Genomic DNA, 57,671 nt, shown 5'->3' with positions numbered 1-57,671 from the left:
CCACCTGGCCAGGCTCAATACCATTCGTGAAATCAATGAAGAATTCGGAATGAACCTTGCTGTTTTACAGGATTTGCAGGGTCCAAAAATCCGTATTGGTCTTGTAGCTGAAAAAGATGGCGTACTGATCGAAGCTGGAAACAAGCTAATTCTTTCGAATACAGAAGTTTTAGGTACTGCTGAAAAAGTGAGCACACCTTACGACGGAATGTATAACGACGTTAAAATCGGCGACCGTATTTTGATGGATGATGGAAAACTTGAAGTGCTGGTAACAGGAATTGAGGGAAGCGATGTTGTAACTCAGGTTGTTTACGGCGGATTGCTGAAATCTAAAAAAGGTGTAAACCTTCCGAACACGCGCGTTTCAATGCCTTCAGTAACTTCGAAAGATTACGAAGATCTTGATTTCGGACTGGAACATGATGTGGAATGGGTTGCACTTTCGTTTGTACGTACTGCTTCTGAGATCATCAAAGTAAAAGAATATATTGCCAACAAAGGTAAATTTGCGCGTTTGATCGCTAAAATTGAAAAACCTGAGGCAGTAGCAAATATTGACGAAATCATCGAAGCTGCGGATGCCATCATGGTTGCGCGTGGAGATTTGGGTGTTGAATTACCAGCGGAAGAAGTTCCGATGATCCAGAAAATGATCGTTGATAAATGTAACAAGGCCGGAAAACCGGTTATTGTTGCTACGCAAATGCTGGAAAGCATGATCGAAAGCCCTCGTGGAACACGTGCAGAGATCAGTGACGTTGCCAACTCGGTATTGGATGGTGCAGATGCGGTTATGCTTAGTGCAGAAACAGCTTCGGGAAAATATCCGTTGCTTGCTGTTGAAACAATGAGCCGTACGATCGAGAAAGTTGAAGAAAATTCAAATGCTGTTTATTTCAAACATCACGCATTTGTAAATGAAAAACCAAGCGCTAACAAACTGAATGACAACGTAGTAATGAGCGCGTGTCGTTTGGCACGTGACACTAATGCAGCTGCGATCATCGGTGTTACACGTTCAGGATATACTTCATTCCGTCTTTCACATCACCGCCCAAAAGCGAGCTTGTTGATATTCACTTCTGATAAAGTTCTGATGAACACACTGGCGCTATATTGGGGAACAAAAGTATATTTCTACGATAAAGATCAGGATGTATCAACGGATGATTTGATCGAAGACATCAAACTTTTCCTTATCGAAAAAGGTGAATTGAAAAAAGGAGATGTATTCATTAATACGCTGAGTATGCCGGTTTCCAAATCACGTAAAACCAACGCTGTTAAATTGAGCGTGGTGGAATAAGCAAAAAGTTGACATTTACAGAGAGCAGCGGAATTCAATTCCGCTGCTTTTTTAGTTTAAAACATAGTCGTAATTCGCTTATAACTAGGCATTTCAAGGTTTTGTTAAAGTATATTTTTATATTTGAGTATAGCAAATCAAAAGACTATGATCGCTTCAACTAGACCGGGTCAGGTTTTGACAGAATACTTTGACACCAATATACCCAGCGTTTTGATCCATGAAATAATTGACGGTAAACCTTTGTACAGAAAAGGTTACCGTGAGGTTTTGGCCAAAACGAAAAATGTTGAAGACATTATGGGTTCGAGTTCATTACAGTTTTTTATTATTGAATACCTTTTACGAATTCTTTTCAAAACGGTAGATTCCAGCCTATACATAATAGCCACAAATGAAGCTGGTCTTCACCTAGACAGAAGAAATAATCTGTCCGGAGATATTGCCATTTTCGATAGAGATGTCTTAACGATTAATAAGATCAATAAATATTATTCCAATGTTCCTCCAAAGATTTCTATTGAAATTGATCTTGACATTGAGTTGGAAGAATTTACGGAAACGGGTTACATTACCATAAAAACAAAAAAACTTTTAGAATTCGGCGCAGAGAAAGTAATCTGGTTTTTGACAGAATCGAAAAAAGTAATGGTTGCAACCACTACTGGCGAATGGCAGACATTTGACTGGAATATCGATGTTGAAATTCTTGACGGGATTGTTTGTAATGTGGGTGAATATCTAACGAATGAAGGCTCTGAGTTTGCATAAAAAACAAGAATTATGATCGCTTCAACCAGACCGGGTCAGGTTTTGACAGAAAACTTTGACACCAATATACCCAGCGTTTTGATCCACGAAATAATTGACGGTAAACCTTTGTACAGAAAAGGTTACCTCGAAGTTTTGGCCAAAACGAAAAATGTTGAAGACATTATGGGTTCGAGTTCATTACAGGCTTTTTTGATCACTTATCTAACAATCTGGATAGGGAAGCAAATTGACGACCGCAAGTATACTATTCTAACAAATGAAGCGGGTTTACATATTGACAATAAAAACAATCTTTCTGGCGATCTGATGATTTTCGACAACCAGATCCTGGGAATTCAAAAAATCAATAAAAAATACGCTGATGTGCCTCCAAAAATCTCGATTGAGGTCGATATTGATATAACGCTCGAAGGCGAACTATCTGAAAAAGCCTATATTTTCATAAAAACAAAAAAACTTTTAGAATTCGGCGCGGAGAAAGTAATCTGGTTTTTGACAGAATCGAAAAAAGTAGTGGTTGCAACCACTGATGCTGAATGGCAAACTTATCACTGGAACGGCGATGTTGAAATTTTGGATGGTATCACTTGTAATGTGGGTGCTTATCTAAGAGAAAAAGGTTCTGAATTTGCCTAAAAAAGTATTTCGAAAACCCATTAACGGCATGTACCTATCTCTGCCGTTTTATTTTTTTAACAATAACTAATAAAATAGTTGTAAAACTATTTTATTAGTATTACCTTTGAACATCATTATTTAAACTCCTATAAATACAACTTTTGTAGTAACATGGAAATTCGAACATTAACACGGGCTGAGGAGGAAATTATGCGAATTCTCTGGCAATTAAAAAAAGCATTTGTAAAAGATATTTTGGCCGAAATGCCTGAGCCAAAGCCTGCCTATAACACCGTATCGACGATCATCAGAATTCTCGAAAAGAAAGAGGTAGTGGGTTATACTGCCTATGGAAAAACGCATGAATATTATCCACTCATCACAGAAGAGGAATACAAGCGTTACGAAATGAAACAGTTGATGACAAATTATTTCGATAACTCACTTCCAAATCTTGTTTCGTTTTTTGTAAAAGATAACGATTTAAAGACCAAAGATCTGGATGAAATAATGAAGCTGATCAACGATCATAAAAACGAATAACCACTTCTTTTAGCCATGAAAATTCTTATAAAATAACGAAAGCCCTCCTGTATTTTTTGCTTGATGAATGTAAATGATGATAAATAGTAAAACACTGAAAATGAATTAACAAGCAAAATACAACCTAACCTTCAAACATCCGTTAGCCATGGAACTCCTGATTTACATCGGAAAAGTCAGTCTCTACTGGACGCTTTTCTATATTTGTTACTGGTTATTTCTTCGTCAGCATACTTTTTTTAAGTGGAGCCGGTACTATCTTCTCGGTTCACTAATTACCTCGCTTTTACTACCCTTCTTAATTTACCCTGATGCAGCTCCGAAGATTTCCGAGCTTTACGAAGTAACCGCAGCGCCATTCACGATAGCAGCAAATCAGGAAGTAACACCTGATCGGTTCAACTGGAAGAATATTCTCGTTATTATTTACCTGGCGGGGGCTTCTTTTATGATTTTTAAACTATATCAGAATATTCGTCAGCTTTCTGGTTTTCTGAAACAAGGAGAAAAAGTTGAACTGGAAGACTGCATCGTAATATTAATTAATTCTGACAAGGTCGGCTCATTTTCCTTTCTCAAGTGGATTGTTGTAAACCGAAATGATTATGAAAATCATTTTGACGCTATTCTCCGTCACGAAATGGTGCATATGAAACAACGCCACAGCCTGGATATTCTACTTGTCGAATGCATGAAGATAATTTTTTGGTTCAATCCGATATTGATCATCTATAAAAATTCTTTACAGGAAATACATGAATTTTTAGCTGATGCTGAGGCACCTAACCGGGAAAGTTATGCAACATTTTTGGTATCGTATGCTCTGAATGCTCCTATTGCAACGCTCACCAATCATTTTTTTAAACCATCTCAAATTAAAACCCGAATTCAAATGATCTATAAAAATCGCACTTCGAAATGGATGCTTGGCTCCTATGTATTCGCATTCGCCACCATCGGTATGGTTGCACTATTTGTAGCTGGTTGTGAGCAAAAAGAAAATAATGAGCTTTCTGAGACGATGGAAAAACTGACCGAACGTAAAAAGCCTGTCAATCTGGAAGGAAAGAAAATCTACACCGTAGTGGAGCAGCAGCCGATGTTTCCGGGTGGTGTGGAAGAGATGTATAAATTTCTGGGACGAAATATAAGATATCCGAAAGCAGCTGTCGATGCAGGTGTCACTGGACGCGTTTTCCTTTCCTTTGTTGTAACAGAAACAGGTGAAATAGGCGATATTCAGGTACTAAAAGGACTTGGGTTTGGTTGCGATGAGGAAGCAGTCAGAGCACTTTCCTTATTTCCTACATGGGAGCCAGCGAAGCAAGATGGCGTACCAGTGAATGTGCGATATAACTTGCCGATAAATTTTCAAATGGAAGAGTCAGAATCGAAAGAAAACAAACGAACCTCTCTGATCGACAAGCAGTTTGACAATAAAGACGGCTCTAAAACAACGCTGACCAAATCTGGAAGTGTAGTTCAGGAACCCGCAAAAAACAGTACCGAAAAAGTACGTATCACGGAAGCTAAAGTTGTTTACATCGTTGATGGCAAAATCGAAAAAGATCCTGATATTTTAAAGAAAATTGATCCAGCGAAGATCGAGTCGGTAAATATTTTAAAAGATCAGAAGGCGTTGGATGCTTATGGCGAAGATGGCCGTCATGGGGTAATTTCTATTATCACTAAAAAGATGTAGGAAAATGGAAACGCTGATTTATCTGGGAAAAGTGAATGTTTACTGGATCTTGTTTTATGCCTGTTATTGGTTCCTGTTCCGTAAAAATACTTTTTTTGTCTGGAACCGATGCTACCTTATCGGCAGCTTGCTCGTATCCTTTGTATTACCGTTTATTCATTTCCCTGATAACGCACGTGTAATGCCAACCGCGGTTTATGCAGTGGCAGCCATTCCAGTCTACCTATCAACACAAGAAACTGAGAAGTTTGCACTGCACTGGTCACAGTTTGTCTGGGCAATTCAGATCGTCGGAGCTTCTCTGATGTTTATTAAGTTGCTCGAAAGTTTTCGAGATTTGTTCCGGCTTATCCGGGAGGGCGAATCAATTCCAATGGAAGAACATACTTTGGTTTTATTGCCGCATAATGAAATCGGTTCATTTTCTTTTTTTAAATGGTTGGTCATAAATCACGAAGATTATGATAAACATTTCGATCCGATTCTCAGGCATGAATCTGTGCATATTCGGCAAATGCACACGCTGGACGTTCTTTTCATAGAGCTTTTGAAAGTTGCATTCTGGTTTAATCCTGTATTATGGTTTTACAAAAGGTCCTTGCAGGAAGTCCATGAATTTCTGGCTGACGAAGAGGCGCCTAACCGGGATCATTATGCCAATTTCCTAATATCCTATGCACTTTCAGCCCCGATTGTTTCACTCACAAACCACTTTTTCAACGCCTCCATGCTTAAAAGCCGGATTGTAATGATTTATAAAAACCGCAACTCACAATGGGCGTTAGGAAAATATTTCCTGATTTTTCCATTGATCGGCTTAGTAATTACACTAACTGCTGCAAGGGAAAGACTGCTTACTGCCGTAGAACGGAAAAATTTCAGCGGAATTTCTGTTAAAAATATAACAGTTGAAGGCACTGTAAAGGACGAAAGCGGAAAGGCAATTAAGTCTGCGAACGTTGTAGTTAATGGAGGATCAAAAGGGGTGTTTACAGATCTGGATGGCAGGTTTACACTTGAAGATGTTTCCGTTGGAAGTACACTTGTGGTTTCACATATTAATTATGAATCCTTTTCATTCGAAGTAAATGGCAGCGACGCTTTGAACGAAATTATTTTGCGGAAAACGGATAATGTACTTCCGGAAGTTGCAGTCAAATCAGAAAACATAGGTGGTCAAACCAGACCGTCATCAGAATCGGATCAGACTGCAAAGTTTACTGTTGTTGAACAGCAGCCTCGATTTCCCGGAGGTATGGATGCGCTAAGCCAATACTTATCCTCCACGATTGTATATCCTACCGAAGCCGCCAAAGGCAGAATCGAAGGAAAAGTTCTCGTTTCTTTCACTGTAAATGAAAATGGAGAAGTACGCGATCCAAGAATTTTAAAAGGAATCGGAGCAGGGCTGGACGAAGAAGCCGTGAGAGTTGTATCAAAAATGCCGCGCTGGGAACCGGGTATTCAAGGTGGAGAAACTGTGTCTGTTCAATATAACCTGCCTGTTAATTTTCAACTGGCAGATAAAAAACCGGCTAAATTTTACAATTATTCGAGCCCGTCAGATCAGCAGCAAACACGAGAATTTACAGGGAAAAGTGTGGGCACTCTTAACAAAAGTGAAACCAAATCCGGCGGCAGTCAGGCAATTAATTTCAGTGCAAAAAGTATGGACGCAGCCTACCAAGGCTCCAACAACACATCCGAATCCGGTGTTGGCCAATACAATGGCGGGATTCCATCACCAGGACTTAAAATTACACTTGATAAGAATCGTCCTCTTGATCCAACAAAAAAGCCTCTTTACGTACTTGACGGAAAAGTAATCGACCTTGAAGAATATAACAAGACAATGAATCCTGATAAGATAGAATCAATAAATGTATTGAAAGGCTCGTCGGCGACTTCAATTTATGGCTCAAAAGCTGAAAATGGGGTTATTATTATCAAGTCAAAGAAAAATTAACAGTTATGGAAACGCTACTTTATCTGGGGAAAGTAAATACTTGCTGGATCTTGTTTTATGCTTGTTACTGGCTGTTATTTCGTAAAAATACTTTCTTTCACTGGAATCGCGCGTATCTTGTTCTAACGCTACTTTCATCATTCTTTTTACCACTTATTCAATTTCCAGAAGCCGAAGAGTCGGTTCCGGTTGCTGTTTTAAACTCTGTTAATGTAGTAACCAATTTTTCGGGCATCATATTAAAACCACAGGCTACCCAGCCAACATTTGACTGGATGACCTTTGTATGGATCATTCCGGCACTAGGTTCTGCATTTATGCTGAACCGATTGGGGAAAAGTTTTCGGGATTTATTCAGAATTATAAACCAGGGGGAACCGATATTTCTTGAAGATCACATCTTGATATTATCGCCTTCACAAAATATAGGTTCCTTCTCATTTTTTAAGTATTTGGTCATCAATAAATTCGATTATGAAAATCACCCGGATGAAGTGATCAGACATGAGCTGGTTCACATCAGACAATGGCATTCGCTTGATATACTGCTCATTGAACTATTAAAAATTGTCTTTTGGTTCAACCCGGTATTATGGTTTTATAAAAATGCTTTACAGGAAATTCATGAATTCCTGGCGGACGAAGAGGCACCTAACCGCGATCAATATGCCAGATTTCTGGTTTCTTACTCCTTGTCAGTTCCGGTTGCTTGCCTGACCAACCACTTTTTCAATTCTTCTATTCTTAAATCCCGAATCAAGATGATCTATAAAAATCGTAATTCACGGTGGTTATTGGGCAAATATTTGATGGCCGTTCCGGTATTGCTTCTGGCGGTCAGCCTTACCGCGGCCCGACAAGAAGTTTTCCAGGAAATTAAGCAAAAAATGGATTCTACTTCGCCAAGCTTCATCAATACGAAAATAATTACAGATTCTATTTTCACGGCCAGAAGAATTAAACCTGAAAAGAATGAAGCAACTGTTACCATAGAAGGTGACGTGATCCGCAAATCCGGCGCAGGTATTGCTGGTGCCAATATCATCATTCAGGAATCTAAACTTTCAACTACGACAGACCCACTCGGCCATTTCAAACTTTCAGAAATTCCTGTGGGAAGTGTTATGACCGTCAGGTATGTAGGCTACACTGCGCAATCATTTGTGGTTAAAAAATCGGAAAGCAATTATGTCGTTACGCTGGAAAAAGGAATAAATGAGCTGAGCGGGCCAACTTTTATTGGCCGTCAAAATCTTGAAAAACTTAATGAACAAGAAAATAAACGAAGGGAAACTTCAAAAGCACTTGCCTCAATTACAGAACGTCAGCCGGAATTTCCAGGCGGACATGAAGCAATGTTGACCTATATTCAAAATAATATCAGGTATCCCGAGGAAGCGATGGGCATAAGTGTCGATGGCGTTGCTTTGGTATCATTCGTCGTGAACAGGTACGGAGAAATTCGCCAGCCAAAATTGGTCAAAGAAATTGGTTACGGAATTGATGAAGAAGCCATTCGAGTGGTATTAAATATGCCAAAATGGGAACCGGCGCGGCAAAATGGAAAACCGGTGTCGATGGAATACACTTTATCGATTCACTTTAAACTTGAAAAAGAAGATAAAAAGGAAACACGGCAAGGCTTTATGAACTATAATAAATCCGATATTGAAAAAAATAGTCAGTTGGATAAAAAATTAGCTTTGGCTGGTATGCGGGATGTCAGTAAATTCTTTTCTAACAAAACTGACTTCGCAGAAAACGATAAACCCAAACTTCAAACACCTGATTCTAACCTTGGAAAATACCGTTATTCGTTAAGTAAAAAACAAACAAAACTTTATCATTTTGTTGAGGAAAAGTAGATCATAATAATCTGATGAAAAGTTGAACTTCCGTGCTCTGAGAAAAATTTCTCAGAGCATTTTTATTTACTTTCTGCTCAAATTCTTTTCATTTCAATATTTTTGTCGGCATTCTTAAACTGATTACTATGTCACTCCTTCAAGCCGCAATAATAGGCGGCGGCCATATTGCAGATCAAAATCATATTCCGGCTTTAAAAAAATTAGCAGATCAGGTTCAGATAATAGCTGTTTGTGGGCGGGATATTAATAAATCACAGGCATTGGCTGAAAAACATGACATACCACAGGCTTTTGACAATACGGAAGAGTTATATAAAAACGGTGATCTGGATCTGATCATTAATTGCACACCGAATAATCTGCATTATGAATACACCGTTCAGGCACTAAAAAACGGTTGTCACGTATTTTGTGAAAAACCGCCAGCAATGACAGCTGCGGAAGCGAGGGAAATGGCTGACCTGGCAAAAGAAAAGGGGAAAATTTTAGCATATAATTTTCAGCGCCGGCAGACTTCCGAATATTCACTTTTGAAAAAATATTTTGAGCAAGGACAACTTGGTGAGGTTTATCATATAAAAGCCAATTATCTGCGCAGACGCGGAATTCCGGGCTGGGGTAATTTCACGAATAAAACCATTCAAGGCGGCGGCGCGCTGATTGATCTTGGCGTTCATATCCTGGACCTGGCGCTCGGCTTGATGGATTATGAAAAACCGGAAAAGATTGTTGCTAATATCCACGATTTTATCGGCAGAACGGGAGGTAGAGGCCTAAAAGGACAATGGAATCCCGAGAAATTTGACGTGGAAGATGCTTGTTTTGCATACCTGACTTTTTCCGGCAACAAAAGCATTTCGCTTTCCTGTTCTTTTGCCTTGAATCAAAAAGAGGAAGAAATTATAAATCTGGAAGTTTTTGGGAGCAAAGCTGGTATTACGTTAGAGCCGTTTTCCATCCATACAGAAGTTGCGGGCGAACTTGCCGATATTAGCTTTCCGCATCTGGAAGAGGCGGATACACAACTTAAAAATACAGAAGCTTTCATCAATGCTGTTTTTGGAAAAGAAAGCAATATAGCAACGGCGGAAGAAGGGGCAATCTTACAGGAGATTATTGAAAATATTTACCTGAGCGCAAAGCGATGACATTTTGTTATGTGACAAAAAAGGAAAGCACTGACATCAACTGGATATCAGTGCTTTCCTTTTTTTATAATATGCGATTATTTGGCAGTCGCCATAACCATTTTTATATCTTGTTTTGCTCCAAGTTCTAGCACATCCACAAGATCCTGAACAGCCAGATTTTTATCGACACGAAGTACGATCGTCCGGTCTTCAACACCTGTAAAAAGCTCCTGGAGTTTCATCTCCAGCTGCTCAAATGCATAGGGTTCTTTATCAATATAGTAAACCTTTTTGTCATCAATCGACAATGTGATTTGCTTTTTGTACATCTGCTGGGTTGCTGACGCTTTCGGCAGCATCAGTTTAATCACGTTCGGATTTGACATCGTGGAGATAATCAAAAAGAACAGCAGAAGAAAAAACATAATATCGTTGAGCGAGCTCGTAAAAACCTCTGGGGCAAACCGACTCTTTCGGCGTATTTTCATATACTAATTTTCAATGAGTGAGTGATAGACCGGGTCGCTGGAGCGATGAGTGTACGCTTCCGCAGATCATCCATTTAAGTATCTTATTTAGACGAAACCGGCTTTTGCAATACATCCAGAAAATCTGAAGCTGCCATCTGAAGTCTCAAAGCGAAACGGTCAATTTTCATATTCAGGATGTGATAACCTGCGTAAGCGATCAAACCGATGATCAGACCTGAACCTGATGTGATCATTTTTTCGTACATCCCACCAGCAATGGTACTGATATTGAAATCATTTGACATCGAGATATCGTAGAAAATTTTAATAATACCCGAAATTGTACCCACGAAACCAAGCATAGGCGCGATACCGGCGATTACCCCAAGGTATGGCAAATTTCCCTCCATACGCTGAATTTCGATCTGACTTGCATTTTCAATGCTCGTCTCAATATCTTTAATTGGGTAACCAATACGGCCGATCGCGCGCTCAAATATACGGCCGGCTGCATTTTGCTGGTTGCGGCACAGCGACTCAGCAGACTTTAAATTTCCTTGTTGAATAAAATCTTTTACGTTACCCACAAACTGGCTTTCGATTTTTCCGTTTGATCCAATACCCAGCCAACGTTCGATAATGATAAATAACGTTGCTATAAACAATATCCCAAGCGGGAACATTACCCAGCCTCCTTTTGCAAGAAGGTCAATAACAGAGAGCCCTTGAGCAGCGGCGGGTGCGGCCAAAGTAGAGTCAACAAGTGCTTGTAGAAGCATCATATTAATGGTAAAAAGTGAATGTTTAAGCTTTTGTAACTGAGGTCAGGCCGGTAAAAAACAACCTTGACAATAAACGGAGCAATTTGCACCTTATTGTTTAAAGGGCAAAGATAGAAAAATTACTCTATGGGAATAGCCATCCTTCTTTTTACATTACCGCTATCTTTAAATAAATCGATTAATTGCATATTCGCCGGGGTAGATTTGGTAGCAACCATTCAGCCAGTTTGTATAAATTTTCCGGATAATTAAATTATTCGGCAATTAACATTCTAGGGAAAACGCCTTTGGTAAGATAGCTAAACCACAAAAATATAGGCTTAAACGTTCAGAAAACCAGGAATTATGTAAAAACGAGCACAACCATCTCGCATTTATTTTTGTCCTTTGATATGAAACATTTCCTAACTCAACAATGAAAAAACTTTTACCCCTCCTATTTATCATTTTGGTGTTGTACGGATGCACAGATTGCGGTCCTCAGCAAGAATTATCCGTAAGAATTAGGTTCGATAGAACCAAAGACTCTCTTTATCTAAATCAGATCCAAGCCATAGGCGCGCTGGATCAAAAAGTGTTTAAAGAGCAAACTGAATACTTTAATAAGTATCAGGAATTTTCATTCACCGGACTACCCATTTCTTTGCTTGCCGATAGCACGACTTATGTATTTAACTTCAATAACAGAACCGACACGCTGACCCTTTTCTACCAGCGGGATTTTTATTACAAAGAAAATTGTGGGTTTGTTGTGGACACAAAACGACCGGCAAAGTTGCAGGAGACCATATCTACTTTCAGCCAAGTTCGTGCAGAATATGAGTCTTACATTATGGAAGAAGTTACTTTAAAAGGCGGGATTGGCGGACAAGGAATTAGCTTGAACATAACTTTATGAAGACGCTCTTCTCCTCGCTCATACTTAGTCTTTTCTGGATTAACGCAAATGCTCAGAAAATTTATTCTACCCCGTTTTATGTCGGTCTTGATGTTTTGAAAGGGCTACCATCATATGTCTTTCCTGAGAAATATTTTATCAGGAAAACGGCTATTATCGAGCCATACATTCGGTTCAATAGACAAAAGCCACGAAGAAGTATACTTTTCAGCGCCGGTTTTGCCAATGGCAGCTCCAAAGTTGATACTTCTCTGCAAATCCGTTCTCATCAATTTCAGGGAGTTTATTTTAAAATGGCTTTCGAGGCAACCAACCAGCGGATACCGCTTAGTGTTGGTGTTGGCCCCATGCTCTCTATCGCGGGTTTCAAGGGAAAGTATCAATTTAAAGGTCCAACCTTTGGAGACTACACCAACAATTTCCATATAAAAGAAATTATGGCTTTTGGGGCGGAAGGATATCTGGCTTATGATCTGTCACTTAACAAAAAATTATCACTTCGCTTTCTGATTAGAAATACGCTTGCTATTCGGTCCGGAGACACTTTTTATCCTGATTTTTTTCCGGGCATAGGTTATACCAAGGATATGCCAAAATACATGGTTTCCGGCGGGTTTTCAACTCAGCTATATTTCAGATGTAAATAAAAAATGCCTGCCCAGAATGATTCAGTTAGTAAATTGAACCGCATGCTAAGATAAATTCTGAGCGCGAGAGTGACTTTTTGATAGTGTATTTGTCTAAAAATCAAAACAACAAATCATTATACACTCTCTTTCCTCAAAATTATGAATTACGACCTAATCAAGGCGCAGATTATCGCTACTGCATCAGAGTATGGCGGCAAAATTTTACTCGCAATCCTTGTCCTAATTATCGGAAGAATTGTGATCGGAAAAATCACTTCGATGGTAAGTACTCTGATGGACAAAAGGCATGTGGACCGGGATGTTCAGCCATTTCTGAATTCACTGATCAGTGTGATGCTGAATGTAATGCTGCTTCTTAGTATTGCAGGAATTTTAGGAATCCAGACTACGTCCTTCGTTGCAGTGCTTGGTGCGGCCAGTTTGGCTGTTGGATTTGCGTTGCAGGGTAGCCTTGCCAACTTTGCGGGCGGAGTTTTAATCCTGATTTTTAAACCATACCGGGTAGGCGACCTTATCAGTGCACAAGGTTTTACAGGCGTTGTGGAAGCGATTCAAATTTTCAATACCATTTTAGTTACCGTCGATAATAAAACAATCATTCTTCCAAACGGAGCTTTATCTACTGCGCCGATTACCAATATTTCAGGTAAAGGAAAAATACGTGTTGATATGGTTTTTGCAGCGGGCAGCCAAAACGGTGTTGATGCGATCAGATCTTCAATCAGAAAAGTTACAAACGCTTGCCCAACTGCTCTGAAAGACGTTGAACATGATATTTTAGTTACAAAACTGACTGAAAATGCAATTTTCTTCGATGTACGCGTCTGGACTTTGAGTGAAAATTATTGGGACACTTATTATTATGTAAACGAAGGAATTAGCAAACAATATGCAGTGGACGGCATTGGCGCGCCAAAACCAGCCGAGTTAAGTGTTGCACTAAAACAATAATATTTCAACAAACACTTCATAAAAATCGAATAAAAATAAGGAGTATAGGGAGCAACTTTCCTGTACTCCTCTTTTTATTTATACCTTTGTGAATTATTTCAATTCAAGTTCCGATCTCATCCATACCAATTTATGTTTGAAAACTTACAGGATAAGCTAAACAATGCCTTTCGTACTTTAAAAGGGAAGGATCGCATTTCCGATATAAACGTTGCCGCTACTACAAAAGAAGTTCGCAAAGCGTTGGTCGATGCCGACGTAAACTTTAAGATTGCAAAAGATATTACAGACCGGATCCGCGAAAAAGCGCTGGACCGTAAAATATTAATATCCGTAGAACCGGGCCAGATGTTCGTCAAAATTGTTCAGGAAGAATTGACTGAACTTATGGGCGGGCAAGCGGAAGGAATTAACATCAAGGGAGATCCTGCTGTTATTTTGATTGCTGGTCTGCAAGGTTCCGGTAAAACTACTTTTTCCGGAAAACTATCTGCATTACTGAAAAAACAAGGAAGACAAGTGCTTCTGGTAGCTTGTGACGTGTATCGTCCTGCTGCGATTGATCAGTTGAAAGTGTTGGGAGAGCAGGTTGGTGTTGAAGTTTATTCGGAGCCGGATAATAAAAGTGCGGTTCAAATCGCTACTAATGCCGTTGCACATGCACGGAAAATTGGCAAGAAAATTGTCATAGTTGATACCGCCGGTCGTTTGGCTGTGGATGAGGTGATGATGCAGGAGGTTGAGGATATCAAATCTGCCGTAAAACCTTCTGAAATTCTTTTCGTTGTGGATTCCATGACGGGTCAGGATGCTGTAAATACTGCAAAAACTTTCAACGAACGCCTGAATTTTGATGGAGTTGTATTGACCAAATTAGATGGTGATGCACGTGGTGGAGCTGCACTTTCGATTCGTCAGATTGTTGACAAGCCAATCAAATACATCAGTACAGGTGAAAAAATGGAAGCCCTTGATTCCTTTTATCCTGATCGTATGGCGAGCCGGATCTTGGGTATGGGTGACGTTATTTCTTTGGTTGAACGCGCGCAGCAGGCATTTGATGAAGATGAAGCGAAACGCATCAACGCAAAAATGCGTCAAAATAAATTCGATTTTGACGACTTTCTGGGTCAGCTTCAGCAGATCAAGAAAATGGGTAATGTAAAAGATCTCATCGGTATGATTCCTGGTATGGGAACGGCCATGAAAGATGTCAACATTGACAATGAATCGTTCAAACCGATCGAAGCCATCATTCAGTCAATGACGAAAAAAGAGCGCGAAAATCCGGATATGATTGATGGAAGCCGCAAAAAACGTATTGCAGCAGGAAGCGGAACTTCAATTTTGCAGGTCAATAACCTCCTGAAACAATTCGATGAAATGCGTAAAATGATGAAGAAAATGAATACAATGCAGGCAGCTGGAAAAATGAGTAAAGCACTTCGCCGCTAATTTTCCTGAAACCTGAGTGCAGTATACTTTTCAACATTAACTTATACATGAAACGATTTTTAATACTGCTCGTATTTCTTGTGATCTGCGGCCGTGAAGGATTAAAGGCGCAAGGATCGGTTGGTTATTATCCTTGGAGTAATCTTTTGAGCATAAGCACAAATCCAAGAAAAATATTCTGGATCGACGGGCGATTTCAAACAAACTCACTTTTCAGCAGCTTGAGCGTTGACGTACTTCCGATGATTAATCTAAAAAGGGGAGAGATCACGCAATGGTATGTTGGCGGCGGCGTCCGCTTAAATCCATTGTATCGCATTGCAGATTCAAAAGCAGACCTTGTGACTGTCGACGGTTATTCTTTAAATGTTGGAGTCAGGATCAAACCTTTACCCCAAAACCGAAATATTCAGCTTGCGCTTGAATTAAATCCATACGTTAAAGATAAGTTTGACAGCGGTGTTTTGAAAAGTCATTTTGGTGTGATTTACGTTTTTACAAGAAAGAAAAAGAATACTGAGGATGTAGCTCAATAACGACATATAAAGCAAAAGCCGGAACGGACTGATCCATTCCGGCTTTTGCTTTATATTCAATTGCAAATTAATTACCTCCCCTGCCCGCTTTGTATGAGTCATATTCGGCAAGTAATTTGGCAACATCATCCGCGGCGTCAAATTCAAGATTTTCTTCTTTTATTACATAATTCATCTTATTTTTTTCATCCGAAAGCACTTTCAAAAAACTGCTTCTGTCTTTCAGCTGAATCGGAGACAATTTGTTTCCTTTCAGAATAAATAATGATTCATCAGCTTTACCACTTCCTGATTTTTTATAATGTTTTAAAAGCTTGGTATTTCCATCGTACAGCACCTCATAAAAACTCTGGTCGGTTAAACCAGAGACTGCCGGAAAACCTCGTTTGAAGGTGTATAATGCGGTGCCGGTTGGAATGTTGAATTCGGTAATCTCTGGTCCGAGTACAAAAGCACTTGAATCGTTTTTATAAATAATCTCGTCTTTTACCAAATCGTAGTTTAAAAGAACTCCATCATATGGCTTTCCTGCCTTATCTCTAACCAAACCACGATACCATTCTTTGGTCAGATAGGGCGAGTTCGAACTTGTGTCCACGGATATTTTTAAAGGAGTGCCTGTTAGGCCCGTTGAGTCCTGAGCTGCTGCATTGATCCCAAAAAGTAAAGATGCGATAAACAGAAGCTTGTGAAAATTTCTCATGATGTGATTTAGTTTATAAAGTAATTTTTGGTTTAATCCTTTTGATGTTATAGATTCCCTACCATCTTTGTGTACTTTTGCCAAAAAAATTGTACCTGCGCTTTTGAACCTAAACGAACAACTCATCCATATACGCCAAAGCTTGGGAGGAATTGCTCCTGAGATTTTTCTGGCCGTGTTTTTTTGTTTTTTTCTATTTTCAGAATTGATTTTATTTAAACAATTCGAAAAGAAGAAAGCGTCATTCTGGCTTCAAAACCTTGCTTTGGCAGGCAGTTTGGTCGGGCTGGTAATGGTGTTAGGTCAGTGGAATGAAAAAGCAGCGTTTAGGTTTTATCCTTTATTATTTCTTGATCATCAGGCTGTCTTTTTTAAACTTTTGGTGATCTCAGCCTGGATTTTTACTCTGATCCACGTCAGAGTTTTAAAATACGATTTTCCTCCTGAATTTAATGCAATACTTATCGCGACGGTAGCAGGTCTGAATCTACTGACCATGTCCACGCATTTGCTGACCATCTATTTATCCCTTGAATTAATATCTATCAGCAGTTACCTGCTTGTATCAATTTCGCCATATAAGAAGGCAGCCGAAGGAGGCTTGAAGTATTTGCTTTTCGGAACGGCCAGTTCCGCCATTATGCTTTACGGAATTTCGCTGATTTATGGTCTGACGGGCACACTTGATATCACAAATAATGCGATGACGGCTGGATTGTTAAATAATTCGAACCTGGTAATTACCACCACAATTGTATTGACACTTGCAGGAGCACTTTTTAAATTATCGTTGATTCCATTCCATGTCTGGACGCCGGATGTTTACGAAGCCTCTCCTACGCCACTGGTTTCATTTTTGTCCGTAGCACCCAAGGCCGCGGTTATTCTTGTTTTAATGCGACTTGCGTCTGTCCTACCCGCTCAATATTTTCCGATTTTGGGAGGAATTGCTTTAATCAGTATAACCATGGGAAATGCCGCAGCCTTGTGGCAGACAAATGCCCGTCGATTATTGGCATATTCTTCAATTGCACAGGCCGGTTACCTTGTGATAGGCGTTGCAGCATACAGTCGTTTTGGTTTTGAAACCGCCACTTTTTATACCGCAGCCTATGTTGTAATCAATATGGCCTCATTCTTTTTGATTGATCTTTTACAACCAAAAGCCACAACAGAATTGTCTGCTTTTGAAGGATTGGGCAAAAAAAATATCTGGGTTTCAGGCGTGTTGACTGTGATCATGATAGCCCTGGCCGGACTTCCCCCAACGGTTGGATTTACTGCAAAGTGGCTCGTTTTTTCAGCACTTTGGGACAGTTATCACGATCAGGGTTTTCCGTGGATGCTTTGGTTATTAATTGGCGGAATTTTAAATGCTGCCGTTGCCCTCGCTTACTATCTGAGACTTCCCTATCTTTTGTTTTTCAAAAATATCAACGGAGTGGCCGGGGAAACGAACAATGGTATGACAGGAAAAGTGGTTGCAGGAATTTTACTTGCAGCTGTGATATTACTATTCTTTAATCCTGAGTGGATAATGGGTTGGATTTCAGCTTTTTGACACTAATAACCCTAGAAACAATTAATCTGCTTTCTGCTTTTTGAGCAAGTTTTCCGGGATAGGATGTTGTTTCAGGAATTCAATAGCATTTTGCTTTTTTTGCAAAAAAAATGGATCGTTAGAAATATCAGGGATTTCTCTACTTACCTTAATTTTAGGTGGAGTGATCGTAGTTTTACTAGTTATAGATTTCATAATAAATTTCTTTGATTCACTAAATTAATCATTTTTTGGATAACAAAAAAGATTCATAATTTATCCCCTTTTCAAAAAATCCCCATCGATTATCAACATACCCTAATATTTGATAAGTATACGTTATTTCTTCCAAAAAAAGAGAAATACCAATTTGATAAACGCGGGTTCGAACATTGGTACTTCCTTTGGCAAAGATTATAGCATTTGGGTAATCTTCAATAAAGTCCTTTACAGCAAGTGCAACCGTAGCTAACACCTTTTGTTTATCCTGGTTATTTGAAACAACTAAGTCATCCATTTGTTCCGTCAATTCATTCCAATCACCAAAAGCAAGATTGTATAAGTTGTTTTCAAGATCAATTGCTTGAAATTGAATAATCTTTTTTATTTTTCCTTTTGGCCCATCACTAATAAATTGATAAACAAACGGATCATGATCCTTTAATAATAAGTAACCTTTTACATTCATTTCGTGTGTGTGTAATAAATTTTGAGGAAAAATAATGCAATTTTACTTATCAACCGCCCTTACCTGATACCCATCTTTCCTCAACAAAGCAATAACACCCTTCTCTCCTCCCAGATGCGCAGCGCCAACGGCAATAAATGTGGGCTTTTCATGCGTCATCTTATCAATACGGTTAATCCAGTTTTGATTTCGTTGAAAAAGCATCACCTCATCCTGACCGTCCATTCCGAATTCGCTTTTTAAGGTAAGATTGTACAGTCCTTGTAAATCCTCTTGCTTATACAACCCTACCAGATCACGAAATTCTTTTCTGGTTTCAGGTAATTTATCAATCATGCTTACCAGCATTCCAGCCTGCCGGTCATAAGGAATCGTATCAAAAATAGCCATTTGCTCCTCAATACTTTCCAGTCCTATGATCTCTGACTTTTGACTATTCGCCAATCCCATTAACGATATTTCATAAGACTGAGGCTCGCAGCCAAGAATTTTACTGAACATCGGCCCCATCATCATAAAGGGTTTTGCGCGACTGAACATTGATATATCTACTTTTAAAGAGTCTATATAAAACTGCTTCAAATGGTTATAATCTTTTTCAGACAGAATATCTGTCAGTTTTTTATCACCAGCCATAAACATTGTTTTGGTCATGACCGCCATAAGTCCGGGATCATCCATATCGATTTCCAGGGCTAATTGCTCGGTTTTTGCAATCGAATTTTTCAATTGCTGACTCAAATTAAAATCAGTGGGACATATCAGATGTATGGTACCAAAAAGGTAAGATGGTTTAGTGAGCCCGTTGCCGGAAATTTCCCACAACAATGATTTTTCTTCTGGTGCGCTTTGGGCAAAAACAGTATTTATAAGCGCGAATAGGCAAAGAATAAAGGAGACAATTTTCATAGCAAATTTCTTATTTATTATTTCAATTACGGCTAAAAAACGAAGAGACGCAAAGTTTTGGTTATTCCTTGCGTCTCTTTGTTTTATAATTTTGATAAATTATTCCTTGTGGCTGTCGACCTTGATTCGCTCTTCGCGATTAACCAGTTCCCATGCAGTGTAAAATACCAACTTTACGATTGGTGCCTGCTTCTCAAAAAGGATTTTTTCAACATCATCACCAGGACGGTGATAATCTTCGTGAACTCCTGTAAAATAGAAAATCACCGGGATATTTTTCTTTGCAAAATTGTAATGATCAGAACGATAATAGAAACGGTTTGGATCTTTTGCATCGTTGAAAGTATAATCAAGTTTATAGTTGATATATTTTTTATTCGCCTCTTCACTGATCGTATTCAACTCAGATGACAGCTTATCTGCTCCGATTACATAAACATATTTCGGATCATTCTTATGCGCCTCGTCCACACGGCCAATCATGTCAATATTTAGATCCGCGATTGTGTTTGCCAGGGGAAGCAATGGATTTTCAGAATAATATTCCGAACCGAAAAGCCCTTTCTCTTCGCCGGTCACGTTCAGGAACAGTATGCTTCTGCGCGGACCTTTTCCATCTGTTTTTGCTTTACTGAACGCCTCAGCAATTTCGATGATCGAAACCGTACCGGAACCGTCATCATCTGCACCATTGTTAATCTCACCGTTTGGAGATATGCCAATATGATCCAAATGGGCTGATATTACCAAAACCTCATCCTTTTTATCAGACCCTTCCATAAAACCGGCAACATTTTCTGTTTCGATAATTTCACTTAAACGTTCAACACGAAAAGCGACGGAACCAGTTGAAGCTTTGGTCAAAGGCTTGCCGGTTTTGTCAAGATCAGTTTTGATTTTACTTAATTTTTGCGTCGATGTTTTAAGCAAAGATGCCGCCATCTCGTTTGTCAAAACAAATGAAGCTACACCATTAGCAGATTCCTGAACCGGTTTTAAAGTCGGGGCGCTGAAACGTCTTGACATTACTGCACGCTGACGAATTTCCTTATCCAGATCATCACCACTTTTGTCTGTAATGATAAAAACATATTTTGCTCCTTTCGCCAATGCCAGTTTTGCTTTCTGCTGCCAGGAAACCGGGCCACTCCATTTTGTCTTTTCTGAAGTCCCACTTAATAAAAATTTGCCGTCCGCGGATTTTGGCTCGCCTTCAAAAATAATCACCGACTTATCCTTTACATCAAGATTTGCATAATCGTTATACGAAGATTCCTCAATTCCATATCCCGCTAAAACAACCGGAGTTTCCATTTCATCAGGAACATTCAACAATCCATTCAGATAAAAATCTTTGTTGAACTCGTATTTCTTCCCATCAATTTTCACATAAACATCACCAAAGCTCCGTTTGTAAAGTTTGTATTTCTGAAGATATGATTTTGTTCCGTCGCCATTGTCAGCGATGGGTTGTAAACCATACGATTTGAAATATTTTGAAACATATTCTGCCGCTTTCTTCTGTCCGGGTGATCCGGTATCACGGCCTTCCAAACTATCAGAAGCAATTATTACCAAATGTTTTTTAAGGTCCTCAGGCGTAATACTGCCTGCATATTTTGTCGCATCATCCTGCGCATAGCCCAAAGTCGTGAGCGTCAGGAATATTCCTGCGAGTACGTTTTTATTCATATTAGAAATTAGAAAAGAAATAGAATTCGTACAAAGGAAATAAAGTCAACGGCGAAAGCCAAATTCTTGTTATGCTTATGAATTTTTAATTATTTCTCGGTGTTAATTGAGCAGTAGAATATTGCAGCAATACACACACAATCGTAAATTAATAATGCCTGAAATTAGTCGTTTCTTAGGTATAGTCATCAGGACGTTTTTTGATGATCACAATCCGCCACATTTTCATGCAGAATTTCAGGAATACAAGGCAATTATCGATATTCATACCGCCGATTGATTGAAGGATATTTACCCCCAAACAGCTAAAGTTAGTGCAGGCCTGGGCGGTTATTCATGAAAGGGAATTGTTAGATAACTTTGTAAACCTTGGGAAAGATTTTAAGTCCTGGAACAAAATTGATCCGTTGCAATAAAAAATGCTATACTATATAAAACAAATCTTATCGTCCGGAGACTACAAAGTCACATGCCTATTCAACACGGATGAGGTACGGGTTGTTGATTTAAAAGATATAGTTGAAAAATATGGAAAAATCAATGACGGATTAATCAGTCAGTTAACAGATCTTGATTATTTCAAATCCGTTCAACTTGATTCTTACGGCACTTTAACCTGGGAAAATGGTGTTGATTTTGACCCGGATAATCTTTACAGAATGTCCAAACCACAAATAGTATCCAAATAATATTTACTTACACTTTTTGCACTTCTCTCAGTTTAAACGCTGTTTTTGGATTGGTAACAATAAAATAATTGTAAATTACTGTTATTCAGCCAAAAAACTACGTATCTTTGCACCTTATTTCAGAAAGTTCAGCAAGAACACAGCATAGCGGCGAGCCAGGGGGCACCTATTACTGTGCCTGCTGTTAACCGTAAACAATTGACTCATAAAACAATGCAATCCATTCGTAACATCGCAATCATTGCGCACGTTGACCACGGCAAAACAACATTGGTCGACAAAATCATTCATGCTTCGAAGCTTTTTCGTGAAAACCAGGAATTCGGCGATCTGATTCTTGATAATAATGATCTTGAACGCGAACGTGGAATTACTATCGTTTCGAAAAACGTTTCGGTACGTTATAAAGACTACAAAATCAATGTTATTGACACACCAGGTCACGCCGATTTTGGTGGAGAAGTGGAGCGTGTACTTAAAATGGCTGACGGTGTTTTGTTACTCGTGGATGCATTTGAAGGCCCTATGCCTCAAACGCGTTTCGTTTTATCAAAAGCGATTCAGCTTGGCTTGAAACCTATCGTTGTTGTTAACAAAGTTGATAAAGAAAACTGCCGCCCTGAAGAAGTTCAGGAAAGCGTTTTCGATTTGATGTTCAACCTTGGAGCAACTGAAGACCAACTTGACTTTACAACCGTTTACGGTTCGTCAAAACAAGGCTGGATGGGCCCGGACTGGAGAACTCCTACGGACAACATCACTTTCTTGCTGGATACTATTATTGATCAGATTCCTGCTGCCATTATCCACCCGGGTACTCCGCAAATGCAAATTACGTCTCTTGACTACAATGCATTCGTTGGTCGTATCGCAATTGGACGTGTTTTGCGCGGAACTTTGAAAGAAGGCGCTCCAATGACGCTTTGCAAAGCTGACGGTGTTTTCAAAAAAGTAAAAATCAAAGAGCTTCAGGTTTTTGAAGGTCTTGGAAGAGTGAAAGTAACCGAAGTTGAAGCTGGTGATATTTGCGCTGTTACAGGTATTGAAGATTTCGAAATCGGAGATACTTTGGCAGATGCTGAAAACCCGGAAGCACTTCCACGTATTTCTGTTGATGAGCCAACTTTGAACATGTTATTCACAATCAACAACTCTCCTTTCTACGGTAAGGAAGGTAAGTTTGTAACATCTCGTCACTTACGTGATCGTTTGATGAAAGAAACTGAGAAAAACCTTGCACTTCGTGTTGAATCAACGGATACTGAGGATAAATTCCTGGTATTTGGTCGCGGTATTCTTCACTTGTCAGTTTTGATCGAAACGATGCGTCGTGAAGGTTATGAGCTACAAGTTGGACAGCCTCAGGTTCTTTTCAAAACAGACGAAAACGGACAACGCCTTGAACCAATCGAAACATTGGTTGTAGACGTTCCTGAATCATCTGCTGGTAAGGTAATCGAATTGGCTACACAACGTAAGGGTGAGCTTTTGATTATGGAACCAAAAGGAGATTTGCAGCATTTGGAATTCGAAATTCCTTCCCGCGGTTTGATCGGTCTGCGTTCTAACGTATTAACTGCAACACAAGGAGAAGCTGTAATGACACACCGTTTCAAAAGCTTCGAACCATTCCGCGGACCAATTCCAGGCCGTAACAGTGGATCGATTATCTCTAAAAACACGGGTGCTGCAACAGGTTACACAATTGACAAATTGCAGGATCGCGGTCGTTTCTTTGTTGAACCAGGTGAAGAAATTTACACTGGCCAGGTAATCGGAGAACATACTCGTCCAAATGATATCGTTGTGAACTTGCAGGAGGCGAAGAAATTGACCAACATGCGTGCTTCTGGTACGGATGACGGACTTCGTATCGTTCCAAAAATTAATTTCTCTTTGGAGGAATCAATGGAATATATCCAGAAAGACGAATATCTTGAAGTTACTCCGCAAAGCATGCGTATGCGGAAAATATATCTTGAAGAAAACGATCGTAAACGTTTCGGTGCTAAAATCGAAATGGTTTAGTAAAATCGTTGGATCAGATTTTTTTGTAAAAAAGGAGCACAAACTGTGCTCCTTTTTTTGTATTTTTTTGATTCGTATTTTTCTTGAAAATCATATAAAATATTTGGACGAAAGCGGTTATACAGTGGCTTCCTTTCAACATTAAGAGATATTATAAAACAATATTTTTTCTCCAAAATTTTATACAATTTCAAGAAAGAACGTCCAATTAATTTAATATGTTGAAAAGACGTATGTTTGCATAAACAAAAAATATATATTCATTAACATACTTGATATCAGATATTTAATTAGGAATTAAAATGGCGTACATAGAACCTGCTCCGATCAAGGATAAAGAAAATCCATTGGAGTCCATGATGCATAGATTTGACAAGGCAGTAGAACTTCTGGGAATTTCTGACGAGATGTACCACATTCTGAAAGTGCCTCGTAAACAAGTCACCGTAGGAATTCCTGTCACTATGGACTCCGGCAAAATAAAAGTCTTTGAAGGTTATCGCGTAATACATTCTACGATACTTGGACCAAGTAAGGGTGGAATTCGTTTTGATCCGGATGTAAATCTTGATGAAGTCAGAGCACTTGCTGCCTGGATGACCTGGAAATGTGCCGTCGTTGATATTCCTTATGGTGGTGCAAAAGGCGGTGTGGCCTGTAATCCACGAGAAATGTCTGCCGGGGAAATGGAACGTTTGATGCGTGGTTATACCATGGCTTTGCTTGACGTTTTTGGTCCGGACCAGGATATCCCGGCACCAGATATGGGAACCGGGCAGCGTGAAATGGCCTGGCTGATGGATGAATATTCCAAAGCAAAAGGAATGACCATACCTGCCGTGGTAACTGGAAAACCTTTGGTTTTGGGAGGTTCTTTGGGCCGTACCGAAGCGACAGGTCGGGGCGTAATGGTTTCTGCATTAGCCGGTATGGAAAAATTGAGAATTAATCCTTACCGGGCAACTGCTGTTGTGCAGGGCTTTGGAAATGTTGGTTCACATGCCGCTTCTCTTCTTCGCGAACGTGGCGTAAGTATTCATGCAATCAGCGATCTTTCAGGAGCATATTATAATGATAAAGGTATTGACATTACGGCTGCTATTGCCTACCGAGATCAGAACAATGGCTCGCTGGACGGATTTACTGGTGCTGAATTAATTTCTGGTGACGATCTGTTTTCAATTGCAGTGGATGTTTTGGTTCCCGCTGCGAAGGAAGATGTGATCACCCGCAGAAATGTTGAAAGTATTCAGGCCAAAATGATTGTGGAAGGTGCAAATGGCCCTACGTCATTCAAGGCCGATGATATAATCAACGATAAAGGGATTATGGTTGTTCCGGATATTCTGGCGAATGCGGGTGGCGTAACTGTTTCGTATTTTGAATGGGTGCAAAACCGGATCGGATACAAATGGACGCTGGAACGCGTGAACCGCAGAACAGACCGGATCATGAAAGATGCGTTTGACCATGTTTATGAAGTTTCACTAAAATATAAGGTATCACTTCGAATTGCGGCTTACATTGTTGCCATTGATAAAGTTTCCAGTACCTACAAGTTCAGGGGAGGATTCTAATATTATTTTGTAGAAACAAAAAACGGAGAAAGCGGACCTTTCTCCGTTTTTTGTTTTAAATCCATATTACCCAAATATTAATTCAGTATGTTCCTATCGGCAAATCTGTATTCATTCCTTTGATAATGTTAACTTTACCTTTTTATTGAAGTATGAAAGTCTATTTAACCTTATGTCGCTGAGTCCCCGTTTCATTGCCCTGATATTGGCATTTCTCATTTCCCTCATAACAACAACCTTTTTAGCTTTTGTAGAAGGTGTCGATCGAAGTATGCTTTTCGTAGCTGCCATCGCATGTTTCGTTTCGAGCTTTTTTTTGGTGCTCTATACCATCGATATCATCGTTTTTCGGGAGGTAAATAAAATGTACCGCACAATTCATAAGCTTAAAATGAAAGATTTTAACATGGTTCCGCGTAAACGTCTGATCCGTGAATCAAATCCCTTAAAAACACTTAATGATGAGATCTTTGTTTATGTTACCAAAAAACAAAAGGAAATAGATGAATTGAAAAAACTGGAATTGTTCCGAAGAGAATTCCTGGCTGACGTATCCCACGAGTTCAAAACACCGATTTTCGCTGCACAGGGATTTATCCATACCTTGCTTGATGGCGCTATGGAAGATGAAAATGTTCGTGAAAGATTTTTGAGAAAAGCTGCCAGAAATCTTGATAGCCTGGACGTACTTGTGAAAGATCTGCTCGTACTTTCGCAAATGGAGACCGGGGATATTAAAATGAATATTGAACCAGTAGACATTTTACAATTGAGCCTTAATATTTTTGGCAGACTTGAAAACATTGCAGAGGACCGAAATGTTACGCTGAAAGTAAAACCAGACGATCTTAAAGAAGTCTGGGTAAAAGCAGATCAGGACCGGATCCAACAAGTGATGTTAAACCTGATTGAAAATGCAATCAAATATGGCAATGACGGAGGAAAGGTCATAGTCCATTTTAATTCGGGTAAAAAATATATTGAAATTTCGGTGCGGGACAATGGACCGGGAATACCTCCGGAACATTTAACGCGAATTTTCGAACGCTTTTACCGCGTAGATAAAAGCCGGTCTAAAGAACGTGGCGGCACAGGTTTAGGACTGGCAATTGTGAAGCATATCATCAATGCCCATGGAACAAAAATCGCTGTCATGTCCAAACCAGATAAGGGAACTACTTTTACGTTCAAACTGGAAAAAGTCTTTCAGGGCGCGCATTCTGAAAACGAGGAATCATTAACCTCCCAGGCGAGTTTATAAATAACAACTAACCATAAATAACAAAACATGTTTGTACACAACGTATTTTTTTGGCTTAAAGATAAAGAGAACGAAGAAGCAAAAAGTGCACTTCTGGCTGGTATAAAGTCCTTGGAGGCAATCGAATCGATAAAGTCGGTTTACATTGGACCTCCCGCTTCAACCCGCAGACCTGTCATTGATGCAAGTTATGACTTCGCTGAGATCCTTATTTTTGACGACGAAGCAGGTCATGACGTTTACCAGGTTCACCCGCTCCACAAAAAATTTGTTGAAGAGTGCGCACACCTTTGGGAAAAGGTTGTAATCTACGATGTAGAAGCTTAACAAATATTCACAAAAAAGATATCCACAAGTTATCCACACCGTATATGTGGATAACTTGTGGATATCGTGTTTAAAAGCGCCTTCATGCAACCTGTAACGCATTTTTTATGTTGTTAACAGGTGTGGATAACTTTAAAGAGTTTTGGGATTAGAAATTCACTCTTCATACATATAGGTAATATTTTGTCGTTATAGAGTAACAATAAAAACAAACGAACCATGAAGAAAGCAAGAATTGTGAGTTTATATATTGTATTGCTGGTGGCAGCCCTGAGTGTGTCATCTTGCGTATACCATTCCCGAGCACCATATCGCGACAATTATGGATATGGTTACGGATATAACCATCCTTCGCGGACCATTGTTGTGAGGCCAACACCTCCTCCGAGAGTCGTTTACCGTAACAGCCCTCGCCAGTATCGTAACGACAGACACTCCCGTAAGTATTATAACAAACAAAGAAATAGCAGATATGGACATAACGAGCGTACTCGTGGTCCACGTTAATTAAAAAATGAGTAAATGAAAAAGCCGGACGATTATTCGTTCGGCTTTTTTTCAGTTTAGGTGCTAATAACAGCATTTTATTTTGCTCCGTCGATTCCTGATTTGGAAGTTTTTAATTCAACCGGCACCTTAAATTTCGCATTTTCTATTTTTAGGACAACGGTATTAGGCCATTGTCTGTTTGTATAGAATCGTTGTCCATTGACAGCACTAACTGCTAATCCTATCGGTGTTGGAGAAACTTTCACTGAGGCGTCAAAGTTATTCACATATTCGACAAGTTCGCTTTTATACCCCAGGATACTGACTTTCGTTTTTGTATTTCCTTCGATCATTGGCATCAAAAAATCCCGACGCTCACCATACTTCCAGTCGCCCGGTTTATCTTTTGTTACAAAAGCATAAATGAATTTCTCATCATTAGATTGCGTGAACCATATATTTTTATCCCTGATTACAGGGAGAGGCTTCACAGCATAGATCGATTCGCGGTTAGCAAAATTCCATAGCGCAATTTCCCTCAGCAAACTTTCCTGTTCAATCTGTATTTCTCCATTAGGTTTTGGTCCGACGTTCAGAAGAAAATTTCCTCCTTTTGCACGGATCTCGATCAGCATGTTGATAATTTCTGTTCCGGATTTATGTGGATCATTCGTCGGCTTATACTGCCAATCCGTTCCCATCGTATAACATGCTTCCCAGGGACGCGGTGAAGCTTGATCAGGAATATTTTGCTCCGGCGTATTCATAGCGTCCCGCGTGATAACCAGGTCAGGATTGATACTCCATGCATATTCACGTAAGCCATCACCCGGACCGTCAAAGAACATAATATCTATTTTTCCGTAGTTAGTGAGTAACTCTTTTACCTGCTGCTTATCATAATCCATCAGCTTTGCATTGTTCATCGGAAACTGTTTTTCGTTTTGCAGCCTTCCCAGCGGAATATTGTTTTGATGAAAAAACAGAAAATCTTCTGGAGAAAAATAAACCCCGATCGCGATACCCTGCTTACGGAAAGCATCAATAATTTCCTTTGTCACATCACGTTTAAACGGAGTATTCATCACATTGAAGGGCGTCGATTTAGTATCGAACATACAGAAACCGGAATGATGTTTGGTTGTAAAAACTACATACTTCATCCCAGCCAATCGTGCGAGCGTAGCCCACTCGTCAGGGTCAAATTTCTTTGGATTGAAAAAAGTGGGCAGTTCTTTGATATACCTGTCAACATATTCATCGGATGCACCTGCCAGCGAATGGCTGATCACCGCACCCAGAGAAACATCTACATTCCAGTGAATGAACATACCAAAACCGAGATCCTGAAACCACTTGATTCGCTCCGGATTATTTGATACTTGCTGTTGCGCCTGAGAAAAAAATGAATAACTGAAAAGAATAATAGATAGGATAAATCGCCGGGCCATATTAGTTCATAAGTCAAGATGTAAGTAAATGATGCAAAAAGCAGTATAATATACCCTTGCCGTTAAGTTTTTATTAACAAACGTCTGCAAAAACACTGCCCTCCCTATTTTTGTTCGTAAAATTGCATTTTTAAAACCCTCAATAGTTTATGCTGGCTTTCTCCATCGTTGCTTATTTATTATTGAACCTTGGCATAGGTCTTTGGGCATCCCGAAAAATAAATACAACGGCAGATTTTGTCCTTGCCGGCAGACGACTTCCATTATTTCTTGCTGCATCTGCCACTTTTGCAACCTGGTTCGGCTCTGAAACGATCATGGGCGCGCCAACAGAATTTATAGAACATGGACTTCTAGGGGTTATTGAAGATCCTTTCGGAGCCGCCCTTTGCCTGTTTTTAGTAGGAATATTTTTTGCCCGCCGGTTTTATAAAATGAACATCATCACTTTTTGTGATTTTTTCAGAATACGGTATGGCCGTCCTGCTGAGTTATTATCAGCGATACTGATTATCCCCTCTTATTTTAGCTGGATCGCCGCGCAATTGCTGGCTATGGGCATCGTCCTGAAAGTTGTGCTCGGCTGGTCGCTCACCGAGTGCATATTATTAAGTTCTTTCGTCGTTATCTTATACACGATCTGGGGCGGCATGTGGTCTATTTCTATTACGGATTTTATTCAGACCATCATGATCATTGCAGGTCTCCTAATCGTTGCTATTGTCTTATATTTTGAGGTTGGCGGATTTACACCGTTAATTGAGGCTGCCCCGAAAGACTTTTTCAGAGCATATCCACAGTTTACTTTCAAGGATTCAGTTGAATATTTTGCTGCCTGGATAACAATCGGGCTTGGTTCTATTCCTCAGCAGGACGTTTTTCAACGCGTGATGTCAGCCAAATCGGCAAATGTTTCTGTTAAGGCAACTTTGTTATCTTCATTTATGTACCTGACAATCGCCTTGCTGCCATTGTTCATTGGCCTTTGCGGCCATCAACTTTATCCGGAACTAGGAAAAGATGATCCTCAGATGATTATTCCTAATATGATTCTACTTCACACTGGTTTGCCATTGCAGATATTATTTTTCGGCGCATTGGTATCGGCCATTCTTAGCACAACAAGCAGTGCAATCATGGCACCAGCGGCAGTTTTAGGAGAAAATGTAATTAAATTTTTCAGACCAGAACTGACAGACAAACAACTGCTCAAAATCATTCGAATTGGTATCATCTTCATTACTGCCATCTGTATTTTCATGGCTTCAACAAGAGAAAGTATTTTTGAATTGGTAGCAGAATCTTCCGCTTTCAGTCTGGTATGTCTGTTTATTCCGCTGGCCACAGGTTTATATTCCAAACGGGCAAATCAACTGGGATGTATTTTATCCATGATTGCAGGTCTAACCGTATGGCTGGTGGCAGTTTGGATGGGCACTGAATTTCCAGCCATGATTTATGGATTGCTAGCCAGTACTTTGGCTATGATCGTTGGAATACTGGTTGACAAAAGTGGAGAAGTAAAATTTAAGTTTATTTCAAAACCATAAACAAAGAACTTCCAAAGGGAGCTGATGGCAGAAATGTCCCTTCCATTTTCGTGATGGTTTTTAAAACCCCGTTAATAAAATCTCCCGGATAACTTACGTCCGAATGCAGCTCCGCAGTATTCACCTTTCCCGATCGCATCTGATATCGCTGCCATTTGCGTACTACCCAGATTGGCATTGAAAGGAAAAATGGCCAGTAGGTATTATAAGAAATTGTTAGTCCCGCGGCTTGTGCATATTTTTTAAAATCCTTCAAAACAAACCTTCTCGAACTTCCTACGGCCACATCATGCGTGCCAGCAAAGGCTTCATGCGCATGAATATTGATCAAAATTATCCCATTCGGGTTAAGCCGTTTTTTGAAGACCTGTAATGCATTAATAATCTGCTGATCATCCAGGAAATACAAAGCGTCATTACAGCATATCACGTCATACCGATCAGTCTTTCGGAAATCATCGACATTTTTAAGATCACCAAAACTCACGTCGAGATTCCTTTCTTTTGAAAACTCAATCGCATACCGTGAATAATCAAAACCGGTTAAGTTCTGAAATCCGTTTTGTTTTAAATAGGATAAAAGTCCGCCCGTACCACATGCAGCATCGAGAATTGCTACTTCCTTTTTCTGCGCAAATTGTTTTTTGATCTGATAAAGAACGCGTTCATGCAGAATTTGGTACCACCAGAGCTTTTGCTCTACCTCAAACATACTTTTGTATTCCTCCCGGTTATCAATCATTGCCACTATTATATTTTATAACATATTGAGGCTGACCACTCTGAGCCATAAAACTTTTGCCGATATATTCCCCCAGAACGCTTAATAAAGTGCATTGAATACCACCGATGAAAATCATGGCTGCCGTGACAACCTGCCAGCCTTTTGGATCCGGACCAATCAGCCATTGACAGAATAAAAAGGTGAGAAGCACAAAACCAAGTCCGAATAAACCCACGCCGATTGGCATAAAAACCCGGATAGGAAGGGAAGAATAGCAAAAAAGAATATTTAAAAACAAAGAGATTAATTTCCGCCAGGTATAGTTGGACACGCCTTCTTCACGCTTTTTATGCAAAACCTGAACCGTGCCAATATTTTTGGTTATACGAAAAATTAAACCATCGATGTACGGATAAGGCCCCTGATACTTTATGATTTCGTCAACAACCTCTTTCCGGATCAACTTAAAACTCGATAAATATAAATCCTTAGGTTTTTTGATCGAATAAGTAGTAATCCAGTTCACAAGCCGGCTGCCGAGATTCCGGTAAACTGCATGTTCTTTTTTTGAATAATATGTGTAAACAACATCGAAATCACCTTTTTCAGCGACTTCGACAAGCTTTAATATTTCTTCCGGCGGGTTCTGAAAATCATCATCGATCATTACGCAAAACTCTCCTTTTGTCCAGTTCAATCCGCACATGACAGCATTGAATTCTCCATAATTTCTGCGTAGTGAAATAAACCGGACATTATCAAATTCTTTCGCCAATCGTGTGCAAATGCGTTCAGAGTTATCCCTGCTTCCATCATTGACCAACACAATTTCGAAAGATATTTCATCTAAGGCTAGCTGCAATTTTTCTATCAGTGAAGCAATATTCGCTTCGCTGTTGTAAACCGGAATAACAACTGATAATTTCATTGCTGATATTTGTTGACCGTCTCGATAATGTGCGACACTTCCTCATCTGACAATACCGGATTCAATGGCAAACTGATTACCCTTTGATGAATTTCCTCCGTAATTGGCAAGTTATAATGATTTATTGTGGCATAAGCCTTTTGCTTATGGATCGGTAACGGATAGTGAACATTAGTTTGTACGCCCATTTGATCCAGATATCCTGTGAAAGCCGCACGATCCGGATGTCTCACTACAAATAAATGCCAGGCGTCCTGATCGATCCGATCGTCAGGAGGTAAGACTAAATCCGGTAGTTTAATTTCCGCCAGGTAACGTCTCGCAATATCCCGTCTCCTCGCATTCTCGGCTTCTAAAAACGGCAATTTAACATTCAGAATAGCTGCCTGAATTTCATCGAGCCGGCTGTTAACCCCCTGAAATTCATTTTTATACCTTTCTTTTGAACCATAATTCCGCAGATAAGTTATTCGCTCAGCTAGTAAAGGATCGTTTGTTGTAATAGCTCCGGCGTCGCCAAGTGCGCCAAGGTTTTTTGTAGGATAAAAACTAAAAGCCGTTGCATCTGCTATCCCCCCAACTTTTTGCCCGTCATATATGGCTCCGTGTGCTTGCGCAGCGTCGGTTATTACTTTTAAATTATACTTTTTAGCCAAAGCAGCAATCTCAAGCATTTCGCAGCTTCGTCCATAAAGGTCGACGCATAGAATTGCTCTGGTTTCTGAAGTGATTTTCTCCTCTATTTTTGCCGGATCAATCAGCATTGAATATGGATCCGGCTCAACAAAAACAGGAATTAAATTTAAGTAACTAACCGGTAACACTGATGCTATATACGTATTGGCAGGTACAATTATTTCGCTCTTTTCCGGGAATTCATAAGCGCGTAAAATGAGTCCTATGGCATCCAGGCCGTTTGCGACACCTATACAATACCTTACCTGACAATAATTAGCAAATGCTGTTTCAAATGATTTTAACTCGTTACCCAAGATATACCAACCAGAACGCAAAACGCGCAATGAAGCCTCCTCAATAGCCGGTAAATAGGGCTTATTGATTTGATTCAAATCCAAAAATGGAATCATACAGTTACTTGTTGCGATTGCAATAGATAAGGCTGATCGATGTAATCAGCTCTGTCATAGTACTCATTTGACAATACCAAAAGTATACAGTCTTCTGAAAATGAGTCCATGATATGCCAGTCTTTTGGTTCAAGGATCAGACAGGTTCTGGGATTGTCCAGTGTAAAGTTTTCTTCACTGAAACCATCGTTATTGTAAATATGGCAACTTCCATGCAGACAGATTAAAGCATTCCACGATTTATGGTGCCTATGCCCTCCACGGCTGGAATCAGTTGCTCCGTAGATATAAAAAACTCGTTTGATTGTTCCGGGAATTAACTTTTCAAATACAGTCAGATTCCCGGCATCAGACTGAAAGGTGTCTAATTGTAATAATTTTGGCATAGGGGTGGGTTAATTTTATGATGAGACAGTGTGTTATGAGTTGGTAATCAGGATACAACAAAGTTCCGAAATAAATTGTATTAATTTTTATATACAAATTTTTTATGAACCAGTAAATTATTTCTTAAATGTAATTTATAATTAATTAAACAGATTCCAGTGCATCCAATGGTCCAGAAGCATAAATATTTTTAATGGAAACGGTTCCAGCCACAGCACTCTGTTGTAACCCATGTAATAAATCATGGGATGACTTACACAAACTATTGCAGTAAAAAATAATATTACCCTTATTGACCGCATTGATGCCGTCTGAAAAAGTATATAAATTGATATAAGCAAAAACGGAAATCCGTATGACAATGCCCGGTCAATATCATGTACATAAATTCCTGACGCAACTAAAATTACGAAGCCAAAAGTTAATGTCAATATTAACAAATAATGTCTTTGAAGCGACAACGATAAAATAGCTGCCCCCATCAATATCCACATACCCTCAAATGCTGTCCACAAACTGCTACCCAGGCCATGTCTGTGCGCGTCAGCAAATAATACAGGAGTTCCCAAAGTGGAGTAGCTGTGGTTTGGGAAATATTTCTTTTGTACATAAAACCTGATTGCAAAATATACGGCCCAGGCCACCCAAACAGTTAAATTTTTTCCGGAAAATGCATTTTTAATTATCGCTGAAAAATCGAATTCATTTTTTTCAAATGCATTTTTTACAATATGAAATAGCAATAAATAACCTCCTGCGATCACTGCGCGTTCGTCTGTAAAAAAAGCAATCTGTAAGGCAAAAAAGGCGATAAGTGCATGCCGGCTAAAAAGTGCAATCAGTAGAAAAAAATAAGCAAAACCATCGCCATAACCATAAATATCTGCGAAAGTCCAGACACAAACAAAAATATTAGCAATGGCAACTACAAACAGGCTGGTTGTGATTTTATCTTTTGATATAAGATAAACCCATTGCCCGACCTTATGAATAAATAAAACCCCGAGAAATGATTGAAGTAACACAATGAGCACAATGTTATGCCCGGTGATCAAGGACAAAGCTGGCAAAACCCATCGAAAAATCATATTTTCACGCCGCACATCGAAATCCATGTCCTTAGGGTGAAAAAGGTCCTGACTCTGGTTTTGAACAAAAACCCAGGCATCGAGCTTCATGCCATGCACACTAAGATGGTCAACTAGTAAAGAATATGGAGGAAAGGCAAGAAACAGAGAAATGAAAACGGAAAAAATAACAAGTTTCCACAACCACTTTTCAGACGCAAGTAAGGACTCAATTCTTTGTTGAAGAGAATGGTAAAAATTCTCAAATAGCATGTTTCTAGGGATGAAATGGCATTATTATTCTCATAAAGATACCAGTTAAGTTCTGACAATTCCTAACCCCAGCTTCTTACAATCTTGCTTCCCTCTTCGCTTTCAACAATTCGTAGATAAGTTTGGATTTCCTGTTGTAAATCTTCGACGTGGCTGATTATTCCGACAATCCGGTTTTCCTTTCGCAGAGATTTTAAGGTTTCGAAAACCGTTTGCAACGCATTTTTATCCAGCGACCCAAAACCTTCATCCAGGAAAAAGAAATTATGTTTTGATTCATTTCTGACGTGAATATGATCAGCCAAAGCAAGCGCGAGCGACAGCGCGGCCTGGAATTTCTGTCCGCCGGAAAGCGTTTTTAATAATCGCATGTGGCCGCCGTTTAACAAATCTCTTACCCAAAAACTATTTCCTTCGCCAAGCTCCAGATGCAACTGCTGATGCGTCATCTGATGAAAGCGTTCGTTAGCAGCATGAATCAGATTTTGCAGATAAATACTTGACGCATAATCCACAAATCCGCTCGAACGGAACAATTTGGCCAGATCGTCCAGATGTTCCTTACGCAGCTGCAAACGACTTTTTTCTTTCAGAAGCCCTGCCTTTTTTGCGAGATCCTGAATCATTTTGGATATAAGGCCATCCAAACGCCCCTCTTCTTTTCTTTTATTATTTAAAACTGCTGTTAATTCTTCCATTTTAATTGTTACAACAGCATGTTTTTCCGGGTCATACACTTCCGCCAAATGTTCCTTTTGCAACAATTCAAGATCTCTCAGCGCATTACTCAATGTATTCTTGAAGTCATCAATTGCTTTCCGTTCCAGGTCAATTGAGATTGGCCTTTGAAGCATTTCATTTACCCAATCTTCTGATTCAAACCGATACAATGTTAAATGATTAACAAGTTCGGCTTGTGTCACAGACAGCTCATGACGGCTTCGGTCAAGCGTTTCCTGTAAAATATGCTGGCTGCCGGCGATGATATCCTTTTCTTTTTCAAGAACATCCAGTTGTTTTTCAGTTTGTTCAAACAACAGGTTCAATTCCTTATACTGTTTTTCAAGCAACTGTATTTTTTCTAAAATCGAATCCTTTTCCTGATCAGTAAATTCACTCAGATCAACCTTTTCAAGTTGGCCGGATAAGGTATCGATCGTGTTTTCAATTCTTAGAATATCGTTTCGCAAATTTTGAAGCGGTAATTCGATCCTCTCAGATTTTTCCTTCGTCTCTGTTTCAATCTGCTGAGAAATCTGCTTCACGGCAGCCTCCGTATCTTTTATTTCAGCCTGAATTCTGATGACCTGCTCGAAATGTCTGTCGAAAGCTTCGCGGTTGTTTTTATCAAATTTTGTCCAGACGAATGTTTTATCATGTTTTTCAAGACGCTCCTTATTTTCGATCCAACGCTGTTTGATAGCGCTTTTTTGTGTTTCAAGATTATCAATATGGTTAAAAATACGTTCAACCGGCGATAAAAACTGTCGGATTAATTGTTCTGTTCTGTTTAAAACAAGACGCTGATCTTCAATTTTTTTAATGTCTTCCAAAACAGTGTTATCCGCATGAAGCACCGCGGGATGATGTTCTGCTCCGCAAAGCGGACATGGTTGTCCATCTTCCAGGCTGCTGGCATATTGCTGCAATGCCAGTTTTGTGTTCGCAGAAACCAGTTGTTTGTTTAACTCCTGACTTTCTTTTTCATTATTTAATAAAAATTCAGAAACCACATTTTGAATCGTATCTAAATTAAATTCCGGCTGGATATTCAATGAAAAAGTCTCATTTGCTTCTGCTATTCTTGTTTGTAAAATGCTTTTTTGTTTTACAATTTCAGCCAGTAAATCGTCGGCTTCTTTTTTGATATTTGACCTGCTTTCTGTGAGACTATCCAGATTGGTATACCATACATTTACCTGACTAAGTTCCTGAACATCAGATTGAAGCGCCTTCTTTTTATCATTCTCTTCTTCCTTTTGTTGCTTTTGCTTTTTCAGTAGTTCAATGGCTTTTTCCTTTTCCAGCAGTTTTGCCTCAACTCTGACAAGTGAATTCTTATTTTTTTCAAGCGCCGTTTTGTTATCAAGAATCTGAATTACTTTTCCCAGCTCTTCGGCAGCATCTAACAATTCCTGACGTTTCTCATATTGCGGCTGAATTCTGGCTATCACCTCTTTCTGCCGCGTCAGGGCAGAATCAAGTTCGTTGGTTCTACGGAAATTTGTCTCAAAAGTCAGCTTGTCTCTCTCGATTCCAATAGCTAGTGATTTTTTCCTTTCAAGAAGTGACTTGAAGTGTAAAGAACAGATTTCAAAGACCCGAAGCATTTCTTCTCTCTGTTCCATTTCCAGCTTCCGGAATTCTAACTCAGAAATCTGACTGGTGAGCTGATTTAATTTTTCAGCAATCTGTTTTATTTTCTGATAATTATTTTCTAATTCTGTTTGTATGAAAAGTTCGTCTGCGACAGAGTTTATTTCCGCTCTGATTTCTTCTCTCCTAACTTCCTCAGCTGCCATCATTTCCTGCGTAACCTCTCCCAGGCTCATCAGCTGCCCATCCAGATTGGAAAGTTCCAGGTCATTTTGCTTGCTCAGCGTTCCGACTTTCCTGCTCAGATCATACTTTTCAAGCTGAAAAAGCTCTTTCATCATCCGGGTACGCTCGGCATCTTTCAGCTCAATAAATTCCTGAAAACGCCCTTGCGGAATGATGATCGTTCGCCGAAAATTATCATAACTCAATCCGATAATCCGCTCAGCATTTTCTTCATCAGGAAGCGGCATCCAAGCCTCATCAACCCATTTATACGCTTTTCTTTCGAAAGTTTTTACTTCCTTGAAGTTCTTACTGTTCCTTTTTCCCTTAACTGTAAACCGGTAAAGCTCTGCCGTTTTTCCAGCAATACATTCAAAATCAATCAGCAGATCATCGGATCTCAGATTCATCATATTATACGTTCGATCGTCACCTGATCGGTTTAATCTTTCCGTATCGCCATAAAGTGCAAAAGTTATTGCTTCTAAAATTGAAGATTTCCCGCTGCCAACTGCCCCAAAAATCCCAAACAGCGACGCATCTGTCAAGGCATCAAATTGAATTTCCTGTTCAGACTGGTAAGAGTATAATCCTTTAATTTTGAGATACTTGGGAATCATGATGTAGCTTTCGGCCGTCAGCGGTCGGCTATCGGCTTGTTTATGGAGGATTAATTTTAATACTTATAAATGACTTATGTCAGAAGGCGATTGCTGACTGCCGAAAGCCGACTGCCCCAGTAAATCTTCCAGATAAACCCGATCGTTGCTTAACCTTGGCACTTTGTTCTGACCACCCAGTTTCCTGCGTTTCGACATCCAGTTATAGAAGGTATTGACAGGCGCAAAATGAACTAATGGAGACAAGAGTGCCATATCTTTATATCTTTTGGCATCATAATCTGAATTGACCTCACGCAAAGTTTTATCGAGTATCTGGATAAATTCTTCCCGATTTTCCGGCTCTTTTGTAAATTCAATTATCCATTCATGGCGGCCACGGGAGCCGTCACCCATATAAACCGGTCCGGCAGTGTAATTTGAAACCAGCGACTCTGTTTTCTGAGAAGCAACTTTTATGGCATGATCGGCATTTTCGACAATTACCTCTTCTCCAAAAGCATTGATAAAATGTTTGGTCCTTCCGCTCACTTTTAAACGGAATGGATATTTTGAAGTGAATTTAACAGTATCTCCGATCAGGTAACGCCACAGACCGGCATTGGTGGAAATAACCAGTGCATAATTTTTACCAACTTCAACTTCGTCAAGCAACAATGCTTTTGGATGTGGTTTTCCCACTTCATCCATAGGAAGAAATTCATAAAAAATCCCATAATCCAGCATCAGCAGCATCTCACCCACTTTTGACAGATCGTCCTGAATGGCGAAAAAGCCTTCCGAAGCACTGTAAGTTTCCAGATAAGTTACCTGCTCCGATGGAAAATATTTTTGTGTAAATAAATCCCGGTAAGGCTCAAATGAAACGGCTCCGTGGACAAATACTTCAAAATCCGGCCAAACTTCCAGCATATTACTTTTGCCTGTCAGTTCCAGAATTTGATCCAGCAGGACGATGGTCCAGGTGGGAACACCCAGAATACTGGTTACATTTTCCTGTGAACAAATGGAGGCCATTTTTTCAAGCTTGGTTTCCCAATGGTCCATGAGCGCCACTTCCAGAGGTGGCGTCCGCATAAATTCTCCCCAAGCCGGAAGATTTTGCATGATCACAGCCGAAACATCGCCAACCTGGGTGTAGTCATCGAATGGATTTGCATGCAGCGTTCCACCGATTGAAAGTCCTTTTCCGTCAAAAACCCGGGTTTCCGGACGATTATTTATCAGTAAAGTCATCATATCCTTCCCTCCCTCATAGTGACATTCTTCCAACGCCTCAGGAGAAACAGGTAAAAATTTACTTCTGGCGTTCGTTGTGCCCGAAGATTTGGAAAACCATTCGATCTGAGAAGGCCATAATACGTTAGGCTCACCTTTCAAAACGCGCTCTATATATGGATACAACTCCTCATAAGAAGAAACAGGAACCTGATCCTGAAATTCTTTGATGGATTTTATCTGACCAAAATTATATTTTGTTCCCCATTCTGTATATCGCGCTGTTTCAATAAGTTCGGAAAATATACGCTGCTGGGTTTCAATGGGGTTTTGCATAAACTGTTCGATTCTCTCAAAGCGGCGCTTCAAAAACCAAACAGTCATATTATTAACCAGCTTCATAGTAATCAGGTTATTGGTATAAATTCTTCCCGGAATTTGCCAAAAATAGCAAATAAAATGGAGAGGGAATAAGATTGCAACCTTATTCCCTCTCCATTTTATTAAATTATTCTAGGCTTTTGTACTAAACTTCCTGTATAAAAACAGAAGCAGCACTGCACCCAAAATGGCGATAAAAAGACTTCCGATGTTGAATCCGTCAACCGATCCAAATCCTGCCAGCGAAGAAACCCAGCCTCCTACGACAGCACCGGCTATCCCTATCAGAATGGTTACAATAATACCTCCCGGATCTTTGCCAGGATGCAATGCCTTAGCAATAGCTCCGGCTACCAATCCTACGATAATCCAAGTTAAAACGCCCATAGTGTACTTTGTTTATAGTGTTAGAAAAAGATACTGTTCTAATATTATAAAAAGTATACCGTATCAGAAAGTTTCACTAAAATATATCTAAAAAAGATTCAACATTTACTGGACCGAAACTATGGAAAACGTGTAAACTGCTGATAATCTGTTATAAATTAAAATAAATTATTTATCAAAAAACATGTTACTTCCTCCTGCTTTATTTTCAATTGTAGAACTGAAATCCTCAGCAAATTCTGCTGTACGCAACTGCTCAGCTTTCTTGCGGACAAACTGAGAGCCCGTTATTTTTGAAAGTGCCTCTGCGAGCAACGGATCTTTGATATTGCCATAAGGATATAATCTCAATCCCTCTCTCACGGTAACATCAGGCGTAAAACCTTTGCTGTAATCTGATTGTTTAAGACTGTTAAAAGATTTGGTCACAATCGGCTGAAGCCCCCATTTCACTTTTTTAGAATCATCGCTTATGGTGATCGACCCAACGTTTTTGCCGACAGTCTGATCTCCAATAACGGTTACAGTCATGAAAGGCTTTAAACCGTTAATCAATAATTCACTGGCAGAAGCAGTTCTGTTTGAAGTAAGAATAATCAGATTTTTCAGCCCGGAACCGATATTCTGGCTTTTTGAACTAAACTTTTCCAGAAAATAATCTTTTCCGTATCTTTTTTCGAAAGCCGGCGTCAGCGTCGTGTTATATTCTTTGTAATAAAAAATATCATTGTTTGTAATTCCCTTACCAATCAAACTCGCCAGATTGGTTGCTGAACTTACGTAACCGCCCGGATTATAACGTAAATCAAGAATTAAGGAATTGACGTTTTTGGATTTAAAATCAGCAAAGACATTATCAACCTTTTGATCGTATTCCTTTTTCTCGCTGCCACTTTTACTGGCGATGAACTGGTGATAAACCAAATATCCCACGGTATTGCTTCCATACTGAAATGTGGTATCAAAAAATACAGGATCTTCCTGAAAACTTACCGGAGTAACACTTTTCGTTTCAGATGTTTCAATAATGGCATCTTGCTCATTCAGCGCTCCCAGCGTATATTTTTTGGCAGCATCAGAATAAACCAGATCATAATAATTAGAAGCAGTTAATTGTTTATCATCAATTCTCGTGATGATATCACCTCTTTTGAAACCAGCAATCGCAGCCGGAGAGCCGGGCAAAGCGTAAGTAACCAAACCCATAATGTTGGTTCCACCAGTTGGATAATAAAACAACCGAAATTCCAAACCGGTAGTTTTTGTAGAACCGCTTAACTCTGCTTTTAAAGCATCTGCATCACTTTCAATCCAGGAAAAACGGTCGCCATCAGGACGGGCTGTCGCATCATACTTGTATAATAATGAATTAAAAAGTGCTTCTGGTGCCAGTGTCAAATCAGGATTTGCCGGCATTTTATCATTCCAGTAATACCAGGTTTTCATCTGTTCAACAATCCACTTACTGGTTTCGACATCAGTCGCCGGATCAACATTTTTTTCGCGGCAAGCGCTTAAAAACCCTACTAAAACCAGCACAATCGGTAACACCTTTCTCATAAAGTCGACTTAGTTTGTTGTCAAAAATACTTCTTCAATGATATCGCAGGCAGCATTCATCTGATCTTCTGTGATAACCAACGGAGGCGCAAAGCGGATTTTATTTCCATGGGTAGGTTTGCATAACAATCCTTTATCCATCATTTGATAACACAGGTTCATTGCCGTGGCACTGTCTTCCGTATCATTAATGACAATGGCATTCAAAAGCCCTTTGCCTCTTACTAACGATATAAGATTACATTTCTGTTGCAGATCGTAAATTCTTTTACGGAAAAGTTTTCCCATAACTTCCGCATTGTCAGCCAGTTTTTCATCATCAACCACTTGTAAAGCAGCCATAGTGACGGCACAGGCCAACGGGTTTCCGCCATACGTGGAGCCATGTTCGCCAGGAGCGATCGTCAGCATAATTTCATCGTCAGCAAAAGCAGCCGAAACTGGCATAGTTCCGCCGGATAACGCTTTTCCAAGTACCAAAATATCCGGTTTTACATTTTCCCAGTCACAGGCAAGCCTTTTGCCGGTACGCCCGATGCCGGTCTGGACTTCATCAGCGATAAATAACACGTTATATTTTGTGCACAAATCCCGCACACCTTTCAAATAACCTTCTTTGGGCACAACCACACCTGCTTCTCCCTGAATTGGTTCAACCATAAACCCTGCAATGTTCGGATCGCTTTTGAAAATATTTTCCAACGCTTCCAGATCATCGTAAGGAATTATTTCAAAACCTGGCAAAAAAGGACCGTAATCATCGGTACTTGAAGGATCCGTAGATGACGAAATCGCAGCCAAAGTCCGGCCCCAGAAATTTCCGGAAGCATATACCGTTTTCGCTTTATTTGGCGCTATTCCTTTTACTTTATACGCCCATTTTCGTGTGAGCTTTAAAGCCGTTTCTCCGCCTTCTACGCCGGAGTTCATCATCAAAACTTTATCATAACCGAAATATTCACAAAGAAACTTTTCACATTCTCCCAATTTGTCGCTGTAAAAAGCGCGGGAAGTCAACGTAAGTTTTTGTGCCTGTTCGATCATTGCATTAATTATTCTTGGATGGCAATGACCCTGACTGACAGCACTATATGCAGATAAAAAATCCAGATATTGTTTTCCTTCCACATCCCATACATACACACCTGAACCTTTCGCAAGCACAACGGGCATCGGTTTATAGTTATGCGCGCCGTATTTCCCCTCCAATTCCATCGCATGTTGCGTTGCTTCAAGCATCGTCATTTCAGTATAGTTTGCCATTGTATTTACGTTTAAGCAGATTCATTCGATTTAGATAAGGTAAAATTACGGAAATAGTGTGTGTAGATATTAGTAGCTCAAAAGTTTAATTTTATATATTTATAGAATTCTACCCGTCTCCCAAAACGCGGGGATATCTAAGCTGTCTTAATGAAAATCAGAACCGCCACAGAAAAAGACATCCCACAATTACAAAAACTGGGATTAAACGCTTATGGCCAGTTTGAAACTGTTTTAACAAATGACAACTGGATTAAACTGCATTCGATCTTGTTAAGTGAAAAAACTTATCCGGAGCTGCTTTCCAAATCTACCTGTTTCGTTTGGGAAGAAAATAATGAGATAATCGGTATGGCGTTTTTCATTTCCAAAGGAAATCCCACAGACATTTTTCATGAAGACTGGTCATATCTGCGAATGGTTGGCGTTAATACGGAACATACCGGAAAAGGTATTGGTAGAAAACTGATGCAGCTTTGTATCGACCATGCAAGACAAACCGGAGAAAAATTCATCGCATTGCATACCTCCGAATTCATGAACGCGGCAAGGCATATTTACGAGTCAATGGGTTTTGTACAAATAAAAGAACTGGAAATGAGGCTTGGAAAAATGTATTGGCTTTATGTGAAGGAATTGTAACTTTTAAGAATTAATCTGGTGAAAAGACAAACTAATTTAATACTTCAACTTATCCTGATCACTCTTGCTCTGCTGAATTTTGGTTGCAGTAAAAAGACAATAACAGCCGATAATAACAAGTCGAATTTTCGTGTCATCGGTTATTTACCCGGCCGGGAAAATTTGCTTGCGCCAGCAAATTCAATCGATTATGGGAAAATCACCCATCTTTATATCGCTTTCATCAACCCTGATTCGCTGGGAAATTTAAAAGGGACTGAACATCTGAAAGAAGTCGCTGCGATTGCCCATGCCAAAAATGTTAAAATCATGGCGTCCATCGGCGGAGGCGGAGCACCGGCTTATTATCCTGCTTTTTTAATTGGAGAAAAAAAGACAAAGTTGATTGCCGACCTTGTCAATCTTGCCGTTGAAAGTGATCTGGACGGAATTGATGTAGACCTTGAAGGTGCTTTGATTGATTGGAATTATGAAAATTTCGTGATCGATCTGGCGGCACAATTACGGGCAAAAAACAAAATGATCACGGCAGCTATCGCGACGGTTTATAAAGATCAGTTTACGGATAAGGCGCTTGCCCAGTTTGACTTTGTAAATATTATGTCTTACGACAAAACCGGCCCATGGAATCTTTCAAGACCCGGTCCGCATGCACCTTATGAAATGGCAGTTGAAGATCTGGAATACTGGACAAAGACGCGTGGTATCCCCAAAGAAAAACTCAGCCTCGGCGTTCCGTTTTATGGATATGGCTTTGGCGGAAGCGCACCTGAAAGTATTTCCTGGAAAAACCTGATTCTCCAATATCCTGATAAAATCAACGTTGATGAATTTAGCTTAAACGGAGGGAATTTGTATTATAACGGCATACCGACAATCAGAAAAAAAACATCGTTAGCACTGGAAAAGTCAGGTGGTATTATGATCTGGCAGCTATTGCAGGATACTGTCGGTGAGCAGTCATTGCTGGGAAATATTCATGCTGTAATCCATGCAAAATGAATAAATTTTCAGCCCTGCTCCTAGTATTTCTGTTAACTGCGCACTTTTCATTTTCCCAAAAAGTAAAATTCCAGATACTCGCACCAAAAGAATTTAAAGGCCGCAAGGCCGTACTTTTAACAAGAGAAAAAGGTTTTGCAGCCATTGTGCATTCTATAAAATTACATTCGGATGTTTTTAATCTTGATATCGACAATGATCTGGTTCCTGATCTATACCAGCTTCACATTTCCCAGATAAAAGGATCGCTGTTTTTCTTTCTTGAACAAGGAGCATGCATTCAGCTCGACACCAACGACGTATCAAGATCAATTGTAACGAATTCAAAAAGCACAATGGAATGGCAAAGGTTTGTAAACGATATTCAAAAACCTTCTGATGATCGTATCAAAAGTTATGCGCAAGGGGAAAAACTGGCCCGGAAAGGCAAGAACGCTGATAGTCTGAATTATTGGGTTGATAAACAGGCATTGGAAAAAGAAGACCTGATTCAAAAAACCGGCGCGTTTATAATGGAAAATCCAGCTTCGTATGTCAGCCTTTATTTACTGAAAATAAACTGGTATGCTTTTCAGCATAAAGGTTTCTTTGAAAAACTGGATAACACACTTGCCGGTCACAAAACTTACCTTTATTTGAAAGAGAAAAATAAAAAGATTGCGGAAAGGCAGCCAGCGAAAGTTTTAAATAAAGTGCAATGACTGAATTTTCAATAATTAAAAAACTACACGCCCAACTACACATCATCCTCTAAACCAAAATCTTAGGATTATTTTTAAATATGTAAGCAAATTTCTAAGATTGCATATTATTATCAAAGTTGTGGATTTTAGACATTCTGGTAACCATGAAAAAAAATAATCCCGAAGTCGATCAATACATTGCCGGTTTTCCACCGGAAACCCAAAAATTGCTGAAAGAAATGCGTAAGGCAATCCGTGATGCGGCGCCGGATGCAGAAGAGAAAATAGGTTACGGAATGCCGACACTGACATTAAACGGCAATCTGGTTCATTATGCTGCTTATAAAAATCATATCGGCTTTTATCCAGCACCACAAGGACTGGAAGAATTTAAAGAAGCGCTTTCCGGCTTCAAAGGCTCGAAAGGCGGTGTTCAATTTCCTCTGGACAAACCGCTGCCGGTTGATCTGATCGCCAAAATCACAAAATACAGGATTGAGAAAAATCTTGAAAAACCCGCTGTTAAACCGAAAAAAGCATCAACTGCAAAAGCGATTAAACTTTCTGATTCTGAACAGGTAAGTGAGCATATAAAAAAGCTTGATCCTGAATTGCGCAATATAGTCGAAGCGATCAGGAAAATTATTTTGAGTACTGACAAAAAAATCGCCGAACAGATCAAATGGAATAATCCGAGTTTTTACTATTCCGGAGAAATGAAGCCGTTTGATCCCAAAGAATATAAAAGAGACATCGTTGTGATGAACCTTCATAAGGGCAGAATTATGCTGGTCTTTCCAAGCGGCGCCAAGGTGAATGATAAGGAAGGATTTTTGGAAGGTGATTACAAGGATGGAAGAAGGACAGTTGTTTTTAAAGATCTGGAAGACGTCAGAGCCAGGGAAAAAATATTGCAGGACGTTTTAAGGTCATGGCTTGCCTTGGTTGAGAAATAATAAAATTGCCCAAAACTTGTAATTCGGTGATAAACAATAATGTGTGCTTTCGAAAATAATAAGTAAATTTAGTTATGGATATTAAAACGCTTATTACGACAAATCAGGAAATCTTGGGGGGGCAGCCCGTCTTCAAAGGAACGCGTGTGCCTGTCGGAACTTTGTTCGATCATTTAGAGGCAGGTGTTTCCCTTGACGATTTTTTAGATGATTTTCCAACAGTCACAAGACAGCAGGCAGTTTCTGTTCTGGAAGCTGCGAATAAATTGTTAACATCGAAAAATATAGAACAACTTTATGCGACTGTTGCTTGATGAAAATTTGCCTAAGCGATTAAAACTTAACTTTTCTGAATATGAAGTTTTCACGGTAAGAGATATGGGATGTAGTGGTGTGAAAAATGGGGAGCTATTAAAGCTAATGCTCATAAATAATTTTACTATTCTCCTCACTTTTCATAAAAACTTACAACATCAGCAAAATTTCAGTAAATACACAATTTCGGTAATTGTCTTAAACGCAGAAATAAATACATATTCCGAATTGACAAAACTCTCTCCCAAAATTAGAAAACTGCTTCATATGAATACGCTGTCTGCCGGACCAATTGTGATTTCAAAGAATCAGGATTAGAAATATTGGAGGCTGTTCGACATTCAATACTCGCTTGTAAAGAGAAAAAATAACTCGGTAAGTTTTTTAGATAATCTGCTTACTCTTGCTTCTCCACGCTGTTATCCATATCTTTGCACCATAATCTCATAGGGGTGCCCTACCTAACGGGCTGAGATCATACCCATATTACCTGATCCGGATAATGCCGGCGTAGGAAGAGAAAGCTAAACTTAGGACCAGCGGAATTCTATAAATTTCCAAAACTGCCTGATAAGCTGTATCGAATAACCATTTTTTATTGAACCAAAGGATAGGTGGCCCCTGCCTGTTCGTAACAATTATTAATCGCAATGCGAAAAGTTACGACCTGTCTTTTAACACTCGTTATAAGCACTTTACTGGGTATATCTGTTTATGCTCAAAAAACATTAACCGGTCAGATCACCGATCAGGAAGATGGAAAACCATTACCCGGCGCGACCATCAAGGCTGGTGACATCAGAGGAACTACAACCGATGCCAACGGAAGATTTACGCTCCGGAATATCTCTGACGACATTGTCTCACTGGAAATATCTTACATTGGATATCAGTCAGTCAAACTCGATGCAACCGACGCAAGTTCTGAAAAATCGATTGACATAAAACTTCAAAAAAGCACTTTCCAGGCGGATGAAGTCATTGTGAACGCAACCCGGGTTACTGACAAAACGGGTATGGCTTATACCAATGTCAGCGCCGAGGCACTTAACAAGCAGAATCTTGGACAAGATCTTCCAGTACTTCTGAATTTTACGCCTTCGCTTGTGAGCACAAGTGATGCCGGCGGCGGTGTGGGTTACACAGGAATCCGGATTCGTGGCACGGACGCCACCAGAATCAATGTGACTGTCAATGGGATTCCTTATAATGATGCAGAAAGTCAGGGTGTTTTCTGGGTAAATATGCCGGATTTCGCTTCTTCGGTTAGCAGCATTCAGATTCAGCGCGGCGTTGGAACTTCCACCAATGGCGCCGGCGCTTTCGGTGCGACCGTGAATATTAGCACCAATCAGTTCCGTAAAGAGGCTTATGCAGAACTCAACAATTCGTATGGATCTTTCAATACATTTAAAAATACGTTTAAAATTGGAAGTGGTCTGGTAAAAGATAAATTCACTTTTGATGCCCGTTTGTCGCGTGTTTCATCAGACGGATATGTTGACCGCGCGTCTTCCGAACTTCATTCATATTACTTATCAGGCGCTTATTTTGGTAAAAAAAGCTTTGTTCGTGTCAATGTATTTTCAGGAAAAGAAAAAACGTATCAATCATGGAACGGGGTTCCCGAAGCAAAACTGCGCGGCGACCGTGAAGGAATTTTAGCTTACATTAATCGTAATGGATTGGATGAAAAAGATGCTCAAAATTTGCTGAATGCTAACGACCGCACTTTCAATTCCTACACTTATAAAAATGAGGTTGACAATTACCGTCAGGATCACTACCAGGTTGTCACTTCCCATACGTTGAATAATAATCTGACTTTAAACCTGAACGGATTTCTTGTTCGTGGTTTGGGTTATTATGAGCAGTATCGCAAGAATGACCAGTTCAGCAGTTACAATCTGCCTAATCTAATTTCGGGAAATGATACAATTTCCGGAACTGACCTTATCCGTCGCAGATGGCTGGATAATTATTTCTACGGATCAACATTTTCACTTGACTACAACAGCTTTAAAAAATTGACAGCCAGTGTGGGGGGTGGATATAATTATTATGACGGCGATCATTACGGAGAAATTATCTGGGCAAGAAATGCGAGAAATACTGAAAATGAGCAGCGTTATTATTTCAACAAAGGGATCAAGCAGGATTTCAATATTTATGGAAAACTATACTACCAGTTTACAGAAAAACTGAATGCGTTCGGGGACATTCAATACCGTAGCGTAAGTCATAAAATAGATGGAACGGATAATGATCTGATCACGTTTAACTTTGACCAATCATTTTCGTTTATCAACCCAAAAGCTGGGATAACCTATCAGATTGCTCCCCAAAGTTCTGTTTATGCATCTTACAGTGTGGGTAACAAAGAGCCAAACCGGGATGATTTCACCGCTTCCACCAACCGGCTTTTTCCAAAAAGCGAGCGACTGAATAATGTTGAAGCAGGTTTCCGCATGCAAAAAGGGATTTATGGGATTTCCGCGAATTACTACCTGATGCATTATAAAAACCAGCTGGTGCTGACTGGACAGATCAATGACGTCGGTAATCCGATTCGTGTAAATGTGCCGAAAAGCTATCGAACAGGTATTGAGCTTGAAGGTGCGATTGCCTTCAATTCCAGATTTAAATGGAATGCCAATGCGACATTTAGCCAGAATAAAATTTCCGATTTTACGGAATATATTGTTAACTACGACAGCGGTGATTATGACCTGATCAATCATGGAAAATCTGACATTTCGTTTTCTCCAAACGTGATCGCAGGAAGCCAGTTTACATACAGTCCACAAAAAAATCTGGAATTTGCGCTGCTAACAAAATATGTTGGAAAACAATATCTGGATAACACGTCTGACGAAACGCGGAAACTGGGTGCCTATTTTACAAACGATATCCGCATGACCTGGACGATCAAACCAACCTGGGCAAAAGAAATTACACTTAATTTCTTGCTAAATAATGTATTCAGCGAAAAGTACGAATCCAATGGTTATACCTACGGCTATATCGCTGGAGGTGCCTTGACGCAGGAAAATTTCTATTTCCCGCAGGCAGGACGTAATTTTTTAGTGGGGCTGAATTTTCATTTTTAAACAGAATAATTGACCAAACAAAAAAGAGAACGTTGGATATGGCGCTCTCTTTTTGTTGGGTAAATATTTAACGAAAATAAATAATGCTTTTCTACAAATATTGCGGTGCGATGCACCTTATTAATAATTGAGAGTGCTATAATACCTTATCCAATCATCTCTTTCTCGCTCAACATCCCTAGATATTTCTCCGGATTCAATCTGCCTGAGAAAAAGCTCTCTGCCATCTTTTCTTCTGATAATTGTAATTGTCCTGCTAACGTATCCATCAGATCAGTACTGAGCGGCGCTTTTCCAAGATAAGTAAGCACCGCCTGTTTCTTTCCATCCACAACGAGATAATGCAACTGGTGATGATCCTTTTCTGTAAAAGATTCAAAACCCTGTTTTTGCAATACTCTCTGTATATCCTTGCTTTTTCTCGCTTTCATTTAATCGCTTTAACAATAGTCAACAACTTATTTTTCAGCACAACCGCCTGCTCAGAAAGCGCACTGTCCGATTCCAATGCAAAATTTTGATATAAAGCATGAAAACTGAAACAAAAAGCAGTTTCCGCTTCTTCCCTTGTTGCTCCCCAAACGCAAAGATTCAGTGGCGGGAAAGATATCACATAAGCCTGATTCTCAAAAGTCACTTCACAATTCAGCTTCTCATGCAGCACATATAATTTCTCATCATACTTAATAATTTCGGGATTAAATGGATACGTTCCGTGTTCCATTTCCTCTATTAAAAGTACCTGTTTGATATCCTTTTTACTCAAATCAGCAGAGGCATCTTTTCCACCTATTTTAGCATAAATTTTTGCAAACCGATAAACCGTTTTTTCCTTTTTAACCTTTTCCTTTTTTGGAAAATAACGATCCGTAAAACTCTTATCCGGCTGTCTCAGACTTAACTTCTTTCCTTTCGCATCAATTAAAAAAAGTTTGAATGGCCGGTCTGAGGTTGATGCGGTGAAAAGCGGTTTGTATATTTTGCCTCTTTCTTCCGGTGTATATTTTTCAATAATCCGGGTCATATACTGAGGCTCTTCAAAATTCCCAAAAAGAATATTCTTCTTATAATCTGAGAACGCATTTCTTTTCCAATCGTCAATATCTGTTGTAAAAAGACTTGGCGGCTCAACAATATTGGAAGCGACAGCCGCTTCAAAACTGCTGAATTTAAGATCTACAACTAGTAGTTCCAGCTCCTTTTTTAACCCTTCCAGGACTTTGGGCGATTTTTCGTAGACCGCCCTGAACTTATCGTTCTTTAAAAATTCTATTTCAAGAAAATTCAAAAATGAGGTATTGATGTTATTCAAAACAGTGATAACAGAGGATAATCTCGCCGTATGTCCGGCAGTTTGTTGAGGGTCAATCTGAAACCTGAATGCAATTCTCCTTAATTCTTCCAGCATTATAAAACATTCTTTAATAGATAGGTAACTGCAAATATCACCGTATCTAAGAAAAAAATGGCAGTGAATCTTAAAATATTTTGAACTTTCTGTGTTAGCTATTCAAAAAAAAGACGGCTCTTCCAACTGGAATTGCCGTTAAATTTATTGTTGCAGCATCCTTTTTAGGATTTGTTTCTAACCTCCGTCAACCAGCCTCCATTTCTTTTTTCCCTTGTCATAAGAAAATTGGTATGACGTTTCCTTTTTTACAGCTGCGTCCGTAAGTGTGAAGTCAAACGACGAAGCGGACACCAATAAATTTCCGTTCTCATCAAAACGAATACTCCTTGCCCTATCGTTGCCAGAATTCCCCGGATGCAAAAGTGTTCCTTCTGAACGCGCTTTCCCTTTAAATTTTCCGTCTTCGGTAAGTTGGACAGAATAAATATCAGATGTACGCAAGCCGCCAAAATATAATCTTTTCTCACCTGTAAACCCACCAACAAACACCGCGGCCGCATCATGACCTTTCAACTGATCCACTACTTTTCCAGTCGGCGGATCAACTACGTAAATGATTCCATTTTCCTTTGTTTTTGTACTCCCGGAGACGCTGCTAACGTATAACTTTTTTCCGTGACAGTCGTAGTAAAGTCCTAAAACGGCGAAAGGAACTGTTTCTGCTGAGCTACCTGGTTTGGATAATTCCAGCAAAACATCCATTTTCCCGGTTTTCGCATCTATTTTGAAAACCTTGTCCATCTGTTTTAATGGAATATTTGTTTCATTTTCTTTTGGGAACGGCGCAGTGTAAATGTTCCCATCTATATCGACCGTTGTATTGCCCATCCAGCCATTCTGGGTCCAGGAAACATCCTGGTAAGTTCTTCTGCTCAACGAATCTGCGGCTTTTCTCGGATGTTCCACCAACACAACGCCGACCATGCCGGGCTCTGTTGTCGACAAGTCAGACCGGGTAGGGTCAAACCCAAAATCTTTGATAAAGAGCGCAGACGATCTGCATGGCGACATTCCGATTTTTACGATCTCATCCGAAGACATTTCTTTTTCCTTTTCTTCCTTCGCGCAGGAAAAGAAAGCAACGGTTAAGACAAGGAAAAATATAATTTTAACGAATTTCATAAGCTGGGTTATTGATTTTATGTTAACGCCCTAAAACCATTCCACAACATTGATTTTCATGAACACATTCCACAGGAAATGACAATTTATATAATCAGTAAACTTCTTTCTCTTAGCTCCTGCTTTCGGCACCCACTTTAAATACTTATTCCTACCTTTGCGGCATGGAATTGAAAAATGATCTTTTGCTTCGGGCTGCACGTGGTGAGAAAGTGGAGCGTACCCCTGTTTGGATGATGCGTCAGGCAGGAAGAATTTTGCCGGAATACCGTGCTGTTCGCGAAAAAGCCGGAAGTTTTATTCAGCTTGCCACAACGCCCGAGCTTGCGGCGGAAGTAACATTACAACCTGTTGATTTATTGGGTGTTGACGCCGCCATTATATTTTCGGATATTCTGGTAGTACCTGAAGGTATGGGTTTACCGTATGAAATGGCTGAGCAAAAAGGCCCGATTTTTCCGGCGACGGTGAATACAATCGCTGATCTGGAAAAACTCAGAGTCGCAGATCCTGAAAATGATCTCGGTTATGTTTTGGAAGCGATTCGACTTACCAAAACCGGATTGGCAGGACGTGTTCCTCTAATAGGTTTTGCCGGCGCGCCGTTTACCATTTTTTGTTATATGACCGAAGGAAAGGGTTCCAAGACATTTTCCGTAGCGAAAAAACATCTTTACGCTGACCCGGAATTCTCTCATTTATTATTACAAAAAATTACAGACAGTACCATCGCCTATTTGAAAGCACAGGTTGTGGCCGGTGCTGATCTTGTCCAGATTTTCGATTCATGGGCAGGAATTCTGTCTCCTGAACAATACAAAACTTTTTCGCTTCCTTATATCAAACAAATCTGTGACGCAATCACGGAAGTTCCGGTTACTGTTTTTGCAAAAGGAGCGTTTTTTGCAAGAGAAGAAATTGGAAAACTGAATTGTGCAGTTGTAGGATTAGACTGGAACATGGACATTACCGAATCTCGTCAGTTAATTCCTGATAAGACATTACAGGGAAATCTTGACCCTTGTGTGCTTTATTCTTCTTTCGATCAAATTCGTGCAGAAGTAAAGAAAATGGTAAACCAATTTGGAACGCAGCGTTATATCGCCAATCTTGGCCACGGTGTCTATCCGGATATGCAGCCAGACAAAGTAAGATGTTTCATCGAAGCCGTAAAAGAATACTCAGCTTAGATTGCAAGGGACACAGAGGGCCACAGAGTTTTAAAGAGATACACAGAGAGTTGTATTTCAAATATTATAATCTGTCTTGTGATGTAAAAACCTTCTCTGTGTCCCTCTTTTTCGCTCTGTGGCCCTCTGTGTAACCTAATAAATCCATGTCCAATAAAACAAAGTGCGTTTTTCTTGATCGTGATGGTGTTCTTAATGAAGACCTCAGCGATTATTTACACAAACTGGATGATCTCGTAATTCCAGAAGGAATGCCGGAAGCTTTGAAATTATTAAAAGAAGCAGGCTTTTTGTTGATCGTTATTACAAATCAGGCTGGAATTGCAAAAGGAATGTATGGCGCGGAAGCTGTATATGCTATCCATGAAAAAATGCAGGAAGTTTCAGGAAATGTTTTGGATGATCTGTATTTTGCTCCATCGCATCCAGCTTTTACAGGAGAATCGCTATTGAGAAAACCAGATTCTTTGATGTTAGAAAAGGCAATTGCAAAGTATAATATTGATACGAACCAATCGTGGATGATCGGCGACCGCGCACGGGATATGCAGGCCGGACATAAAGTTGGCCTCAAAACGATTCATATTATTCCCGAAACAGAAGTTTCAGCAGGAGATTTTACAGCCGTCAGTCTATTTGAAGCGGCAAAAATTATATTAAATCTTCAAAACTAAGCGCGTAATTTAACCGCCTGTTTTTCGACTTTCAAAGTGGAACCGTAGGCCGGACACTGATGCTTTGTGCAGGAAGATGCAAAGCCAATTGTTCCGCAAACAGCCAAAAGAAAGAATACCTTTTTCATAGATCTTGTTTAGAGTAGTATAAGAACGTCCGTTTTTAAACTTTCATTTTTGGAATGAATTCGTAAGTTTAACGAATTCATTCCAAGAACGTTATATAAATCCTTAATTTTTTGTTTCCGCCAGTTCCTCTTCAGCTTCAACCGAATCCTCTTCTTTGTTTATAGGAGCAACAAACGACTCATCTTTAAAACCAAGAATTCGCAGCATGGAATCGCTGTCCTGCTCTTCTGCAAAAACACGTGTTATGATTTTTCCTTCTTCGTCACGGTCAATCAGAACGTGTTTTGGAGCCGGGATCAAACAATGCTGAATTCCACCGTAACCTCCCAGAGATTCCTGGTATGCACCGGTATGGAAAAACCCAATGTATTGTTTTTCAGCTTCTTCCTCAAAAATTGGCATATACAAATCCGCACTGTGCATTTCACTATTATAAAAATCCTGTGAATCGCATGTCAGCCCGCCAAGGTTTACTTTTTGGTAAGGATTATCCCAGTTATTGATTGGAAGCATGATGTATTTCTGGTTCATACCCCACGAATCCGGAAGCTGGGTAATAAACGATCCGTTGATCATATACCAAAGCTCCTTATCATTTTGTAATTTTTTGTCAATGATTTCATAAATCACCGCGCCACTTTCACCAACTGTATAACTTCCAAATTCAGTAAAAATATGCGGAACAGGAACATTATTCTTGTTACAAATCCACTGAATATTTTCAATAATTTCATCGATCATCTGCTGATAATCGTACCCTGCCTGCAAAGAAGTCTGGATTGGCAGACCACCACCAATATCGATCGAATCAAGTTCAGGACAAATTTTCTGCATTTCGCAGTATTTGAACATAAACCGGGTTAATTCACTCCAGTAGTATGCACTATCTTTAATTCCTGTATTGATAAAAAAGTGAAGCATTTTAAGCTTAAATCGAGGATTGCTCTCAATTTTATCCTTGTATAACTGCTGCACGTCATTATAGCGAATTCCTAGACGTGAAGTATAAAAAGCAAAGTTAGGCTCTTCATCCGTCGCGATACGCATCGCAAAATTCACAGTATCCGCTGTAACCTGCTGCTCGTAGGATTCAATTTCTTTAAGGTTATCCAAAATTGGAATAACATTAAAACCTTCATTGATCAATTCACTCAGATATTGTGTATAAAGCGGTCTTTTGTAACCGTTAGCAAGAATGAATGTCGACTTGCTGATTTTCCCGCGGCGATACAATTCCCTGATAATCGGGATATCGAAAGACGAAGATGTTTCCAGATGTATGTTATGCTTCAGCGCCTCTTCCAGTACAAAACTGAAATGTGAAGATTTGGTACAATAACAATAAGTGTAAGTTCCCTTATAGTTATGCCTTTTGAAGGCATTTTTGAAAAACATATTTGCGTTTGCAATATGTTCACCGATTTTGGGCAAATAATTAAGTTTCAAAGGCGTACCATGTTCCTTGATGATGTCCATCAGTGGTACATTGTTGAACAGCAATTCATCTTTGTCAACGTTAAACTCCATCGTAGGGAACTCGAACGTTTGCTGAATCAGGTCAATGTAGCTTTTCATTTATTTTTTTTCGCGGTAGCTATTAGTGGATTTGAATAAATAATTGAATTTTATCTTTAATTCCTTCGGCCTCTATCTGTTCCTCTTATTGAATTATTTAGCGGCAAAAAACGGGTAAAAGAAAAGACCCGAAATTTGGTCAGAATATGTATTATTTCCAAACATCATTTAAGTTTAAAACATTCCGGCCGATCACTTTATCATCAATATTTCACTGTTCATACCTTAAATCCCCGGCTTGGTACTTTTTCAATTGGTTATTTTATTTTCCAGAACTTACTTTAAATTCCAGATCAACAATTTTTTCAGTCTTAAAGCAGTAACAAAAAGGAAATAATAAATCAATTTAAGTAAACTAATCTAAATATAATGCAATTATAACGATTGGTAACTTTAATTTAGAGAAATAAATGATAAGGAAATTTTATTCAAAAAATTAAACGTGTCAAATATAGAACTTTGACCAAATGAATTAATAATCAACAAATTAAGAAATCATTAAATCATGGTTTATCACGGCTAAAATTCTGCTAAGATAAATGCGAAGAAAACTCTAAACATTATTATAGTTTCCGTAGTTTTTATCATAGGAAAATTTCAACTTTACCCTGTGAAAGAAAGAATTATAAAAGAAGCATTTAATCTCTTTTGGCGCTTTGGTATCAAAAGTGTGACGATGGACGACATCGCGAGGGAACTTGGCATATCGAAAAGGACCATTTATCAGCATTATCCTGATAAAGATGCGATCGTGATTCTGGCCGTTCAACAGGAGCTGGAAGTTCAGAAGTGCCAGATGGATAAAATGGATGAAGATAAGCTGGATCCCATTGAACAGTTGATACAGGCCGCCGATTATATGCGAATTTCGTTGGCTCACATGAATCCGGTGCTTTTCCACGACTTGAAAAAATACCATCCGTTAGCCTGGGATCTTTTTCATCAGTATAAGCACCAATATTTATTAAAGAGTATCCGCGAAAATCTGATTGAGGGAATTGAAATAGGATTCTATCGAAAAAACATAAACATCGATATGCTTTCTCTTCTCAGGATTGAACAGGTGGAAATGGCCTTCGACCCGACCATTTTCCCGGCGGACCGCTTCAATATGATGAACGTTCAAGTGGAATTCGTACACCATTTTTTACGTGGCATATTGACGGACCTTGGGTTCGAATACTATACTAAATATACCGAAGAATCAGCAACACAAGCAAACACCCATGAAAAATGACCAATCTATTCGCAGCGGTTTAATAGCGCTCGCGATGTTTTTAAGCATGCTTTCTGTCCAGGCACAGGAGGGCAGTTTTACATTAAAGGAAGCTGTCGATTATGCGATAAAAAACAACGTTAACATCAAAACATCCCAGCTCGACGCGGTATCGGCCGAAGCGAGAATTGGTGAGATCAGAGCTGCCGGCTTGCCGCAGGTAGCTGTTAACCTGAACCTGAGCGACAACGTAATTATTCAGCGTGTATTCCTTCCGGCCAACTTTGCGGACCCGAATGCTTCTCCAGATGCCCCACCGGTTGCCGTTCAGTTTGGGGTAAAATATTCTGGAAGCGCAGGTGCAACGCTGAATCAATTAATCTTTAGCGGCTCTTATTTTATCGGTCTGCGGGCTGCCAATACCTATCGTGAACTGGCAAGTAAAACTGTTACGCAATCAAAAGTAAATGTCGCAGAGGCAGTTACCAAAGCTTATTATTCCACCCAGGTTGCGGTCGAGCGCGCAAAAGTCCTGGATTTTAACATTGGCCGGGTTGATTCTCTTAAACGCGAAACCGAGATTATGAACAAGAGCGGATTTGTGGAATTATTGGATGTGAACCGGCTGGAAGTTCAGATTAATAATCTGGTTA

General features: G+C 39.6%; 56 protein-coding genes and 1 riboswitch (2 of these 57 running past the window's edge). Of the genes, 33 read left to right on the top strand and 23 right to left on the bottom strand.

Annotated features, from left to right (window positions below):
- The 8 genes from pyk to L0657_RS19495 form a co-directional block, all read left to right on the top strand.
- Positions 1 to 1,309, top strand: the 3' portion of a protein-coding gene (gene pyk / locus L0657_RS19530; protein WP_235152436.1) for a pyruvate kinase. 131 nt of this gene lie to the left of the window's left edge; 1,309 of the gene's 1,440 nt are visible here — the last part of the coding sequence; its start codon lies beyond the left edge, outside the window; it ends in the stop codon at positions 1,307 to 1,309.
- A 147-nt stretch (positions 1,310 to 1,456) separates the two neighbouring features.
- Positions 1,457 to 2,080: a Uma2 family endonuclease gene (locus L0657_RS19525; RefSeq protein WP_235152435.1), complete on the top strand. Its 624-nt coding sequence runs from the start codon at positions 1,457 to 1,459 to the stop codon at positions 2,078 to 2,080.
- 12 nt (positions 2,081 to 2,092) lie between these two features.
- Entirely contained in the window at positions 2,093 to 2,719 is a 627-nt protein-coding gene (locus L0657_RS19520; protein ID WP_235152434.1) for a Uma2 family endonuclease, read from the top strand.
- A 153-nt stretch (positions 2,720 to 2,872) separates the two neighbouring features.
- Positions 2,873 to 3,244 (top strand): BlaI/MecI/CopY family transcriptional regulator, encoded by a 372-nt coding sequence (locus L0657_RS19515; protein ID WP_235152433.1) that lies wholly within the window; start codon positions 2,873 to 2,875, stop codon positions 3,242 to 3,244.
- 148 nt (positions 3,245 to 3,392) lie between these two features.
- Positions 3,393 to 4,946, top strand: a complete 1,554-nt coding sequence (locus tag L0657_RS19510; RefSeq protein ID WP_235152432.1) for a M56 family metallopeptidase — start codon at positions 3,393 to 3,395, stop codon at positions 4,944 to 4,946.
- 4 nt (positions 4,947 to 4,950) lie between these two features.
- On the top strand, positions 4,951 to 6,912 hold the full coding sequence (locus L0657_RS19505) for a M56 family metallopeptidase (protein ID WP_235152431.1): 1,962 nt from the start codon (positions 4,951 to 4,953) through the stop codon (positions 6,910 to 6,912).
- A 5-nt stretch (positions 6,913 to 6,917) separates the two neighbouring features.
- Positions 6,918 to 8,777 carry a TonB family protein gene (locus tag L0657_RS19500; protein WP_235152430.1) on the top strand — a complete coding sequence of 620 codons (1,860 nt, stop codon included), beginning with the start codon at positions 6,918 to 6,920 and terminating at the stop codon, positions 8,775 to 8,777.
- Positions 8,778 to 8,905: 128 nt separating this feature from the next.
- Complete coding sequence (locus tag L0657_RS19495; RefSeq protein ID WP_235152429.1) at positions 8,906 to 9,928, top strand: Gfo/Idh/MocA family protein; 1,023 nt, start codon at positions 8,906 to 8,908, stop codon at positions 9,926 to 9,928.
- 77 nt (positions 9,929 to 10,005) lie between these two features.
- Here L0657_RS19495 and L0657_RS19490 read toward each other — a convergent pair whose 3' ends face one another.
- Together L0657_RS19490 and L0657_RS19485 are read right to left on the bottom strand one after the other, a co-directional pair.
- Positions 10,006 to 10,398 (bottom strand): biopolymer transporter ExbD, encoded by a 393-nt coding sequence (locus L0657_RS19490; RefSeq protein WP_235152428.1) that lies wholly within the window; start codon positions 10,396 to 10,398, stop codon positions 10,006 to 10,008.
- 83 nt (positions 10,399 to 10,481) lie between these two features.
- The gene (locus L0657_RS19485) at positions 10,482 to 11,162 is read right to left on the bottom strand and encodes a MotA/TolQ/ExbB proton channel family protein (RefSeq protein WP_235152427.1); all 681 of its coding nucleotides are present in this window, start codon (positions 11,160 to 11,162) and stop codon (positions 10,482 to 10,484) included.
- 415 nt (positions 11,163 to 11,577) lie between these two features.
- Here L0657_RS19485 and L0657_RS19480 point away from each other — a divergent pair, with 415 nt between their 5' ends.
- The 5 genes from L0657_RS19480 (at position 11,578) to L0657_RS19460 (ending at position 15,652) form a co-directional block, all read left to right on the top strand.
- A complete protein-coding gene (locus L0657_RS19480) occupies positions 11,578 to 12,060 on the top strand; it encodes a hypothetical protein (RefSeq protein ID WP_235152426.1) in 483 nt (160 codons plus the stop codon).
- Complete coding sequence (locus L0657_RS19475; RefSeq protein ID WP_235152425.1) at positions 12,057 to 12,707, top strand: hypothetical protein; 651 nt, start codon at positions 12,057 to 12,059, stop codon at positions 12,705 to 12,707. Before L0657_RS19480 ends, L0657_RS19475 begins: the two co-directional genes overlap by 4 nt.
- A 141-nt stretch (positions 12,708 to 12,848) precedes the next feature.
- On the top strand, positions 12,849 to 13,661 hold the full coding sequence (locus L0657_RS19470; RefSeq protein WP_235152424.1) for a mechanosensitive ion channel family protein: 813 nt from the start codon (positions 12,849 to 12,851) through the stop codon (positions 13,659 to 13,661).
- A gap of 132 nt (positions 13,662 to 13,793) precedes the next feature.
- Positions 13,794 to 15,116, top strand: coding sequence for a signal recognition particle protein (gene ffh, locus L0657_RS19465; protein ID WP_235152423.1), 1,323 nt, complete (start codon positions 13,794 to 13,796; stop codon positions 15,114 to 15,116).
- A gap of 47 nt (positions 15,117 to 15,163) precedes the next feature.
- The gene (locus L0657_RS19460; RefSeq protein ID WP_235152422.1) at positions 15,164 to 15,652 is read left to right on the top strand and encodes a hypothetical protein; all 489 of its coding nucleotides are present in this window, start codon (positions 15,164 to 15,166) and stop codon (positions 15,650 to 15,652) included.
- A gap of 67 nt (positions 15,653 to 15,719) precedes the next feature.
- On the opposite strand, the gene L0657_RS19455 is transcribed toward L0657_RS19460, so the two are convergent.
- Positions 15,720 to 16,355 carry a hypothetical protein gene (locus L0657_RS19455; RefSeq protein WP_235152421.1) on the bottom strand — a complete coding sequence of 212 codons (636 nt, stop codon included), beginning with the start codon at positions 16,353 to 16,355 and terminating at the stop codon, positions 15,720 to 15,722.
- A 103-nt stretch (positions 16,356 to 16,458) separates the two neighbouring features.
- On the opposite strand from L0657_RS19455, the gene L0657_RS19450 reads away from it, so the two are divergent.
- Positions 16,459 to 17,916 (top strand): NADH-quinone oxidoreductase subunit N, encoded by a 1,458-nt coding sequence (locus tag L0657_RS19450; RefSeq protein WP_235152420.1) that lies wholly within the window; start codon positions 16,459 to 16,461, stop codon positions 17,914 to 17,916.
- 21 nt (positions 17,917 to 17,937) lie between these two features.
- Here L0657_RS19450 and L0657_RS19445 read toward each other — a convergent pair whose 3' ends face one another.
- The 4 genes from L0657_RS19445 to L0657_RS19430 all read right to left on the bottom strand — a co-directional run bounded on the left by L0657_RS19445 (position 17,938) and on the right by L0657_RS19430 (position 21,184).
- Positions 17,938 to 18,111 carry a hypothetical protein gene (locus L0657_RS19445; protein ID WP_235152419.1) on the bottom strand — a complete coding sequence of 58 codons (174 nt, stop codon included), beginning with the start codon at positions 18,109 to 18,111 and terminating at the stop codon, positions 17,938 to 17,940.
- 28 nt (positions 18,112 to 18,139) lie between these two features.
- Positions 18,140 to 18,583: a DUF6934 family protein gene (locus L0657_RS19440; protein WP_235152418.1), complete on the bottom strand. Its 444-nt coding sequence runs from the start codon at positions 18,581 to 18,583 to the stop codon at positions 18,140 to 18,142.
- Between the two features lie 42 nt (positions 18,584 to 18,625).
- A complete protein-coding gene (locus L0657_RS19435) occupies positions 18,626 to 19,492 on the bottom strand; it encodes a TraB/GumN family protein (RefSeq protein WP_235152417.1) in 867 nt (288 codons plus the stop codon).
- Between the two features lie 99 nt (positions 19,493 to 19,591).
- Positions 19,592 to 21,184: a M28 family peptidase gene (locus tag L0657_RS19430; RefSeq protein WP_235152416.1), complete on the bottom strand. Its 1,593-nt coding sequence runs from the start codon at positions 21,182 to 21,184 to the stop codon at positions 19,592 to 19,594.
- 154 nt (positions 21,185 to 21,338) lie between these two features.
- Between L0657_RS19430 and L0657_RS28175 the strand changes: the two genes are divergently transcribed.
- From L0657_RS28175 to L0657_RS19400, 7 genes are all read left to right on the top strand, one after another.
- Complete coding sequence (locus L0657_RS28175) at positions 21,339 to 21,464, top strand: DUF4160 domain-containing protein (protein WP_409015092.1); 126 nt, start codon at positions 21,339 to 21,341, stop codon at positions 21,462 to 21,464.
- 139 nt (positions 21,465 to 21,603) lie between these two features.
- The gene (locus tag L0657_RS19425) at positions 21,604 to 21,873 is read left to right on the top strand and encodes a DUF2442 domain-containing protein (RefSeq protein WP_235152415.1); all 270 of its coding nucleotides are present in this window, start codon (positions 21,604 to 21,606) and stop codon (positions 21,871 to 21,873) included.
- A gap of 213 nt (positions 21,874 to 22,086) precedes the next feature.
- On the top strand, positions 22,087 to 23,901 hold the full coding sequence (gene typA, locus L0657_RS19420) for a translational GTPase TypA (protein WP_235152414.1): 1,815 nt from the start codon (positions 22,087 to 22,089) through the stop codon (positions 23,899 to 23,901).
- A 302-nt stretch (positions 23,902 to 24,203) separates the two neighbouring features.
- Entirely contained in the window at positions 24,204 to 25,478 is a 1,275-nt protein-coding gene (locus L0657_RS19415; protein WP_235152413.1) for a Glu/Leu/Phe/Val dehydrogenase, read from the top strand.
- Between the two features lie 172 nt (positions 25,479 to 25,650).
- On the top strand, positions 25,651 to 26,739 hold the full coding sequence (locus tag L0657_RS19410; protein WP_235152412.1) for a cell wall metabolism sensor histidine kinase WalK: 1,089 nt from the start codon (positions 25,651 to 25,653) through the stop codon (positions 26,737 to 26,739).
- Between the two features lie 27 nt (positions 26,740 to 26,766).
- Positions 26,767 to 27,066, top strand: a complete 300-nt coding sequence (locus L0657_RS19405; protein WP_235152411.1) for a Dabb family protein — start codon at positions 26,767 to 26,769, stop codon at positions 27,064 to 27,066.
- Positions 27,067 to 27,285: 219 nt separating this feature from the next.
- On the top strand, positions 27,286 to 27,573 hold the full coding sequence (locus L0657_RS19400) for a hypothetical protein (protein WP_235152410.1): 288 nt from the start codon (positions 27,286 to 27,288) through the stop codon (positions 27,571 to 27,573).
- Between the two features lie 77 nt (positions 27,574 to 27,650).
- On the opposite strand, the gene L0657_RS19395 is transcribed toward L0657_RS19400, so the two are convergent.
- Positions 27,651 to 29,006, bottom strand: a complete 1,356-nt coding sequence (locus L0657_RS19395; protein ID WP_235152409.1) for an alpha-L-fucosidase — start codon at positions 29,004 to 29,006, stop codon at positions 27,651 to 27,653.
- Between the two features lie 149 nt (positions 29,007 to 29,155).
- Here L0657_RS19395 and L0657_RS19390 point away from each other — a divergent pair, with 149 nt between their 5' ends.
- Positions 29,156 to 30,556, top strand: a complete 1,401-nt coding sequence (locus L0657_RS19390) for a sodium:solute symporter family protein (RefSeq protein ID WP_235152408.1) — start codon at positions 29,156 to 29,158, stop codon at positions 30,554 to 30,556.
- Here the strand turns inward: L0657_RS19390 and L0657_RS19385 are convergent.
- The 10 genes from L0657_RS19385 to rocD form a co-directional block, all read right to left on the bottom strand.
- Positions 30,540 to 31,298 carry a bifunctional 2-polyprenyl-6-hydroxyphenol methylase/3-demethylubiquinol 3-O-methyltransferase UbiG gene (locus L0657_RS19385; protein WP_235152407.1) on the bottom strand — a complete coding sequence of 253 codons (759 nt, stop codon included), beginning with the start codon at positions 31,296 to 31,298 and terminating at the stop codon, positions 30,540 to 30,542. The two genes, L0657_RS19390 and L0657_RS19385, sit on opposite strands and share 17 nt — an antisense overlap.
- Positions 31,291 to 32,208, bottom strand: coding sequence for a glycosyltransferase family 2 protein (locus tag L0657_RS19380; protein WP_235152406.1), 918 nt, complete (start codon positions 32,206 to 32,208; stop codon positions 31,291 to 31,293). Before L0657_RS19380 ends, L0657_RS19385 begins: the two co-directional genes overlap by 8 nt.
- Complete coding sequence (locus tag L0657_RS19375) at positions 32,205 to 33,296, bottom strand: DegT/DnrJ/EryC1/StrS aminotransferase family protein (protein ID WP_235152405.1); 1,092 nt, start codon at positions 33,294 to 33,296, stop codon at positions 32,205 to 32,207. The genes L0657_RS19380 and L0657_RS19375 overlap by 4 nt, the downstream gene beginning before the upstream one ends.
- A complete protein-coding gene (locus L0657_RS19370) occupies positions 33,293 to 33,682 on the bottom strand; it encodes an FdtA/QdtA family cupin domain-containing protein (protein WP_235152404.1) in 390 nt (129 codons plus the stop codon). Before L0657_RS19370 ends, L0657_RS19375 begins: the two co-directional genes overlap by 4 nt.
- Before the next feature lie 141 nt (positions 33,683 to 33,823).
- Entirely contained in the window at positions 33,824 to 35,023 is a 1,200-nt protein-coding gene (locus L0657_RS19365; protein ID WP_235152403.1) for a hypothetical protein, read from the bottom strand.
- Between the two features lie 62 nt (positions 35,024 to 35,085).
- Positions 35,086 to 38,184, bottom strand: coding sequence for an AAA family ATPase (locus L0657_RS19360; RefSeq protein WP_235152402.1), 3,099 nt, complete (start codon positions 38,182 to 38,184; stop codon positions 35,086 to 35,088).
- 63 nt (positions 38,185 to 38,247) lie between these two features.
- Positions 38,248 to 39,804 carry a GH3 auxin-responsive promoter family protein gene (locus L0657_RS19355; RefSeq protein WP_235152401.1) on the bottom strand — a complete coding sequence of 519 codons (1,557 nt, stop codon included), beginning with the start codon at positions 39,802 to 39,804 and terminating at the stop codon, positions 38,248 to 38,250.
- A 111-nt stretch (positions 39,805 to 39,915) separates the two neighbouring features.
- Positions 39,916 to 40,170, bottom strand: a complete 255-nt coding sequence (locus L0657_RS19350) for a GlsB/YeaQ/YmgE family stress response membrane protein (RefSeq protein WP_235152400.1) — start codon at positions 40,168 to 40,170, stop codon at positions 39,916 to 39,918.
- A gap of 168 nt (positions 40,171 to 40,338) precedes the next feature.
- Positions 40,339 to 41,730, bottom strand: a complete 1,392-nt coding sequence (locus L0657_RS19345) for a S41 family peptidase (RefSeq protein WP_235152399.1) — start codon at positions 41,728 to 41,730, stop codon at positions 40,339 to 40,341.
- Positions 41,731 to 41,739: 9 nt separating this feature from the next.
- Entirely contained in the window at positions 41,740 to 42,993 is a 1,254-nt protein-coding gene (gene rocD / locus L0657_RS19340; protein WP_235152398.1) for an ornithine--oxo-acid transaminase, read from the bottom strand.
- 150 nt (positions 42,994 to 43,143) lie between these two features.
- Between rocD and L0657_RS19335 the strand changes: the two genes are divergently transcribed.
- From L0657_RS19335 to L0657_RS19305, 7 genes are all read left to right on the top strand, one after another.
- The gene (locus L0657_RS19335; protein WP_235152397.1) at positions 43,144 to 43,635 is read left to right on the top strand and encodes a GNAT family N-acetyltransferase; all 492 of its coding nucleotides are present in this window, start codon (positions 43,144 to 43,146) and stop codon (positions 43,633 to 43,635) included.
- 18 nt (positions 43,636 to 43,653) lie between these two features.
- Positions 43,654 to 44,637, top strand: a complete 984-nt coding sequence (locus L0657_RS19330; RefSeq protein ID WP_235152396.1) for a glycosyl hydrolase family 18 protein — start codon at positions 43,654 to 43,656, stop codon at positions 44,635 to 44,637.
- The gene (locus L0657_RS19325; protein WP_235152395.1) at positions 44,634 to 45,338 is read left to right on the top strand and encodes a hypothetical protein; all 705 of its coding nucleotides are present in this window, start codon (positions 44,634 to 44,636) and stop codon (positions 45,336 to 45,338) included. Before L0657_RS19330 ends, L0657_RS19325 begins: the two co-directional genes overlap by 4 nt.
- A gap of 146 nt (positions 45,339 to 45,484) precedes the next feature.
- On the top strand, positions 45,485 to 46,276 hold the full coding sequence (locus L0657_RS19320; RefSeq protein WP_235152394.1) for a DUF1801 domain-containing protein: 792 nt from the start codon (positions 45,485 to 45,487) through the stop codon (positions 46,274 to 46,276).
- 74 nt (positions 46,277 to 46,350) lie between these two features.
- Positions 46,351 to 46,590 (top strand): DUF433 domain-containing protein, encoded by a 240-nt coding sequence (locus L0657_RS19315; protein ID WP_235152393.1) that lies wholly within the window; start codon positions 46,351 to 46,353, stop codon positions 46,588 to 46,590.
- Positions 46,574 to 46,909, top strand: a complete 336-nt coding sequence (locus L0657_RS19310; RefSeq protein WP_235152392.1) for a DUF5615 family PIN-like protein — start codon at positions 46,574 to 46,576, stop codon at positions 46,907 to 46,909. The genes L0657_RS19315 and L0657_RS19310 overlap by 17 nt, the downstream gene beginning before the upstream one ends.
- A gap of 120 nt (positions 46,910 to 47,029) precedes the next feature.
- A riboswitch (TPP riboswitch) is annotated at positions 47,030 to 47,125 on the top strand.
- A gap of 116 nt (positions 47,126 to 47,241) precedes the next feature.
- Positions 47,242 to 49,701, top strand: coding sequence for a TonB-dependent receptor (locus tag L0657_RS19305; RefSeq protein WP_235152391.1), 2,460 nt, complete (start codon positions 47,242 to 47,244; stop codon positions 49,699 to 49,701).
- Between the two features lie 146 nt (positions 49,702 to 49,847).
- Here the strand turns inward: L0657_RS19305 and L0657_RS19300 are convergent, their stop codons facing one another.
- From L0657_RS19300 to L0657_RS19290, 3 genes are all read right to left on the bottom strand, one after another.
- Positions 49,848 to 50,132 carry a hypothetical protein gene (locus L0657_RS19300; protein WP_235152390.1) on the bottom strand — a complete coding sequence of 95 codons (285 nt, stop codon included), beginning with the start codon at positions 50,130 to 50,132 and terminating at the stop codon, positions 49,848 to 49,850.
- Positions 50,129 to 51,109, bottom strand: coding sequence for a hypothetical protein (locus L0657_RS19295; RefSeq protein WP_235152389.1), 981 nt, complete (start codon positions 51,107 to 51,109; stop codon positions 50,129 to 50,131). Before L0657_RS19295 ends, L0657_RS19300 begins: the two co-directional genes overlap by 4 nt.
- 177 nt (positions 51,110 to 51,286) lie before the next feature.
- On the bottom strand, positions 51,287 to 52,234 hold the full coding sequence (locus tag L0657_RS19290; RefSeq protein ID WP_235152388.1) for a hypothetical protein: 948 nt from the start codon (positions 52,232 to 52,234) through the stop codon (positions 51,287 to 51,289).
- Positions 52,235 to 52,398: 164 nt separating this feature from the next.
- Here L0657_RS19290 and hemE point away from each other — a divergent pair, with 164 nt between their 5' ends.
- Both hemE and L0657_RS19280 read left to right on the top strand, forming a co-directional pair.
- On the top strand, positions 52,399 to 53,424 hold the full coding sequence (gene hemE, locus L0657_RS19285; protein ID WP_235152387.1) for a uroporphyrinogen decarboxylase: 1,026 nt from the start codon (positions 52,399 to 52,401) through the stop codon (positions 53,422 to 53,424).
- A 146-nt stretch (positions 53,425 to 53,570) separates the two neighbouring features.
- A complete protein-coding gene (locus L0657_RS19280) occupies positions 53,571 to 54,098 on the top strand; it encodes an HAD-IIIA family hydrolase (protein WP_235152386.1) in 528 nt (175 codons plus the stop codon).
- On the opposite strand, the gene L0657_RS27925 is transcribed toward L0657_RS19280, so the two are convergent.
- A complete protein-coding gene (locus L0657_RS27925) occupies positions 54,095 to 54,226 on the bottom strand; it encodes a hypothetical protein (RefSeq protein WP_255717919.1) in 132 nt (43 codons plus the stop codon). The two genes, L0657_RS19280 and L0657_RS27925, sit on opposite strands and share 4 nt — an antisense overlap.
- Positions 54,227 to 54,329: 103 nt before the next feature.
- Entirely contained in the window at positions 54,330 to 55,802 is a 1,473-nt protein-coding gene (locus L0657_RS19275) for an arginine decarboxylase (protein WP_235152385.1), read from the bottom strand.
- Positions 55,803 to 56,412: 610 nt separating this feature from the next.
- Here L0657_RS19275 and L0657_RS19270 point away from each other — a divergent pair.
- Together L0657_RS19270 and L0657_RS19265 are read left to right on the top strand one after the other, a co-directional pair.
- Positions 56,413 to 57,039, top strand: coding sequence for a TetR/AcrR family transcriptional regulator (locus L0657_RS19270; RefSeq protein ID WP_235152384.1), 627 nt, complete (start codon positions 56,413 to 56,415; stop codon positions 57,037 to 57,039).
- Positions 57,029 to 57,671, top strand: partial view of a TolC family protein gene (locus L0657_RS19265; RefSeq protein WP_235152383.1) — the start only. The gene runs 722 nt beyond the window's last position; only the first 643 of its 1,365 coding nucleotides appear in the window; its start codon is at positions 57,029 to 57,031; its stop codon lies beyond the right edge, outside the window. The genes L0657_RS19270 and L0657_RS19265 overlap by 11 nt, the downstream gene beginning before the upstream one ends.

Source organism: Dyadobacter sp. CY345 (assembly GCF_021502725.1).
GTDB lineage: Bacteria > Bacteroidota > Bacteroidia > Cytophagales > Spirosomataceae > Dyadobacter.
The sequence above is the reverse complement of the archived record's forward strand: the minus strand, read 5'-3'. Positions and strand labels throughout refer to the sequence as shown.

Excerpts from the sequence above, each read along its gene's own strand:
- L0657_RS19415 (WP_235152413.1), top strand. The coding sequence starts at position 24,204 with ATGGCGTACATAGAACCTGCTCCGATCAAGGATAAAGAAAATCCATTG.
- L0657_RS19345 (WP_235152399.1), bottom strand. The coding sequence starts at position 41,730 with ATGAGAAAGGTGTTACCGATTGTGCTGGTTTTAGTAGGGTTTTTAAGC.
- L0657_RS19365 (WP_235152403.1), bottom strand. The coding sequence starts at position 35,023 with ATGCTATTTGAGAATTTTTACCATTCTCTTCAACAAAGAATTGAGTCC.
- L0657_RS19445 (WP_235152419.1), bottom strand. The coding sequence starts at position 18,111 with ATGAAATCTATAACTAGTAAAACTACGATCACTCCACCTAAAATTAAG.
- L0657_RS19280 (WP_235152386.1), top strand. The coding sequence starts at position 53,571 with ATGTCCAATAAAACAAAGTGCGTTTTTCTTGATCGTGATGGTGTTCTT.
- L0657_RS19375 (WP_235152405.1), bottom strand. The coding sequence starts at position 33,296 with ATGATTCCATTTTTGGATTTGAATCAAATCAATAAGCCCTATTTACCG.
- L0657_RS19275 (WP_235152385.1), bottom strand. The coding sequence starts at position 55,802 with ATGAAAAGCTACATTGACCTGATTCAGCAAACGTTCGAGTTCCCTACG.
- L0657_RS19355 (WP_235152401.1), bottom strand. The coding sequence starts at position 39,804 with ATGAAGCTGGTTAATAATATGACTGTTTGGTTTTTGAAGCGCCGCTTT.
- L0657_RS19520 (WP_235152434.1), top strand. The coding sequence starts at position 2,093 with ATGATCGCTTCAACCAGACCGGGTCAGGTTTTGACAGAAAACTTTGAC.
- L0657_RS19405 (WP_235152411.1), top strand. The coding sequence starts at position 26,767 with ATGTTTGTACACAACGTATTTTTTTGGCTTAAAGATAAAGAGAACGAA.
- L0657_RS19370 (WP_235152404.1), bottom strand. The coding sequence starts at position 33,682 with ATGCCAAAATTATTACAATTAGACACCTTTCAGTCTGATGCCGGGAAT.
- L0657_RS19300 (WP_235152390.1), bottom strand. The coding sequence starts at position 50,132 with ATGAAAGCGAGAAAAAGCAAGGATATACAGAGAGTATTGCAAAAACAG.
- L0657_RS19435 (WP_235152417.1), bottom strand. The coding sequence starts at position 19,492 with ATGAAAATTGTCTCCTTTATTCTTTGCCTATTCGCGCTTATAAATACT.
- L0657_RS19475 (WP_235152425.1), top strand. The coding sequence starts at position 12,057 with ATGAAGACGCTCTTCTCCTCGCTCATACTTAGTCTTTTCTGGATTAAC.
- L0657_RS19395 (WP_235152409.1), bottom strand. The coding sequence starts at position 29,006 with ATGGCCCGGCGATTTATCCTATCTATTATTCTTTTCAGTTATTCATTT.
- L0657_RS19440 (WP_235152418.1), bottom strand. The coding sequence starts at position 18,583 with ATGAATGTAAAAGGTTACTTATTATTAAAGGATCATGATCCGTTTGTT.
- L0657_RS19510 (WP_235152432.1), top strand. The coding sequence starts at position 3,393 with ATGGAACTCCTGATTTACATCGGAAAAGTCAGTCTCTACTGGACGCTT.
- L0657_RS19480 (WP_235152426.1), top strand. The coding sequence starts at position 11,578 with ATGAAAAAACTTTTACCCCTCCTATTTATCATTTTGGTGTTGTACGGA.
- L0657_RS19470 (WP_235152424.1), top strand. The coding sequence starts at position 12,849 with ATGAATTACGACCTAATCAAGGCGCAGATTATCGCTACTGCATCAGAG.
- L0657_RS19500 (WP_235152430.1), top strand. The coding sequence starts at position 6,918 with ATGGAAACGCTACTTTATCTGGGGAAAGTAAATACTTGCTGGATCTTG.
- L0657_RS19425 (WP_235152415.1), top strand. The coding sequence starts at position 21,604 with ATGCTATACTATATAAAACAAATCTTATCGTCCGGAGACTACAAAGTC.
- L0657_RS19400 (WP_235152410.1), top strand. The coding sequence starts at position 27,286 with ATGAAGAAAGCAAGAATTGTGAGTTTATATATTGTATTGCTGGTGGCA.
- L0657_RS19335 (WP_235152397.1), top strand. The coding sequence starts at position 43,144 with ATGAAAATCAGAACCGCCACAGAAAAAGACATCCCACAATTACAAAAA.
- L0657_RS19290 (WP_235152388.1), bottom strand. The coding sequence starts at position 52,234 with ATGAAATTCGTTAAAATTATATTTTTCCTTGTCTTAACCGTTGCTTTC.
- L0657_RS19325 (WP_235152395.1), top strand. The coding sequence starts at position 44,634 with ATGAATAAATTTTCAGCCCTGCTCCTAGTATTTCTGTTAACTGCGCAC.
- rocD (WP_235152398.1), bottom strand. The coding sequence starts at position 42,993 with ATGGCAAACTATACTGAAATGACGATGCTTGAAGCAACGCAACATGCG.
- L0657_RS19410 (WP_235152412.1), top strand. The coding sequence starts at position 25,651 with ATGTCGCTGAGTCCCCGTTTCATTGCCCTGATATTGGCATTTCTCATT.
- L0657_RS19310 (WP_235152392.1), top strand. The coding sequence starts at position 46,574 with ATGCGACTGTTGCTTGATGAAAATTTGCCTAAGCGATTAAAACTTAAC.
- L0657_RS19295 (WP_235152389.1), bottom strand. The coding sequence starts at position 51,109 with ATGCTGGAAGAATTAAGGAGAATTGCATTCAGGTTTCAGATTGACCCT.
- L0657_RS19455 (WP_235152421.1), bottom strand. The coding sequence starts at position 16,355 with ATGAGAAATTTTCACAAGCTTCTGTTTATCGCATCTTTACTTTTTGGG.
- typA (WP_235152414.1), top strand. The coding sequence starts at position 22,087 with ATGCAATCCATTCGTAACATCGCAATCATTGCGCACGTTGACCACGGC.
- L0657_RS19515 (WP_235152433.1), top strand. The coding sequence starts at position 2,873 with ATGGAAATTCGAACATTAACACGGGCTGAGGAGGAAATTATGCGAATT.
- L0657_RS19505 (WP_235152431.1), top strand. The coding sequence starts at position 4,951 with ATGGAAACGCTGATTTATCTGGGAAAAGTGAATGTTTACTGGATCTTG.
- hemE (WP_235152387.1), top strand. The coding sequence starts at position 52,399 with ATGGAATTGAAAAATGATCTTTTGCTTCGGGCTGCACGTGGTGAGAAA.
- L0657_RS19485 (WP_235152427.1), bottom strand. The coding sequence starts at position 11,162 with ATGATGCTTCTACAAGCACTTGTTGACTCTACTTTGGCCGCACCCGCC.
- L0657_RS19460 (WP_235152422.1), top strand. The coding sequence starts at position 15,164 with ATGAAACGATTTTTAATACTGCTCGTATTTCTTGTGATCTGCGGCCGT.
- L0657_RS19380 (WP_235152406.1), bottom strand. The coding sequence starts at position 32,208 with ATGAAATTATCAGTTGTTATTCCGGTTTACAACAGCGAAGCGAATATT.
- L0657_RS19385 (WP_235152407.1), bottom strand. The coding sequence starts at position 31,298 with ATGATTGATAACCGGGAGGAATACAAAAGTATGTTTGAGGTAGAGCAA.
- L0657_RS19525 (WP_235152435.1), top strand. The coding sequence starts at position 1,457 with ATGATCGCTTCAACTAGACCGGGTCAGGTTTTGACAGAATACTTTGAC.
- L0657_RS19350 (WP_235152400.1), bottom strand. The coding sequence starts at position 40,170 with ATGGGCGTTTTAACTTGGATTATCGTAGGATTGGTAGCCGGAGCTATT.
- L0657_RS28175 (WP_409015092.1), top strand. The coding sequence starts at position 21,339 with ATGCCTGAAATTAGTCGTTTCTTAGGTATAGTCATCAGGACGTTTTTT.
- L0657_RS19360 (WP_235152402.1), bottom strand. The coding sequence starts at position 38,184 with ATGATTCCCAAGTATCTCAAAATTAAAGGATTATACTCTTACCAGTCT.
- L0657_RS19305 (WP_235152391.1), top strand. The coding sequence starts at position 47,242 with ATGCGAAAAGTTACGACCTGTCTTTTAACACTCGTTATAAGCACTTTA.
- ffh (WP_235152423.1), top strand. The coding sequence starts at position 13,794 with ATGTTTGAAAACTTACAGGATAAGCTAAACAATGCCTTTCGTACTTTA.
- L0657_RS19390 (WP_235152408.1), top strand. The coding sequence starts at position 29,156 with ATGCTGGCTTTCTCCATCGTTGCTTATTTATTATTGAACCTTGGCATA.
- L0657_RS27925 (WP_255717919.1), bottom strand. The coding sequence starts at position 54,226 with ATGAAAAAGGTATTCTTTCTTTTGGCTGTTTGCGGAACAATTGGCTTT.
- L0657_RS19495 (WP_235152429.1), top strand. The coding sequence starts at position 8,906 with ATGTCACTCCTTCAAGCCGCAATAATAGGCGGCGGCCATATTGCAGAT.
- L0657_RS19315 (WP_235152393.1), top strand. The coding sequence starts at position 46,351 with ATGGATATTAAAACGCTTATTACGACAAATCAGGAAATCTTGGGGGGG.
- L0657_RS19320 (WP_235152394.1), top strand. The coding sequence starts at position 45,485 with ATGAAAAAAAATAATCCCGAAGTCGATCAATACATTGCCGGTTTTCCA.
- L0657_RS19430 (WP_235152416.1), bottom strand. The coding sequence starts at position 21,184 with ATGAATAAAAACGTACTCGCAGGAATATTCCTGACGCTCACGACTTTG.
- L0657_RS19490 (WP_235152428.1), bottom strand. The coding sequence starts at position 10,398 with ATGAAAATACGCCGAAAGAGTCGGTTTGCCCCAGAGGTTTTTACGAGC.